We start from the raw sequence: 54,167 nt of genomic DNA, 5'->3' as shown, positions 1-54,167 counted from the left end.
CCTAAAGCCAACATCATAGTATTTAATCCGAGAAACTTGACGCTATAGCTAAACGCTGTTGTCTAGCATGACGTTCAAGGGCTTGATTGACCGCAGCGTTAATATCACTGGGAGAACCACTTCCCCCTGAGATATTCAAATTGCCAATAGTGATAGAAGCATCCACCTTCGCAGGTTTGCGCACCATAATTGGATCAAAAGTATTAACGGCTTTAGCTTTTATTTTTGTAGCATCAATTAAATTGCTTGTGCGCTGTTTAGGTGTGCTATTTGTAACAACAGCTGCATCGGCTATTTTTTTTGCACGCGTGCTCGTTTCTTCGGTAAGATTTTTAATAGTCTCAGTTGAATTTTTATTAATTGTAGCGCTAAAGCCTAGCTTTTGTTGCATCCAACTAGGCATCCAGCTCGTCAATTTTTTAACCGCACCGCCAAGCCAATCGGACATCATCTGCCACACGCTTTTCATACCATCCCAAAGTCCCTCAATGAGATTAGCGCCTGAATCCATTAAGTTGACCCCAAACAACCAGTCAATCAATGAATTGATCTTTTTTGCTATCCAATAAAGTGGCGAAAAATTTTTAAAGAGAGTAAAAAGATTATCAAAAACATCGCTGCATAAAGCAGCAAAGGAATCCCATAACTTGCTTAGATAGCTTGTTACCGTATCCCAGTTTTTGTAGAGTAGATATCCTGCCCCAACAAGTAATGCAATACCGCCGATTATCCAGCCTACAGGCGTGGTCATGATTGTGATGCCAAGCGATACAAATGCTGAACCTACTGCAGCTAACGATGAAAGCAGTGATCTTCCAAGAGTTGCAACAAACCTCATAAAAGCTGAATCAACCGCAACTAACGCTGAAAGCAGTAACCTTCCAAGAGTTACAGAAAGCCCGATAAATGCTGAGCCTACTGCAGTTAATACCGGAAGCAGTGATCCTATAAGAGCGATAGTAAGCCTGATAAAAACTGCACTAATCACAGCTATAGATGTGACCAACCAACCATTAATTTTATCCCAGTTTTTATAAAGCAGATATCCAGCTCCAACAAGCAATGCAATACCGCCGATTATCCAGCCTACAGGCGTGGTCATGATGGCAAAGCCAAGCGTAACAAACGCTGCTCCAAGTGCAGCTAGTGATGCAATGAGTGGCCCAAAAATAAAAGAACCAAGTGCAACAAGACCAACCTTCAAGAGGGTTATTTCACCAATCAGCGGCTCCATCCACTTAAACCAGCCTTTAATCCTTTCTGTAATATTGGCAATATTCTTTCTTAAATCGGAAGCAGGATCCCGTAGATCTTTAAGCACTTGTTTTAAGGTTTTAGCCCATCTCGTAACCGTTGTTTGAATGAGAGCGCGGTTATCATCAATCAAGGCGGAAAAGGCATCTATCAGATCATTCATAACAGGCATGAAACGCGCACCGATAAAACTGGCAACCCCTCCTAATTGACTCTTAAAGGCACCAAATTTGTCGCTTAAATCTGCCGCATAGCGTGCGACATCGGCACCTATCATCCATTTCCCTTTCCTCGCATCTGCAAAAAGACTTTTGATTTTTTCCATACCCTGTGACAGCATAGAAGCCATTTCCTTGCCATCACCACCAAAAAGCAAAGCGGCAATATGCTGTCTTTGTGCTTGATTGTGCATCTGGCTCATCTTGTCGGTAATTTCTTCCAACAAAACTAAATTTGATTTAAGCTTCCCTGAAGCATCTTTGACAGAAATGCCAAGTGCCTCAAATCCCATAATCCCTCTTCTTTGCCCAGCATATGCTTGTGCAGAACGCCTATTTAGCACCGCTAAAGATTGTTGAAAAAGTTCAGCAGAAGTCCCCGAATTATCCGCTGCATCGCCCCATAATTGAAGCGCTGCAACACTCATGCCTAAATGCCGTGACGCATGGTAAAGACTATCCCCCATGTGCATGGTTTTCATAGTGACAGCACTCAAACTTGCCACTAAACCACCACCAGCAATTCCTAAAGCACCTGAAAAAACTGCTGTGCGGCTTGCCGCTGTGCCAAGGGCGCTTTGAACACCCTTAAGGCTTGCTGTCATCTTTGTTACCGCCGCAGAAAAGCGAGGAACACCCAATCCATGCGATAATTCCTTAAAACGATTCTGTACACGTTTAAGAGGTGCGGTGATTTTATCCTCAAGCGTTAATTTTACCTTCGCATCAGCAACTTTCTTGCTCATTTCGTTTTATACCTTTCTGCGGCTTGCTTTCGCCAAAAAATCAACTCTTGCGGTTCCATTTCCAGCATGTCTGAAAGCGGCCAATGAAAAACAATGGCTATATCTGCTATGAGCTTAACGGCGGTTTCCCAGTCGAGGTATCCCGCCGTTTGATAAAAGATTCCAAAATCTCTCCAATATTCGACAAATCCTCAATATCAAGTTCCCCAACAGCTTCATGGGGCCATCCAGAAAGACGCGCAATCATTGCTATCGTTTGCTCGATACCTTCCTTTTTATCAATCGCTTGCAAATCCTTTGTTTTTGCACGACGTAAGGTGATTTCGGTCTGTTTCTTTCCTTCAAATTCAACGGGAACAAATAATTGATGGGTAATGCTTGTTTGTGCTGTCATTTTTATAATCCTAAAAGCTCTCTGTGTTTTTCTAATTGATCTACACCATTGAATTTTCTAACCATGTTGATTGCGTCTATCTCGACAACCTCAACGTCCTTCTGAACATATTTGAAATAATGCAATGTGAATGTGGCTGTGGACGTAGCCTTATTTCCTGGCTGCCATTCGGCCATTTCAAAGCCTTTGCAAAGCCCTCGCATGGTGATGGCCACCCCTTCTGCTGGTGTGCCTTGCGCTTGCATCGAACTTCGCAAGGAGATGTCAACATCAGACCTTCCCAATTGCGCCATAAGTTCTGGAGAACAATCAGAAATGGTCATGGTCAGTGTTAAAACTTCAAGTCCCATATCCAACTCAATGGGCACATCCATGCCGCCACCACGGTAACTTTCAACAACGAGGTTTAAGTTCGGCAAAGTCACGCTTTCACACTTTGCCTGATAGGGAATGCCATCCACATAAATGTTAAAATATTTCAAAATCCTTGGTAAAGTTGGTACAGCCATCAAGCAATCTCCTCTAAGTAATCATTGACAATTCGTGAACGGAAAGTGATATGTTCTGCTGGTGTGGACGGTGTGAATTCAACATTGAAATAAACTTTACCGTCTTCAATAGCACTTGCGGTATTAAGCTCTGGATCGGGAGTGCAGCGCCCACCAAGAATTGCCCCTTGTGCTTTTAAATCTCGCAAATAGGCATTAACGCTTTCGCTGACATCACTCATGTAAGTTTTTTTGATATTCCTATCAACTGCCCACATATGCCCGCGCAAAATGGCATCATTAATCATATCCGCAGTTCTCACAACCGATAAAAAAGCAAATTTTGTATCGCTTGAAAGCGTGCGATTGCCCCACAGGCGATAGCCATTTTCGCGGATAATTGTTGTAATGTTTTGTTCATTAAGAAAGTTAGCGCGACTGGATCTGTCACCAATAGAAAAATCAATCGGACGTGTTACGCCAACAATCCCATTAATGACTTTGTTGGAAGGAGAATGCCAAAACCCGTGCGTAAAATCTGTTTGAGCAAGAACACCAGCAAACACCGCGCTTGCAGGTTCTTCTGAGATTTTTCCATCACGATGCACATTTATAAAGGGATCAATGAGAAGAGCGCGCTTTGAATCAAAACCCTTTGCCACGATAAGAGCTGCTTCATCCGTTGTGTTTGGTGCGTCAATCACCACAATGGCACGGAGCCGCTCCGCAATACCAAGGAGTTCTGCCGCTACAGGATTAGTTGTTGCTTTAATTTCTGCTTCAGCTGTAGCGCCAGTGCCACTTCCTTCAATCGTAACACTTGGTGCAGTTTGATAATCAACATTATTCTCTTTAATGATAATAGACGAAATTGTTCCTTTCGAAATGGTAGGTGTTACCTTCGCTCCACCTTCAACTTTAACCCACGCAGAACTATAACCGCTCCCGGGGTTTGTGACGATAATCTTGCTAAGGATTATATGACATTGATGCGTAAAGCCTGGAGCAATCAAAATACGTGGCGTTTGTCCAAGAATAGATTGTGCTCCAATTAAAGCATGGACACCTTCATAAGAACCATTTGCATTAACACCACCAAGAACATTAGTGAGTGTGGCGTTTTCATCATCGCCTTCTTCTACCCGTACGACAACAACAAGAGCTCCCACTTGCTTGAAAATCAGATCAAGAGCATTGGGCAAAGTCCCGCGTCGCTTACCTGTTTTATCAAGTTTAGCTGCTTGTGAGAGTGATCCTGACACCAAGACTGGCGTATTAAGTGGAAATGCTTGTGCATCCGCATCGGGTGCAGTCCCCACAATCCCGATAACTGCTGATTGAGCAGTACGAAGTGAGCGTATACCGTCATCGGACTCGATAACTTCAACGCCATGTAAAAAGCCTTCTGCCATTTCTATGCTCCTTTAAGTGATTGGCTGATGTTAATGAATGGGAAAAATAGTAATTGGATAACTGCTTTTAAAAGCTGCATATCCTTGGTTTTTATGCTGTTGATAGAAATCTTGACTTAGTACCAAAATGGTACTAATGTAATAAAAAAATCAGGATCTGTTTATGAAAATTATTAAAGTCTCTACACTTCAAACTTTTTGGAAAAAATATCCTGATACTGAACAATCGTTAAAAGCATGGGTCGATGAAGCGAAAAATGCACAATGGCGTTCTCCTCATCACATTAAAGAGAAATATAAAAGTGCAAGCATATTAAAGAATAATCGCGTTGTTTTTAATATTAAAGGCAATGACTATCGCCTAATTGTCTCGATCTTTTACTCAGCAGGTTGGCTTTATATAAAATTCATAGGAACACACAAACAATATGATGCAATTGACGCCAATACTGTAGAATTAAAGGAGTTTTAAAAATGGATATAAAACCCATTCGTACTGAAAAAGATTATCAAGAAGCATTGGAGATTATCTCTGCAATGTTTGACAATCAGCCCCAAATTAATACCCCAGAATTTGATAAAATGGAGGTTCTTGCTTTATTAATTGAAGCTTATGAAGCTGAACATTATCCTATTTATCCTCCTCATCCGATTGAAGCCATCAAATTTAGAATGGAACAAATGAATTTAACCGCTAAAGACCTCGTTCCTGCAATCGGTCACTTAAATCGTGTTTACGAGATTTTGAATGGAAAAAGAAAATTATCACTTCGCATGATTAGAAACTTGCACCAACAGTTTCATATCCCGCTGGAAAGCCTGATCCATTACCCGAAGACCTCATGATTTTATAGCATAAACAACTGTTGCATTCACAGGCCGCGTTTCTGCCTCACCCGTTGCAGAAATAGTAATCCCATGCGTATGGGCACCAGCAGGTTTTGTCGTATCCGATATGGTTTCACGCCTATAATAAGGATTCCTGTGACCAATGTCATTAGCGTTCATCCCAACTCCATTATACTGAAACTGATGTGTATGCTCACCTGCCTCTTCAATGAAGCCAAAATGCGTATGTGATTCTATGCTACCTTGCTGTATATAAGCAAATTGTCTATTTGGGTCTACACCACGACCATCATCAAAGCCACGTAAAAATATTCCTCTAAAATCAGGAACTTTAAAGGTTGTATCACTGCGTTTCCCCCATTTATCGCCTATCGCCTTAAATAATTGCGGATAATCTTCACGTTCATAGGTCGCACCATCACACAAAAGCCAACCGCTTGGCACTTCTTGCATAGCAAATGCCGCAATGAATCCAGGGGGGAACATTTCCTTCATTGCTTGATATATTTCTTGAAGTGCTGCAGAAGCTTCATTTTTTGTATAAATAGCTTTGCCATTAATAGTGACTTTACCTTTAAAATTATTCGCTTCTTTCCATTCATTAGCGCTTGCTAAACGTCCATAAGAAGTCTCAAGCCCGACAATATCCTCTACTTTATGTTGGTGTGCACCTAAGAGCGATTTAGCACTACCAAAAGTAAAATTATTGTTACTTGATTTATAGAGAACATAATTGTTGGCCGCATCTTGTGCACCCTCTACATCTGCTAACTCAGAGAGTGAAAAACTTTTCTCCGCAGGCATCTTGGCCTTAAGAGCCGTTTCAAGACCTGTGACATCGCTTATCGTATGTACATGTTGTGAAGGTGCTTTTTCTTTCGCTCGTGTCTCAATATCCGCAATGGCTTGGTCAATTTTTGTGAGATTTTCACGCAAAATTGGAAATTCAGAACTTATAAAACGACCTTCTTTGGGTAACTCCATATTCAACTTGTCTGTTTTTGCCATCTTTTTCTCCAATCACAATATGCCTGCACCAAAATCACTCACCACTGATCGCGCTGCGGGGCTACCCGTAAGTGTCAATTTCAACCGTGCTTGTTTGGCTGTTTTGTTATCACTAATAAACTTTCGCTCCACCCAAAGCGGTTCAGCGAGTTGTTCTGTCTCCTCCAATTTCAGCGGAATAAAAGCTCCATCATCGAATTGAATATCCATGCTGAAGGATGAACCACCCGGCAAAAAGGTTTTGATATAACTGGTGAGCTTTGATCTTTCACCAAAAGAAAAAGCGCGGGTAACATAGGTTGCTTGCTTGTTAATTTTTCCGGAAATCAATTGAACTGGAGCAAATAACACAGGCGAGAGTTTTTCTGTGCCCTTGAGAACAGCACGAAGTTGAACTTTTTCGCTGATATATTCTGTTAAACTGAGTAACTGAAACGGTAAAAGCTGGTAGACTGTGCCATTGTTTCTTTCAATTTCAAACACAACAGAACAATCGCTGGAAGGCAATTCTATTGCTGCACGAACTTGTAAATCTGAACAATCAACAAGATCAAACTCTCCTAAATCGACAATTTTTTTTGTTTGTCTATAACGTGCTGCAAGCACACGAAAGGTTAAGGCCTCATCTTGATGAGCTGTCCAGCTTTGCGCATTAACAGAAGAAAAACGCGGACCCGTCACATAAGGGTGACTTGAGACATATCTTTGCTTTTCCTCGTCAAAATCTCCAAGTTTGGCTAAAGCAATAGAGTGATTACCGTCATCTGTCTTAATGACAAAAGCTGTTAAGCGGTCATTAGACACTGTCAACGGGATATCATAGCGCGCCTCAGCCCAACCCGTCTTTGCCTCCTTCATGGAATAAAATGCTTGCGCTTGAATATCAGCTGTAGGATAGCCGTTTTCTGTTGTCACCAAATCAATCACCAAATCATGAGCGGGATCACCAATTTTACAAAGGTAAAAATCAACACCGGTTATTTGACGTGTTTCATCAGGAATAAAGACTTGCGCTTGCGGATCAAACTTCGTCCAAACACGCACCGTTGTTGTACGCCGCATGACCTGTACATCAATCACACCTTGCCCTGTAAAAAGACCCGTTGCGGTTGTCCCTCCTTTACCCCTCGCCACAACGTTTTTTGTTCCTGCAGTAATGTTTTCAGGAATCTTCAATGTTCCTTCAAGGACACCCTTGGCATCAGCAATGAGACGACTCTTTGGCAAGACATTGACGCCATCAAAGGTCAAGCTTTCCAAGATTTCCCCTTTGCCAAAACCTTCAATTTTAAAGCCAAGGTCAATTTGCCTTAAGAAATCTATTTGCTCCTGATGAGCGTTGACCAGTTCATTGCTGACTTCCGTCGTTTTTTTACGTTTTTTGGAAATTCCCATAAACAGTTGATTGGTCACGCTTGAAAGCCAATCGGTGCGCTGTTCGTGCCAAAAATCTGTAGCAGGGTTCAGGGTGAGCGTGCCGGGAAGTGGTGCAAAATTTTGATAAGGATTGATTTTTTCGCAAGCCGTCCTCAATTCTTGTGCAATGATGACTTCATTGTCCCAATCAAGGGTGACAGGAGAGTGTAAAGGAGCAGTATAAAATGTTGGCTCAATGGCAAGCTGCAAAATGCCATCCCCAATGGCGCCTGTTTGCGAAAACCCCTCATCTCTGTAAGAGTCATCAAGGAAAGGATCGACAAACATTCCTTTTTTTGCAACAGGCTCTTTTGCATCAACATTGCTTTTAATCCGCTCTAACTGCATAAGACGGTCAAGGGATAAAACACGCTGGAAATAACGCCACATCTCATCATAGGGGGCAACCCGGGTGCCGTCATTTTTGACAACGGGCAAATCCATCCAATTATTGCTGATCGTCGCTAAAGACAACACATCATCAGGCACACTCGGTGCCATGGGATCATCAGCTGAAACACCTTTGATATAAACCACTGTGCCTTGCGCATTCAGTCCTAAACGATCAATCCGTGGTAATTTATAAGTATAACTGACAATAATATCACCGCCTTTTGCACCATCTGAGACAGTGATTTCTTGCGCGGTGACTTTATCAGCATTCACTTGCGCGCGGGTGCGATAGATGACCGTATAAGTACTGCCGGAAAGTGGCTCACTACCAGCCAGCCCCCAATCGATCGTGTCACCGGTTTTTTTAAAATCAGTGCCTTCTTTAAATTCCTTGTTCCCTTGGCTGACTTTAACAAAAGACGTGATACTTTTATCAGGCATGCCATCGCGTCCTGAAGCCACTGCACCACGCGTTACATTCACGGTTTTTTCTTTTGTCAGCAAAAGAGAATGAATGGCTGCAACAGGAAAGTAATAGGGTTTAAAGGTGAAACTGTTTCCCCCTCCCGTTGGGGAAAAAATATGCGTTTCACTTGGAACAACTCCTTCGGAAAAATCTTCCAATTCCTCGTGTCTCAAAGCCGCAAGGCGCTTACGTTTAAAACCATTAATATTGGCTTCCCCTTCTTGAATACTGAAAACTTGATTTTCTCCCTCTTTGCCCAAAGCTGTTACGCGGCAACCGCTGACAATATAGTGTCCATGAGCGCGATCGTACGTTGCAATGGCTTGCATAGCAGGCTCAAGCAGTGATGGCGATTTTTGATCGATCAAAATGCCATCTTGCAGCACATAAACAGGGAAAAAAGCCCCTTCTTGGGAATCATCTTTGAGTGCCCAGACAAGCTTTACTGTTTCGCGTGCTGCCCCTGGTTCACCTTCTGCCAATGTTCCCGCAACTTGACCCAACAACTGTGGATCATCCTCATGCGTAATCCACTTTTTTTGCAGTTTTACACCAATTTCAATGCGACCAACCATGGCAACATTCTCCAAAACAGCTTCTGAAACTGGGAAAATATCGCCCGCAAGAAAAATCTTGCCATCCGTTAACGTGACAGTTTGGCTGTCTTTGTTCACAAAAGCATCAGCACGTTCAATGCGATCACCTTCTTTTGCCACCAATCGTCCTAAACGGTCATGACGCCCTCTGATGATGGTTTGCATCTCGTTCAACTCGCCACTTTGAAGAAAGGAGCGCTCTCCATAAAACACAACACTTTGTTGTTCTTCTTTGCCAACAGATCTATCAATCGCGAATGGCAAACCACTTTCATGTTCCATATTAAAACCTCAGCAAAATTTTAAATTGTGTGCGGACATCAGCGCGCAAAGAAATGTTTACGGGTGTTTGCATGATCTCAACGCCCCCAATGAGAGCATCAGATTTTAGCCAAAACTTTCCCAAAGGCACATCTTTTGCAGGCGTGGCATGCACCAGAACAGAAACAGAAGCTGCTTGCCTACCATCAACATCATGAAAATCCGTACGAGCGGACAGCAAGACCATTGTGCCGGTTATTGAGGGCGTAAATCTCTCACCTGAATAGCTATAAACCCCGTCTAGTGCCTGTTCCACAGGCTGGACAATGTTACATCTGCGAATGCCAATGACAGCATCATTCGCATCCCTCAAGACAAAATAAAGAGTTCGATCTCTAAACCACCAAGCCAAAAAGATACTCCGCTCATGCCGTTTAACCGAGCACCAAGGAAAATTTGCCGCCTCCCATGGATAATCAACTCCATCCCAGCTTAATTCTTCTTCAGTCTCATCAATCCAATTGCCAATGAGCTCACCTTCTGCCTTACGGAGAGTATGATTGATGTCTACGTCTCTTCCAAAAGAAAACAATGTCTTGCTTGCGGTCATGCGCACGCCACTTTCGCGTTCAAGCAAAGCATTATCGAGGCTCGACATATTGCCTTCAACAATCCCAGCGCTATACCCATAGGTAGCGCGTCGAAAATCAGAGCGTAAACTTTTAGAAAGGTTTGTGATCGCCACAATTGCTTCGAGACTGCTTTGTTCAGGTAAACGATCAAAATCAAGCTGGAAGGAATTCCACCAGACACGTCCTACCCATGCTGCCGTAAAATGCGCAGAGAGCTTCAACCATTCTAACCCCATATCAATAGCTGCTAACGACCCGCGTACCTGCTGCCATTTGGAACCTGTATCAAGCAAGTCATAAAGATTTGGAACATAGGGTGTTAACTCACCAAGACCATATTCTTCAATTAGCCACGGCAAAAAGCTCGGTGGACGGATAAGAAGCTTTGAGCGTGAAATCCCCGAAATAATATCATCAACATCTTTGTGAAAATCGCAAGCATCCGCAAGGCTTTTTTCAAATTCTGTTGCATTGGTCGGGAGTAAATATCCAACCATTAGCGTGCACGGCCTTTAAAATTTAATGTGATTTTGCCAAGCGACAAAACCTCTTTATCTGAAACAGCAATATCCTTTGTTGGCTCAAGAGCAATGATTTTCTGCACACCAGGAATCATCAATTTTGAAACCCACCATGATAAACTCAATTCGCGGCCAAGAGTTTGTTCTTGCCTCCATGCCGCTCTTAAATTTGCTTCCATTTGTGCTAAAATTGTCAGTGCTGTTTCTTGTAACAGCCAAATGTCTGCTTCCAAGTCTACAGTTTTTGCCACAGCAGCATGAACAACAATCGTATCATTGGTCATAATCACATTCTTTTTGTGAAGCGCTTCTGAGACTTTCTTGATAAGCTCTTGACTGGCTGTTTCTTCATTGTTGCTGAAAATGGCAACATGAATGGTTGGGTCTTTCCCTGTACGGTAAACAATGGCATCCTTAACGCGACTATCTGCTGACAGAGCCACGAATTTGTAATAAGGCTCTGTCCCACTACCTTTACCGCTGCGGACATGAAGCCTAATGCGTTCACGGTATTTATCATCACTTTCATCTTCCATTCGTTGAACACCGTGCCAATCTCCCAAAGCATCAAGAGAAGTGCCCGTTGCAAAATCAAGAATGTTGTTGCGTGCTGCTTCATTAATGCGTTGTCTTAAAAGCAGTTCGCGATAACTGAAAGCCTCAATGACTTTTAAAGCTGGATCACTTTCAAGAAACGTATACTCGGGCAAAAGCTCTTTTAAATGGGCAAGGCTCTCTGCACGGATTTCCTCAAAAGAAAGTTCTGAAATGATTTCTGGTTTAGCAAATGTTTGACTCATTTTATCAGCAACCCTTCCATGGTAATGGGTTTCCCTGATGGCAAATAAATTCCTGCAAATGACAAGGAAACTTTTCCAGCCTCAACCAATTTCAAGTCAATTTCCTTCAATTTGAAACGCGGTTCCCATTGATCCAATGCTTCCGCAATCGCCCCATAAAGCGCAACCGCAAAAGCATCATTAACGGGGGCATCAATCAGTTCAGGAACCCGTGAACCATAATCCCGCCGCATCACACGCGTGCCAATCCGTGTGGACAAAATATCAAGGATCGATTGACGCAAATGATCGATGCCGGATAAGGGCTTGCCTGTTTTCCGATCCATTCCTGTGGTCAAATGGGAACTCCTGTCATAGAGCCGCCAGAAGCAACACCACCATGAATGTGAGATGCTCCTACATTGCTACCGTTATGGGTCAAAGAGCTGCCATTTATTGAAACATGACCGCCAGCTTTTAGAGAAAGATTGCCCTCTGCACTTAAGCTCACATCACTTTCTGAAGCAATTTTGATGCCATCAGGGGCTGTAAGCTCTAACATGCCACCCTCTCCTTTCATGGAAACGCCATCAGAAATCGTGAGAATGAACTTGCCTCCTGACTTAATAGAAAGGGCATAGCTGTTTTGTTCATCATCATATTCAATGGTTGTCCCGTCAGGATAGATGGTTTTGTGAAGACTCCCTTTATCAACTGCTTGGGTCTCATCGGTATGAATGGAACCAACAATCACCCCTTGCGATAAATCTCCCGATGACGACACAACAACAACTTGCTCGCCAACATCACGCCCCTCATAAGAACAGGTTTTACCAGCACGCGCTTGTGTGTCTGGAATCCAGTCACTGACCATAGTGCCACTTCTTACTCGATAACGGGCGTTTTTATGATCCGCATGGCTAATCTTTCCTACAACGACCATATTCGCTACACGCCTTTTTAAATCCGTGATTTCTTTATCGCGTCTCTCAAGCATGAAACCCCTCAATCTTTTGATATTTATCTTCGTTTTTTCTCCCCGTTTCGGGATCAAAACCTACTAAAGGCTCAACAGACTTTGCTTCTATACTTCCTTCATCTGCATCAGGAATATTCGTTACGTAAGTGACTTCGAAAGTTAAAATGGCACCATGAAGCGCTACAGCACCATTATCACCAAAGGCAAAAGCAATATTCTGCAATTGGCAGCTCTCAACTGTATTGTTTAAATTGGGATTGCTATAAAAGATGCTTTCAACTTCCCATGCCAACTGATCTACACAGCGTGCACTATCTTCCTGCGTTGCGTAACATTCAACATCAACGGTTAAAACACGCCGCCGTAATCCATGGTCATGTCCCTCTTCTAGTGTCTCATTTTGCGTAGAAACGTTAATGGCTGGCATACTCTCAACAGAAAAATTAAAATCCCGCATATTGAAAACATTCTCACAAGCAACCGTTTTTGCTGCTTTTATCAAGGCAACAAAGCTTGCTCTTATCGTCTCTCTCGGGGGCATCAATGCTCCTGTTTAATAAGTTGATTTTATTATATTTTGTAGATATGTTTTATGAGCAGCCGTTAACATGCAGTACAAGGAAATCAGCCTTTATGAAGACCTCAAAATTAAAACAAATGCCTGTTTTTAAAACGGATGCAGAAGCAGAAAACTTTGTTGATACTGCTGATCTTACTGATTATGATTTAACTGGCTTTAAACCTGTTCGTTTTGAGCTTTTATCTAAAAAAGATCATCCAAATTAATTCTATCTCTATGAAAAGAGCTAAGCATGAACAATAACCATTATACGTATCGTGTTTTGTGGTCACAAGAAGATGAAGAATATATTGGTTTATGTGCTGAATTTCCGTCTCTTTCATGGTTAGATGCTCAAGAAGAAAATGCTTTAAAAGGCATTATGAACCTCGTTTCAGAAATTGTTAAAGACATGCAATGTAATGGAGAAGATGCCCCTATTCCTTTATCACAATAGGTATATTTATCTCCCCCTGCATTAATGAACCTCCCCACTTAAAAGTAGGGAGGATATTTTATATTTTTAAGCCACTTTCTTAAGTGGGTTTTCTAAAACGCGTTTTGCTTCATCGATCAATGTTTTATAGTGTTCAAGTTCTTCTTCAAGGTCATTTGCATCCAACAAACGCCTCATCATCACCCCTAAGACTTTTCCAATGCCGGAAGGTTGTTTTAGACACTCATAAGGAAATAATTCATAATCAACAGATTGGCTTCTTAGTTTCTTCTCGCACTCAATAAAATAACGACGGGCTTGTCTGCCTTTCTCGTTACGCTCTACCATAGACAACTCTTTTGCCATGTCTAAAGTGAGGTGATATTCTGTCATGCTTACATTTTGACGCTCCCCCGTTTTGGGGAACGTTAAAATGTAGTCTTTTTTGCAAACAAATTTATATATTTTGATGCGATTTTTAATCCATGTTGTAAAATCGCGACCTACTTCTAAAAACGTGTGCAATTCACGCGCATTCACTGTTTGAACAATTTCCTTATCAACTATTTGTTCTGATATTTTTATTAGACCGTTCATAATTAACTCCTTGGTAATAAATGTTTTTGATTGACATCCAGTAAAGGATGTCGGGTGCTCAAAAACACGGTACCAAGTCCGTCGTTATGCTTTTCCCATAAAGGGTATTGTATGGCATAACCACACCCGACAAAATCGTTATACGCTTCTATCACACAATGAGTCAAAGCTTTTAATGTACAGGGAAAGATCGTTTCGGCAATCCATCCGCTTGGTATTTTAAGGCGTTTTTGAGGCACCTGAATCAAAAATAGATACATTGTTATAACTTTGTCAAGTGATAAAATCATTTTAAATTTAGAATAATGCTGCACTTGAAACTCCACCATAATTGTATTACATTGTGTTTCACTGCAATACGATCAATTAAGGAAAAATTGTTATGGTCGCTAGTCGTATGGTTCAAGCGCGCGTTCCAGAAAATATCCAAAACGTCGCTAATGAAGTTATTCAAGCATCTGGTTTGTCCGTTAGCGATGTGATTAGGGTATTAATGACACGCATCGCACAAGATAAAGCTATTCCACCAGTGTTGTTTCAACCTAATGCAGAAACAGTAGCGGCTTTTTCTGAACTGGATACAGGCAATCTGCAAAAGTTTAATTCCGTAGACGAATTGTTTGATGATTTATATGCGGACGATTGAGCGTACCACTGTTTTTAAACGTGATTTCAAGCGTCAAATGAAAGGACGGTACCGTCATCTTCTAGATACTGATTTGCGTAAAATTATCGAAGCGCTAGCGAATGACCAACCTTTAGAGTCTCGCCTTCGTGACCACGCACTAACTGGGAATTGGAATAATTACCGAGATTGCCATATTCGATCTGATTTAGTCTTAATTTATCGCCTAATTGACCAAGATAGACTCATTTTAGTACGTCTTGGATCTCATTCAGAGCTTGATCTTTAATCTCCTTTTCTGCCTTCAGACGAAGATGCCTCCCGCAAAATCAGCTTATACATGCCAGATTCTGAAGCTTGTACATCTGTTACAATGAAATGCTCTTGAGAAGAGGTATCTTTGCTGTTTTCAAGAGACGTAATCACAACACCATCCTTAAGGCTTGGTGGTACCCCTCCGATGTCATTAATACAAACATCCAGTTCTTTTCTTGGGATTGTCGTGGGGATTCTACCACCTGCTTCCGATTCTGAATGTTTAATGCCGTAAATTGCTGTAATATCAAAGGACTGCCCTGTTTCTTTTCGTGTGTAGACAACAGGCTGCCCAAAGGTGTTGCGCACATCTTTCACCATTTTCTTGAGCAGCCCGTGCCATAACATCATTTCGCTCCTATAACGCCTTTAAAGAGCATTTCAGGACGTGTGCAAATATAAAGCGGATAGCTATACACTTCAGGTTTCACCCATGCGTTGCGCTCATGATCTGCTATAAGAAGGGTATAAAGAGGCTTTCCAACTGTATTAGCAAAATCTAAAGATTCTCCTGGAGCAAATGTTTTCTGGAACACACCGGGTGCATCAACAGGAAAGAATTGACACTCATCAGGTTTAATCCCTATTGCACGTTTTGTCCCAGCTTTAGCACTAACGCTATAGTTATGAATGCTTCGGTAATTAATAAACGTCACCCCAGCAAAATCAAAGCTGCCAAAGCTACCCGAGCCAATAGCACTTGGTGTTGCAACTCCCCCTGCACTATTCAATGTCTGTGCTAAAGCTGTATTTAAATAGGTTTCACGAATTGTTTTGTGGTTCTTTAATTTGGAAAAGAATTCATTTCCACAAAGCCCTATAATCCGTGAACGATCCGTAAACGCACCCTTTGATGCCTCAATCATCTTCATAATCACTTGATCGACAATATCAGCAATATCTGTCTCTTCCGTGTTTAATTTAAAATCGATGGGCTCTGGTGGTTTGATTTCCCATTCCTTATACCAATCGACAATCACTGATCCATCGGCGTCAAGGACAACGCCTTGAATAGCGCCAAGCTGCATATTCTCCCATGTCAATTCAATTTCAGAAATCAGCTTTTTTTGTTTGCGAGCGATATATTTCATCGCTACCTCAAGCTGGTCCTCTGTTCCAAATTCTCGACGATTTTGGATTTCTTCTGACTTTATCGTATCACTTTTGGCAATACGGGTTGTTTTGAAAAAACGAAGATTACGCCCATCTCTATCCGCTTCAATTAAAGGGGCTCCACGTTCACTCGTTTGAATCAGCGATAAAGTATTATCACGTCTCTCTATGCCAACAACCGTCGTGCTTGTCTCAACATCCTCAAAAAGATTAAGAGAGCTGATAAGGCTTGGCTGGAATTCGTAATTTTCAATCGCTTTCATCATTGTCGTGGTTGAGAAAGCATCGTGTTTAAAAAAATTCATGTCCATGTCCGCATTCTCCTATCGCAATATAATTTTATTTTTTTCTTCTAAAGATTGAATGGCCACCTTCTTCTGCTCATCTGTGATTGTACTTGGCCATATCAACTCAGAGGCTTTCACAGTACACAAGCGTGCCGTAATCACTGCACGCCGATCTTCCTCTGTCGCATCAACATTGGCATAAGAAATGCCTGCAGGCACTTTGCTTCCATCCACTGCTTTGGGATTAAGCGGGACATATTTCCCCGTTGCAGTTACTTTTCCCATGACAGTTCCTGCCATAATTTCTGCTCCTGATGCGAAGGTAACTTCTTCATTTGATAAATCTGGATCATAACGCCCAAGATAAGCGCTATCACGAATGTCTTCATGAAAAATATCGCTCATTTTATTTTCTCCCAGTCACTGCTTTCCAAGCGGTTCCCCACTTTGCATTAATCTTCGCCTTACTATTCCCATCACCATGCGGAACATAAGGCGACACTTTCAAAGACCCACTTTTGGAGGAAGCAGCTGTTAAAACGGCATGGCGTGCTTTATCTAGGCTCATACCGTTTTTAATAGCTTTTACTGCATTAAAAGAAACGCCTAAGCGCTTTGCTTGTTTTTCAAGATTCGTTAAAGCGCGTGCACGTTTTCTTTCTTGTTCACGCACGGCTTGAATGCTTTTGTGCGTATCTTCGTCATCTTCCCCTTCATCGTCTTCTTCGTCATCTTCATCAAAGGCTTCGACATTAATGTCTATGTCGTCATCGTCTTCTTTTTCGTCTTCTTCGGTAACATCGACAATTTCTTCTTCGTCATCTTCTTTGATAATGTCTTCCTCGGCTCGATATTTTGTACGTGCCATGTGTTTGATCCTTCTTTTTCTGTTAATGTTAGAGGTGATTTAATGGAACCCATCAAGGCTTCCAAAGTCTGCGCAAATGTGCCCTGCGCATCTGCTAATCCAAGCGCGACGGCTTGGGTGCCTATAAAAGTCTCTGCCTTAGTCTCTCGAATGGCGGCAGCACTCATTGGTCTACTCTGTGCAACCAAATCGACAAACATGTCGTAGAGGAGTGCACAATCTGCTTGCATTTTTATCTGTGCTCGCTCCGCTAAGGGCTCATGGGGGTTGCCGTGAACCTTATGATCGCCTTCAAAAATGAAAGTCCATTTATGGCCATTCTTTTCATCTGCACGGGATTGATCCAGATGCGCACAAACAACACCGATTGAGCCAACAACACCCGTACGTGCAACCCAAATTTGTGACGCAGCACAGGCAATTGCATAAGCCGCAGAGCAAGCAAATTCATTGGCATGCGCCCAAATAGGTTTATTGTATGCCTGTGACAGAGTGCGAAACTCTTCTACCAAATCAAACACACCGCCCGCTTCACCGCCGCCACTGTCAATATCCAGCAGAACAGCCAAAACATCAGGCTGTGCAATGGCTTCACGAAACGACTTCCCCAAACCTTCATAAGACATAATCCCTGATGAAGCACTAAGCCATGCACCACGACGCACGAGCGTGCCATGAACCGGTAGTATCGCAATATTGTTTTGTACCACATAAGTCTCAGGGGGTCTGAAAGCCGCCACATCACTTGCCGATAAAGTTCCAGCGGCAAATCTTTCCCCATCAAAAAGACGCGGAGCAAGAGCATTAAGAATGACATCAAACTTTGTAGAAGAAAGCATATGAGGCACACCGAAAAGCCGTGATGCCAAAAACGGTAAATCAAGGTTATTCTCCATACCCGTGTGCCTCGCTGCCCTGATTGCTTTCATAGTCATCGTTTGAATCTTCATCATCAATTGCTTTATGATCGATGGAGAGATCTGCCATATCCGTATCAAAGGATAAGCCACGCCCTTGAGCATCTTTGCGTTCTTCTTCAAGCTCAACATGAATGGTATCAATGTCAAAACCACGTTCAGCAAGCGCCATACGCCGTGTTTTTAAGCCTGCTCTAATTTCTTCTTTTTCTGCCGAAATATCCTTGAGGGGATCAATCATTTCAAGTGGCGGTGCAAAGCTCTCACATTGTATCCATGGCAAATAATTTTCTTCCCACCCTGGCAAATCAATACATCCAGCAAGCACGGCCATTTCAACAAAACGTTCCCAAATAATGCGGTTGAATTGAAAAGCTATAATATGCTCGCGCCATTGTTTAATCTGGCGTCTAAACTGAATGATCGATGTGCGCACATTAGAAAAGTTGCCCCGCGTTACATCCCCCGTCACAACCGCATAAGGCATATTGAGTCCTTTGCAAATTTTCAAAGTAGTGCGAAATTGAAAAGCTTCATAAGACCCGCCAACCTCTACGGGATTAGAGAACTTAATGTCCGCGCCCTCTTCCATTTTTTGGATTCCACCTGGTTCAAGTATAAGAGGAGGCTCATCTCGCGGTTCTTTGTTGCTTTCTTTGCGGTTCTCAGGCAAACTTGCATAACTGTCATTAGAACGCGTAATAAATCCCGTGAGAAGAGCAGCCGTTCTTTTTCTATCAAGCTCAGCATCATCATAAGCTTCAAGCTGAAAAATCTTTGTCAAACTACGCGTCACTTTTGGTGATCCACGCAATTGACCAGCAACCCGCCTTTCTTTTATATGAAGGACCATTTCTGCTGGTACCCGCACACGCTCTTGGTTTCCAAACGCTTTACTCAGTGGACTACTATCATAAGGATGATGCTGCCAAAAATGATAAGCAACACGCTTCCCACTGGCATTAAACTCAATCCCCATGCGGATATAATTACCTTCAATTTCAGCAACTCCGCTATAGGTTAAATCAAGCATTTCTGCGGGATAAATTTGTAATTGAAGCGGTACACCGGAACGCCCATAAAGGTCAACATAATGCAATCTCACAAAGCATTCACCGGTTAAAAAAACTTCCCGCGCAATCGTTGCTTGTAAACCATAAAAATTAGCATCCTCGTCATAATCAGCTTCATCAACCCATTGCCACCAAAGATCAAGAAGCTTCTTCTTTTCTTTCTGAAAACCTTCAATTTTAGGATAAGGTTTAATTCCATCACTGACTGCTGCTGAGACCCATTCTTCTGTTGCAGAGCCATAAAGCGCCTCATTATCATAGAGCCACCTTGACCGTGCAATAATGGTATCACCTGTCGCTTCAATCGCTTGGTTAATATGTTTTTTTGCAGGGTTTAACCCTCTCATTCGACGACTGCGACTTGCAGCTTCAAAAGGCGGATTATGATCGCTGGAAATGCGAAACAAACCCGTTACTTTACTCAATAATCCAGCCATTAATAACCACGCCTCGCATCTATATAAAAAACACGAGAACTTCCACGCCCTTCAAGCTCTGCTATTTGCTTGTCCAGCATCGCAAGTGCCTTGCGTAACTCTTCAACAGAGCGGTTTCCAACTTGCTTGTCACCGTGACGCACAAATTGCGCTCCTGAATAAAGAGTCTCCTCAAGTTGCTCTCTTCGTTTTTTTAACTCTGCAATTTTTTCAACTTTGCTCTTTAATGGATTTAAATTCTCACTCATAAAATATCCCACTCTCTTTGCATGTAAGGATTCACCGATCTCCTCAGTTGTCTCCTTTGAGGCTGTCTTGTCTGAGATTGTGTTGGAAAAGATGTTGTACTCTCTAAAGACGCCTCAACATTTTTGAGACCTTCCAAGCGCTCTTCTAAAATACCAACCTCTTCATTGAGATTCAGGCCCGCTGAAATCAGACCTTGCAAAGCCGCATAAGCATAGACACGACAATCCAAGGCCTCGTTTCTAGCCTTCTCACTTTTCTGCCATTCTATGCGCTTAAAGCCTTTGAAATATTTGACGACCTTCTTTTCAGCTGTCAGCTGCTCGAAATATTCTTGATCGAGGCTTATATGAAAGTGCGTTGCCCCTGCTCCTGAAGCTTCAGAACCTGACTTCTTGAAACGCGCTGTAATGATGTCTTTGGCAGCATCAACACCCACCATATAAAGATTAATCTGCCCCTTGTTATTTCTGCTCGGACGACGTGGCCATACCGCTCGCCACCCTGCCTGACCTTTCACTCCCCATATGCGCCTTCCCTCGCGAGGACGGACATAATTGTAAACAGCCTGAGTGTGACTGCCTCCTGTATCAATACAAGCTGCCGTGATCCTTATGCCATTTTTGTAACCTGGATGTGGCCAGTGTTTGGCAAGATATTCATCTAATTGATCCCAAACTTCAAAAGAGGACGGATCACCTAAGATCACTTGATAATCAATATGCCAGCTTTCTTCACCACGTCCCCAACCGACAACTTCCAATTCTAATCGATCATTTTGCACATCAATACCCGCTGTCAACAACACAGCTTGCGACGGTGCAAGAGGATACTCTTCACGCCGTGCATAGAGGCTTTCAGGATCAATCACTTCACCCGTTTTATCTTCCCATGGCTCTCCAAGAACCGTGTTGATAAAAGGCTGTAAAAGTGCAGGATCATCTTTGGCATCTAAAAATTCACGCGCACACTCTCCCCATGTCAACCACGGTGAATAGAGTGCTGAAATGTGATAAGAACGTAAATTCGGTCGACTTGATTCACTTGTTGGAACCCAACACGCTCCCCTTTCTTCAGACATCAAATCTGCTTTGCGATGCTCCGCATGTTCATGACCACAATGGGCACAAACAAAAACCGCCTTTTCTGGTGACCCTTTCGGCCATTTTATTTGTGACCAAACAATCGGCTGTAACACACCGCACGCATCACAAGGCACGTTGTAATATCTCTGATCTCCAAGCACAAAATCTTTGGCTATACGGCTAGTGTCACGATGTGTTGGTGTCGACAATTTAAAAATCTTTCTTTGCACAAAGGTCGATGTACGCTTTTCGGCAATCACCACGGGATCACCTTCATTATCCACGCTCAAAGGATACGCATCGACCTCATCCAAAATCAGATAACGAATAGGCATAGAACGAAGCCCAGCAGCACTATTGGCTCCTGTGAGCATTAAGACGCCCCCATCAAACTCCTTCGAGAACATTGTGTTACCACTGTCGCGTGCACGAGCGGGGGCAATCCGTTCACTTAAAGCAGGACTTGCTGTAATCATCGGATCAAGACGAGTCTTCGACAGTTTCTTTGCTGTCTCAACCGTCGGCATCACGTAGAGTGCTGGACTCGGACTAAAATGAATCGCATAACCACAGAAATTCAGTCCTGCTTCCGACATACCAACCTGCGCACCTTTCATCACAATGGTTGTTTCAATCGGCACGTAAGAGGAAAGATTATCCATGATTTCCCGCAAATAAGGCGTCCGTTTTGTTCTCCACAATCCAGGCTCTGCACTTGCCACTGTGCTCAAATATCTATTTTTATCCGCCCATTCTGAAACCGTGTAGGGTGGATCTGGTTTTCGAGCTTCATTGGCATGCGAAAAAAACTCTTTTACCGCACGATCATCCATGGTTCAATTGCTCTTATTCAGAGGGGCTCGGATCATGAAAGGGAACGGGTATATGGACTTCTTCCAGCAAGGCTTTTCTCATAAAGTAATCAAGAGCACCGATAAGGCTCGCTGCATCACACTCAACTTGTGCAGCAATGCTGGCACCAAAACGATGCGGAAAATTCAGCATCGCATCACGATGTGCCCTCCCAAAATCACGCGCTGCCTTTTTTACTTCTTCTCGATCAACTGTCGTTTCACGAAGTCGCTCAAGCGCAATCTGTTCACTTTCAAGTGCAACTTGCATTCTCGCGAGCTTGATTTCGTATTCATTCGCTCCATCTATGGAATCTTTTTTAATTTTTGCACAAACCTGACCAGAAGACGCTGAAAATGCTTGGGAGCGCTTTGTGGGATTCTCATTCCATATGGCTCTCGCAACCTCTTCATCAACCGAACCATCTGCAAAAATCGCTTCATCAAATTTGCCCGTCTTAAAGCGAGAAACCACTGCATTCGCAGACACACCCATCTGTTTCGCAAACGCGCGAACCGATATCCCTTCTCGATCTCTCTTATTCATGAAATATTTGCCTGTGGTGAATAATTTATAATAATTATCGTACACTTTAAATTTGTTTACAGCGTCATATTTTTAGTGTACATAAAATATATGAAAATAGTATGGGATGAACCAAAAAGAGCTTTGAACATTGATAAACATAAGCTTGATTTTGCAGATGTTATTTACTTTGACTGGGAACATGCTTTCATTGATGCAACACACTCAAACCGTATGAAAGCTATAGGATATTTTGCTGATGGTACAACAGTTGTTGTCTTTGCAAAACTTGGCACTGAAGCTATATCCATTATTAGTTTCCGTCATGCAAATAAAAAAGAAAGAGAGGTTTTCAATGACTATCAACAAAACCTTTAAAGAAGGATGCGGTTACACAAAAGAAGACTGGGAAGCAGTCAATTCACCATCACTCACAGATGAAGAACTTGCACGCTTAAAACCAGCAAAAGAAGTTTTACCTGCTTCTTTTTTCAAGCATATAGCAGAAGAGCGCCGTAAGCGTGGACGTCCTTCAATTGAATCTCCTAAACAAGCAATTACCCTACGTCTTGATCCCGAGGTTATTGCCTTTTTTAAAAAACAAGGCAAAAACTGGCGCACACGTATGAGCGAAGCGCTAAAAAAAGCAAGTGATGAATTTAAATATACATCCTAGCTTTCTCCCCACCTTGAAGATGGGAAGAGATAAGCTTCAGTATAAAGTTAAGCCACTTTTTTAAGTGGGCTTTCTAAAGTAGGATCATAAGCTCTCAATAAAGGATCAATAACTCTAGGAAGATTTGATCCCCCGCAATCTGTAAGAACTGCTAAAAGCTTAATGATATGTGGGTATTCTTTCTTAAGCTTTAAAACCAAAGCTTTCTCTACCGTGCTCATAGTGTTAACCAAAGCATTACACTCTTCATCTTCTATACCATCACGGTTACAAAGCTTAAATAACACCAACCACAAGTCACACAAAGAATCGATACTCGTATTCATTGCACACCTCCGTGGATCTGTTCTCTCAAGTATGCCAAGCCTTTTGCTGTAACACGTGCCTGAACAGAAACTTTCTCGCTGCCATCATCTCTTCTAAACACATTCGTTGCGCAATCCATAAGCCCCTGTTGTATCTTATCCTGATAGGGTACAAATTCAGATGTACCCACGCGCTTATATATCCAACGTTTTTGTTGCATATAGCCGAATAGATCTTTCGGACGTATTTCAAGCATTTTAGCAGTATCTGTGATGCACATGGTGCCCTCAGCACGGGTTAAGTGGTCATAAGCTATAACCTTATGGGCTTGTTGTTCAATTAATGCTTCTTTATTTTGCAACTCCTCTTGCATATGGGTGATAACGCCAAGTATCGTGCGTGGATCCGAATAATCAATCTGTGGTGCGGATATTTGCTTCTCCAATTCTTGCCACCGGTCAACTATCTTGGCTCGTAGTGTAGTGCTATAACCTGACACAAGAATTAAACATTCACGCTTGGGAAGGTGGTAACAAGAGCGTATTTCACCTTTTCCATCAACGTAAGTACCACTAAAATCAACCGATCCAAATTTGGATTGGTTAAGTTCCTCAAGCATTTTTCGAATATCACGCATAACATGTGCATGTTGTTTATCACACAATTCTGCAATTTCACGGCTAGACATAGTCTGAACCGCTGCACCATTAACAGTGCTTTCTGTAATTTTTATAAGAGTGTTCATGATGAACTCCTATGCAGTTAGAGGTTTGTTATTGACACTCAAGAAGAGTGCCGGGCGCTAACAAACACGGTGCATAGTCCGTCGTTACGCTTTCCCCATAAAAGGTATTGTATAGCATAACCACACCCGACAAAACCATTGTACACATGTAGTGTATAATGAGTCAAAGCTTTTAATGTGCGGAGAAGAGATTGTTTCGGTAATCCATCCGCTATGCATTTAAGGTGTTTGTTAGGCACCTGAATCAACAATAAGCACAGTGATTTTATTTTGTCAACGAATAAAATTGCTTTCTGTTCTATCTGTCCTTGCATATGGGTGATAACGCCAAGTATCGTGCGTGGATCCGAATAATCAATCTGTGGTGCGGATATTTGCTTCGCACGTCGCTCGCACTCGATAAAATACTGACGTGCTTGTTTGCCTCTTTCATTACGCTCGACCATGGCAAGCTCTTTTGCCATGTCTAGTGTGAGGTGGTAGTCCTTAGAAGGACGTCCTCCTGAACTTTCGCTCAAAAATGAGCAAAAGTCATACTCTTCTTTAAATTTATAATCTTGGATACGTCTGATAATCCAATCTTTAAAATTAGTTTTCACTTCCAAAAACGCGTGCAATTCACGTGCATTTACTGTCTGAACAGTTTCCTGATCGATGATTTGTTCTGTAATTTTTATGAGAGCGTTCATAACTGAACTCCTTGGTAATAATTGTTTTTCATTGACATCCAATAAGGATGCCGGGTGCTGAAAAACACGGTACCAAGTCCGTCGTTATGCTTTCCCCATAAAGGGTATTGTATAGCATAACCACACCCGACAAAGCCATTGTACACATGCAGTGTATAATGAGTCAAAGCTTTTAATGTGCGAGAAAAGATTGTTTCGGTAATCCATCCGCTTGGTATTTTAAGGTGTTTTTCAAGCACCTGATTCGACAATAGACATATTCTTGACATATTGTCAACGAATAAAATTTCCTTCCGCTCATTTTTATCTTTTACACCAAGCATCGCCTCTGGACTTGAGTAATCAATCTGTGGTGCTGATACTTGCTTCTCCAATTCTTGCCATCGGTCAACTATCTTGGCTCGTAGTGTAGTGCTATAACCTGAAACCAAGATAAGACATTCACGCTTGGGAAGGTTATAGCAGTTTTGTGGCTTTCCCTGCTTATCTAAATAGGTGCCCCCAAATTTGGGGAGACCTTCTTCAGAGTATAATTCTCCTAACATGTGCCGAATATCACGCATAACATGGTCATGCCGTTTGTCACACAATTCTGCAATCTCGCGGCTAGACATAGTCTGAACTGTAGCGCCACTATTAGTAGCATTCTCTGTAATTTTTATAAGAGCGTTCATAATTGAACTCCTATGCAGTTAAAGGTTTTTCATTGGCATCCAATAAAGGATGTCGGGTGCTGAAAAACACGGTGCATAGTCCGTCGTTACACTTTCCCCGCAAGGGTATTGTATAGTGTAACTACACCCGACAAGGTCATTATACGCAGCAAGCGCATGACGAGTCAAAGCTTTTAATGTGCGGAGAAAAGATTGTGTCGGCAATCTACCCGCTATGCATTTAAGGCGTTTTTCAGGCACCTGAATCAACATTAGACACATTTTCATAATATTGTCAAGAAATAAAGACGCTTTATAGCTCGAATAGTCAATTTGAGGAGCAGATACTTGCTTCTCCAATTCTTGCCACCGGTCAACTATCTTGGCTCGTAGTGTAGTGCTATAACCTGACACAAGAATTAAACATTCACGCTTGGGAAGGTGGTAACAAGGACGGTTTTCACCTTTCACATCAGTGTAAGTGCCACTAAAATCAACCGCCCCAAATTTGGGGGCGTTAAGCTCTTCAAGCATTTTCTTGATGTCTCGCATAACATGGTCATGCCGTTTATCACACAATTCTGCAATCTCGCGACTAGACATAGTCTGAACCGCTGCACCATTAACAGTGCTTTCCGTGATTTTTATAAGAGCGTTCATGATGAACTCCTAGATGTTATAAGTTTTTCATTGACACTCGAGAAAAGTGCCGGGTGCTGAAAAACACGGCATCTAGTCCGTCGTTACACTTTCCCCTAAAAGGGTATTGTATAGTGTAACCACACCCGACAAAATCACTATATGCTACAAGCATACAATGAGTCAAAGTCTTTAAAATGCGCGGAAGACTGATTATTTCGGTAACCAACCCGCTAGATGTTTTAAGGTGTTTTTCAAGCACCTGAATCGACAATAGACATATTTCAACCATTTTGTCAACGAATAAAATTGCTTTCTGTTCGGCATTTTATTAATCTTATCTACGCTTCCAATCGCTTCAAAATACTGACTCGATCGATGTTTCAAAGAAACTGCCATGGATCAATAATAGCAACACCTGTGTCTATAAAATCTTTTACATTATGCGTCACAACTGTGAAACCATGAACTAAAGCTGTAGCGGCAATGAGCATGTCACTTGCGGGTTTTGGATCAGGAACATGAAGCTTTGCGCATTGGCGAACAACAGACAAATCAATAGGCAAAATCTTATTGGCAAAAAATGGTAAAACATACCCATCAAGCCACTGACGCAACAATTTTCCTTGTATTTTATCCTTTCGCTCTACACGTAATATACCATGCTCTAATTCAAAAACTGTCATCACAGAAAGGTAAAGCTGTGCACTATGTACTTGTGATAGCCAGTGACAAACATTCTCATTGGCTCGTCCAGAATTTACTTTGCGCAATTCAGAAATAACATTTGTATCGAGGAGAAACATTAAAAAACTTCCCGTTCCTCATTCAGAAGAGGCATCCGCTCCGTCTCTAAATCAATATCCGCAAGGTCAATATCTGAACAGGCGGGCATCGCCAAACGTTTCAGAATATCACCAACCCCTTGCTCAGTCATTTCCTGATAAGCTTCCATTGACATTAAAACATGCGTGGGTTTGCCTCGATCAGTGATAAAGACTGTATCTTTGCAAGCAATTCGTTTTGCTTTGCTGATTTCATGATTAAAATCGCGGCTTGTAATAATAACAGGCATGATTAATTCCAATTTTATAATGTAGTTACGTTACTACATGTAAGATAGCGTCATCCAAAGTAATTTTCAACAATATAAATAATTCCTTATAAAATATGACTGCTTCCCACCGAAAATGAAAAGGTGTGTCATAATTGAATTTTGAACATTATAAAATTTCTTTTCGTTTAAAATAATCTACATTGCACAGCCTGTGCATTAAACATTGTACAGTCTGCGCATTAAAATTAATTGTTTTCAATGGCTTATGTGTACAATGCACAGTCAATTTAAAAATTCTGTCGCTAGCGATAGTTTGCGGTTGCCTGCCCCGCAACAAGCCCAACCCGCTGGGAAGTACCTTTTGCATTGATTTTATTGATTTTTTTTGAAATAAGAGATACATAATTTGTAATCTTCTTTAAATTAACATCCTCTCCACTCTGAAAGTGGAGAAGATAAGATCATATTTAAGCTAAGCTGCTTTCACTACAGATCTGTCTAATACATGCTTTGCTTCATCGATTAAGGCTTTATAGTTTCTGTTTTCTTCGTCTAATTTAAAAGCATCAACAAGACGCTTATGAATTGGCCCCAAAAGATACAAAGCCTTTTCAGCAGGTCTCATATCTTCCCAGTAACTTGGTAAATCAAACCGTGTATCGCGGTCACAATCAACAGATTGTTTTTTTAATTCATAAAAAGCTTTTACAAGTGCTTTTTTAAAGGCACGTACCATGTCGTTGTTGCGCATATATGTCATAAGTAAAGTTGCTTGCGCTTCATTAAGGATAGCAATCTCTCTTTTTTGTCTTCCACCTGTGGTTTCAAAGGGTACGATTTCAAATCCAACCCTTCCAAATTCCTCAAAGTCTTTACGATTATTGCGTACAAGCTTGATAACAGTGGCGTGGCTATTCCCCACACCTTCAGCAACTTTCAAAGAAGTTGTGACAGCAATACCAGCATTGTTGATTGTTACTAAATTGTTCATGATATTGGTTCCTTTGTTTTATAAATTTAAGCATCCAGGGCTAAAACAACCGAACCAATTCAGTCCTTCACATCTTTAGGTTACCCTTGGACATACACGTGAAGACCCTGGACAAAAATTTTTCATGATGGGCAACAGATCTTTCGGGATACTGCTGAACCGATTGGTTACAAGGTGTTTTAAGCCTACCCTTCAACCTATAGCGGTTCACAGAAACTGTCAATTATTTTTTCAGAGTGCCGGGCGCTCAAAAACACGGCCAATAGTCCGTCGTTATGCCTTTCCCTAGGGTATTGTATAGCATAACTACACCCGACAAGCTCATTATACGCAACAAGCGCATGATGAGTCAAAGCCTTTAATGTGCGGAGAAGAGATTGTTTCGGCAATCTATCCGCTATTGGTTTAAGGTGTTTTTGAGGCACCTGATTTAGCGATATACATTTTCCGTGAATCTTGTCAAGTAATAAGATGATTGCTGATTATAGCACATAGACATCACTTAAGAATGTACCTTAGCCTTATTCTTTGCAGCATAGTCCTGACGAGCAAGTTGTCTCTGTATATTTTTGGTTAATCTTTCATTGGCACATTGTACAATGGAATGTGCAATCTCTGGATTATACATGACCTCTGCAATGGAGACCCCTTCTTGTTTTACAATGGGGAATTGATCTCCTCCAGCTCTTTGGAACACATTCCCCCCTCCTCTCCTTAAATTAACACGCTGGGGAAACTTTCCACCTTTTATAAAGCCATGAGGCAAAATCTTTCTTGCCCCAAACATCGTGTAGACCGCACCGCGTTTTGTTTCTTTTGCTTTAAAAAACTTAAGAGGCAATGCTGTTCCTGAACCAACAATATCCGCTTCAGGAAATTTTGCTGTTGCTTTTGATTTAACATAAACACCTTTTTTCACGCGCTTTGATTGAGCTGATGTTACTTTAGAAACTTTCAGTTCTATAAAACGCTCAACCTGCTTTGCTGCGGTATTTACAGCATTGCGAAGCGCCCAATTAAGACGTGGTGCTTTAAGATTGGTAAAAGTGTCTTCAACTTGCTGAAGATACCATTTTTGGTGAATAGTGAACTTCAAATGCTAAGCCTTCTTTGGAGAATCCATTGATGGCTTAGAAGCTTTAACTGCTTTAGATTTTTCGGAAATGGCTGTTTCTACAGATTCTTGCTTGCTTATCTCTGTCTCACTGCCTGTTTTTGTATCCTTATCAAGCTGTTGTTCTACATCAGTAGCAATAAATTGCTCTTCCTGGTAAAGTCTTGCAGCATTGGCACGTTTAAGACGAGCGTAGACCGTATTAGAAATCTCAACGAATGGATTATCTAATGTTGAAGGTTCAAAACGAACAGTGCTTTTATTATCGCCAAAAACGCACATTGATCTAGTGATGACCGCTTTCATCGTCACTCCTTTTGTAGGTTTATTTAATGACAGAATTAATGACACAACTGGTCAATTATTGGATTTTACTCTTTGAAACAAAGAAACAGCCAGTTTTCCTAAGAAAACCGGGCTCTCCAGCCATATTCCAGGCTCATATTTTACTGAATTTTCGGGAATATTTTTTGAATTTTAGACACAATAAGACTAGTGCCGTGCCGTCATTAAATACAATTTTTTATACCATGTCAACACAAAAATCTAAATCTTGTATTTTTTATCTAGTTTTAAAGCTCTTTCCTTACTTCTTTAGAACTATAAAAAGTAGCATCTCCATTTCAAACATACTCCCTTACTTTAGAAGCTAAATAATAATCCTCATCTTTTGTATTCACTATAATACAAATATAAAATACAACATTTTTGTTGTATTGAAACATTTTAGATGTTATATTATCATAATGAATAGTCAAGAATTGAAAAGATATCTTTTAAAACAAGGTTGTAATTTTACCTCAGGAAAAGGCGGGCACTTAATTGTAAAATGAGGTTCTAAGAAATCTGTTTTGCCAATGCATGGTGCACGTAAGGAATTAGGAACAGGATTAGTTCAAAAAATTCTCAAAGACCTTGATTTAAAATAATTTTTCACCTCAACCTGAATAGAGAGGAAGTGCAAATGAAATATGCAATGAAATTTATCGAAGACGATAATGATACTCTTCTCGTCATCTCTAAAGACTTTAAAGAATTCATCACTTATGGTTCCAATGAAAAAGAAGCCTTAGAAAATGCCAAAAATGCACTTTTAACAGTTATTATGGGACGTTTTCAAGATCGTGAAATTGTTCCTTTTGGTAATCATAACATTAGTTACCCTTTTGTTGAAGTATCTTCATTGGTAGCTTTTAAAATTGCAGTGCATAACGCTATGATCGAAAAAAACTTACGTAAAGCTGACCTTGTGCGCCTTTTAAAGCTTCACCCAATACAAATTGATCGACTATTGGATTTAAACCACGCAACAAAATTAGATGTCTTAGAATCTACCCTTCTTGCTCTTGGAAAAGAAATTACTATCAACATCCAAGACGCTGCGTAAAATTTACACATTCACATGGTTTTTCGTAAAATGCTCATAAAGCGTATTAAGAACAATACGCAATGAATGTACAAGATATGGCAATGATTGATCTTCCACAACAAGATACTGTAGTGCAGCATAAAGATTATACTGTCCATAGAGACCCTGTGTCTCTTTTACGATTTCTTGCATATCTTCATAGCGATCGGTTGCTCTTTGAACCCACCGTTCTTGCGCTCCCTCATCTGACAATGGAGTAAAATCATCATAAATGGCACTCGGTAAACCTTTTGCACACAAGTAATTATTTCTAACTTCAAGATACTTCTGTGCAGTATCATACTGGTCTTGGCTAATGCCTGATGGGTCTTGTCTATATCCGAGCAAACAAAGCCGCCCGATATATGTACCAGAAAGGGGATTTTTTGCCTCTTCCACACTCAAACCAAAGTGCTTAGCACGCATTTCAATGGTTAATTTATGAACTGGCTCACGGGGCGTTTTCGCACGTGAAATACGACCATTTGGTTCTCTCATACGTCCCTTAATCCGTGGTCGTCCACGTTTTGCATGTTTTTTCTTTTTGGCCATATTTGTTCAATCAGAACGGAATATCATCATTAACAGGGGTTGTATAATCAGCAGCGCCTGAAGCAACAGCATAACTTTGAGCAGTGACAGAGGGAGATTGATCTTTTTTTGTATCAAGCAAATACAGCTCACCTTTAAACTGTGGTAAGACAACCTCTGTAGTGTAACGCTCAATCCCTTTGTTATCTTGCCATTTACGTGTTTGTAAGCGCCCCTCGATATACACTTTGCTCCCTTTTTTGAGATATTGAAGGGCGATTTTTGTAAGGTGTGGATTAAAAACTACCACGGAATGCCATTCCGTCTTCTCTATTTTCTGATTGGTGTTTTTATCTTTATAGCTTTCTGAAGTGGCCATACTAAATTTTATCACTTCAACTCCAGAAGCCATCGTTTTGCTTTCGGGATCAGCACCGAGACGCCCTATTAACGTTACTTTATTGAGCATATTTGTAAATCCATGAAATCTGCACTTTAAACAACAGATATTGTAGCATTAATTGCTTTGTTTTTCAAATAGATATAATAATATATTAACGTATAACTTTATGTTTTGCAGTCAATCTATGATGCTAAAAAACTCTCATGGCCTGTTGATGTTTTATTTCGAAAAGTCGCTAATAAAAAAAGCCGCTTCACATAAATAAAACGACTTTTTTTCTGTTTAAAAACAGGTGCCCCGCCGCACCGCTGCTTTTTTATGCAACTTGATCTAAAATCTTTTCACGACCAGTGATTATGATATTGTCACTAACATCATTACAAACCTTAGCTTTTTCGAATATTTTCGCATTGCCATAAACCTTGACATTGTTAACAACTATTGCTTTTCCATAAACCCTAGCATTATCGAAAATATGAGAACCCTCACAGACATAAGCAGACCCTGATACTTTAGCATTGCCATAAACAAAGCCACTCACAGAAGCACTATTCCAAACCTTTGCATTGTCATAAATCTTTGCATCTATAGAAATAAAGGCTTTTCCATAAACCACGGCATTGTTACAAACTTGACCACAAATTTTTGCATTACCATAAACCTTAGCCTTACCATTAACCACGCACTTGCCATGAACCCACCCCTTGCCACGAACAAACATCTTACCACAAACACTGGCATTATCAAAAACTTGGGCATTGCCATAAACATGGGTAGTACGACCATAAACCTTAGCCTTACCACCAACCACAGCGTTACCATAAACTTTAGCATCATCACCAACAATGGCATTATTACGTATTTTGGCATTTTCAGAAACGACAGCATTCATAGCAACTATAGCACTGTCATAAACCCAACAGTCACCATCATGACTTAAGTTATCTTCTTTTTCTATAAAACCACCAAGGTCACCGGCTTTAACATCACCAAAATCTCTTAATGCACGGATGCGATAAAGAGTAAGATTACCAATCTTTTTAGCTTCACTTGTAAATTCATATTTTTTTGAGATAGCGTTCATAATGAACTCCTAGTTGTAAAGTTGTTTTCAATTGACACCCTAAGGGCGCCGGGTGCTGAAAACACGGCAACTAGTCCGTCGTCACACTTTTCCCATAAGGGTATTGTATGGTGTGACCACACCCGACAAAATCACTATACGCTCTAAAACGTATAAAGAATAGCCAGTTTTTTAAAAGCACAGGAAAGATTGTTTCGTAACCTATCCGCTAGTTGTTTAGTGTTTTCAGCACTTATTGATTCGATTAACATCATACCATTCCATTGTCAAGCTGCTTCCGATAATTTTTTAATATTTTTGTTAATCTCATCGATAAGAGGTTCAAGATTCAGCACTGTGCTAGGAACTTTACCTCCATAAATCCACGCTTTCACCTGCGCTTTGGTACTGAAATCTGTTTTCTCTGGCATGTCATAGTACTGACAGCCTTCAAACTCCTCATACTCTCTGGTGCCATCTTCACGCTCATACAGATTATAAAAATATTCAGCACAGCCAAGACCCCATGGAGCATGACCAACAGCTGTTGCCACAAACCTTTTTTGCAGTGACTGTTTACGTTTTTTTAAGACCAGATGTTTTAAAATTTGCATTGATTAATCCTTAATTTGATCGCATGGATTTATTTGCCTTAAATTTGATCGTACAGCGCGATTTATGTATTTCATGTTGGGGTTTCATCAAAAAAATTATAGATTGCGCTCCACGGTGCCATTTTGTCGATTTAAAAGCATATCTAAACACAAAACAATCACCACTTCTCACTAGTTTGCTGACTTAAGATCCTTCATTACTCCTCCAATGCCATTAAAAACCTCTTCAAGCTCTTGCTTCTGAATAAGCGTAAGTGGTTGCAAAGGTTTTCTCTCTCCCTTTGCTTTCATTGTTTTTTCACGAGTATTCAAAACAGCTTTGCGAACAATACTTGCTCTTGTCAAAAGACTGCTTTCCAAATTACGACACAATCTCACAAGCTCACGAGTACTCGGGAAAAACGTATCGGATAAACCTTCTATCTCATCACATAAAATCCGTTTAACCATTTGCATGAGTGACCATGCCGAAACATTCTCGAGAACCATTCCATACGTAAGCGCCATACCTTCATGGTCTGAATGTTGCGATATTCTCAAACCACATGACAACATGCGAATGGCTTTTGCTATATCCTCTTTTCCAGCTTTCACTGCAAACAACTCTTGAAGCCGATCAGAAGCTTCTAATGCCGTCGTTTCTTGCTGTTTCGTTAACACACTGCCAATTTTCAAAATCAAGGGAAATCCCGGAGCTATCATTTCGTGAATTTGCTTCAAAGTAACCTCGATTCCCGATATCAAGGACGCAGTCTGCGATGCGCTCGCCAATGCTTTTTTGTCTTTGAGAGTTATTTCCATAATTACCGCCTATCTTGCTATTTCCGTAACTTTTTGAATTCCTAATCCAGTTACGCCATGTTGCTGGCCAATCCGTTTTAGTTGCATTTGCTCCGGATTTTGAGCGCCAATAATCTCGGAATTTTGCAATCTCAACTTTTACGCACTCTGGAGACAAGCCCTCTGCAATTGCGAAAGCGTAATCAGGTTCAAAATCCTCTGGCAAGCGACAACCTCGCTTGGCTTTAGACCGTTCTGCTTTTTTTGGAATGTTCTCTGGCTCATGAAGGGATGGCTGTGTTTCTGCTACCACCGCGATTTGCTCTGGTTGCCTCTCGAGAACATCAACCTCTGTTAGCTCGTCAACCAAATCGATAGTTTCTGAATTCTCAGAACCAATTTCTTTTTCTTTTTTTGATAACACGATAGTGTTAGTTTTTTTGTTTTTATTTATATTTTTATTTTCTTTTAGGGGGGTGTGGGGGGGTATTTTCTTTTCTTTTTGTTCACCGACATACTTAGCATCGCAAGCATCATGCTTAGCATCATTAAGCATACCGTAAGCATCATGCTTAGCATCGCAAGCATTATTGGTCAGTTTTTCTTTATTCTTTTTCCATCTTACACAGGCGGCTTTGGAAGCTCTCTCTGAAAACTTATTAACGTTTTCATTAACATTGATGAGTTCTGCTTCAACATCTAAATTCCATAAACGACCATCTTCTAAACGGATAATTTTTTTCTTAAGCAATAAAAGCTCTAATACTTTGATAAATGTTTTTGTTGAGTAACCAACATAAAGAGCTAATGCCTTTGCGTCATTAAAAAGAGGTTCGCCCGTGTAAAGCATTTGAAACCGCAGCATCACATAGATACATTTCTCTGCTGGAGATAAACAAGAAACCTCATTCATCCACTCGCCTGCATTAAGTCTTGTCCACGGTAATTTACTGGACATGTATGCCCCCTTCTTTCTTTAAATATAAAATTGCTAAAGCGTCTGCTTTATTGTCATCTTGTGGTGCATGCCCTTTTGCACACACCGCCTTTATCATTTCTTCTTTCGAGGCATTCCCCTTACCTGTCAGCGTCTTCTTAATCGTACCAACGGGAATGCCTTCATAAGGAATCTGGTGGTGTTCACACCAAGCTGTTAAGGTTGCTAACAAACCGCCATAAATATGAGCAGCATCGATGCCCACATGACGACGCACCTCTTCAAAATACACCGCATCAATCTCATCAACGGATCTCTTTATTTCTGAAAGCCATTGCTTAAACCGCAAATAACGCATTCCCCCGCCCGCAAAACGACGTGGTTGAAAATTGGCTGTTCCACTTATGATATGGCCATCGGAACCACAGATCGCCCAGCCTGTCTTGGTGCCTAAATCAAGGCAAAAAATGGTTTGTGAAGAATTCATAATCCCCCCTAAAAGCTCTCACTTATTAGTACCTGCCGTAATGAGCGCATGGTAATAAATTTTTAAAAAGTGGATGAACTCATTTAGTAAACATGTTGAATGCACGATTTATGAATTTGATTTCTTTTTTTCTTTTTTCGATGAGCTGATCCCGTAGGCTATTAAGCTCATTTTTGACTATAGCCATAAAAAAGACCAGCTCACTTAAGCGATCAAAAGATAACAAATCTCTAGAAAAATAATTGTCAAACCAAGCAGTAAAAGCTTGCGTAAACACAGATGAAAACCATTGGTTAAAATCATCGTACGGATATAATGTAAAATAACTTCTATCATCATTCTCAAAAATACTGTGCAGCGTATAGAGAATAAAACTTGTTGATGGAAAATATAATCTTACTTGAGAAGGTGGTTCATTAAGCGGACGGGCATCATAACACATATCACTCTGTTCAATCTTATTAACAAGATCGATCAGCTGGACTTTACTTATAGTGATCTGGTGCTGATTATTTGCCATCTCTTCTCTTTCTAGTGCAGTTTATTCAAGTGTGTGAATTGTGCTGTTTTGATATGTTGCGCTGTTGGCATGTTTTCATGCAAACAGGGGAACAATCAACAAATGTTCGCGTTGAAGATAATACGGCATCACATAATCGCGTTTTATGAGAAAACGATAAAAAATCTTCTGCTTTAATCGGCGCACCAATTCTTTCAGCTTCATCCAAAAGAGTAGGAATATGCCTTATCGGAATCCTCCCACCAGTTCCCCCTTTTGATACGGGACGAAGCCAAGCATATACACGTGTTCTATGGACTCCAAGCAGCTGTGATACCCTACGAACTCCACCCAATAAATTTATTATTTCATAAAATTGTTTCATAGCACATTATGTAGCGATTATGAAAACAATGTCAAGAAAGAAAAAATGAAAATGAAATTATATGTTGTCAAATTAGAAAATGACGATTGTATACAACATACCTACAATAAAAAAATGGAAACAAGCATTACTCAATGGTTACAAAACGCTTTAGCTGAATCTGGATTAAGTCAATCAGAGCTTTCAAGACAGCTAACAGCCTCTTTAGGTCGCTCTATAGATCGTGCCGCTGTAAACAAAATGTTAAAGGGAACAAGAGATATTTCTGCTCGAGAATTATTAGAGATATCAAAGCTTACTGGCGCTTCCATTCCAGACAATCGCTTAGTTCCTTTGATTGGATATGTAGGAGCAGGTGGAGAGATAACCGCTATAGACTCTGGACATCTAGAAGAAGTGGATGCGCCCCCTTCAGCTCCTAAAGGAACTGTTGCTGTTCGCGTTGTAGGTGATTCTATGTTCCCCGCTATCGAAGAAGGAAGTCTTCTCTTTTATTCTCACCATCTCCCACCAGAAAGCCTTATTAATAACCGAGCTATTATAAAAACTAAATGTGGGAAAGTTTACGTTAAAGTATTACGCCTAGGAAAAGAAAAAGGGAAATGGGTTTTATCCAGTATAAATAACAAATATGCTGACATCAAAGACGTAGAATTAGAATGGTGTGCGCCCATAGACTGGATTAAACCAGCTAGAGTGTAAATCAATATCCTTATATTTTTTTTCAAATAAAATAGTTTCCCTTAAATAAGTACTCAATGTGCCAGATTTTTAAAAATTTCTAAATTCGCTACAATTTTTTATTGACTTAGTTTCTAAATTCGCTACATTGTCTCTTCATAAACCACGCACAAAGAATTGCCAAGAGGCGTTTAGAGGGGAGCAATTATGAAAAAGCCACTTTTTATAAATTCAAATGAAATTCTGCTAGTGATGGGTCGTAATGAGCTAGACAGTATGGCTCAATCAGGACCATTCTACGAAGAAAACGACATTATCGACTTTATCAATAACGTTGATAACGCTGTCCAAATTTTCCGCATTGAACCAACAACAAACCGTTGTGAAGATATCTCAGAAGAGATTGCAGAATTCCATATTAAAAACCATGAAAATATGTGCTTTGAAAATGAAATATCTCACGACTTTATTCTAAACAGCGATGCATATCATGATTTGTTAGATGAAGTCGCTAAGAAAGAATATGAAGATATACTATACGGTACCTACGAACAACAGCACCGTCTACGCCTTTCTGACGTAATCTAATAGCATTCTAGAAAGCGCCCCTTCCAATTCAATAAATACAAAACCCACAATGAAGAGCTTCTTGCTATTCAGCACAATGAATACTGGAATTTATAATGCATAATCTTATAACCATCACAAAAAACACTGTTAATGGTGAAACCATTCAAACGGTAAACGCACGTGAATTGCACGCGTTTTTAGAAAGCAAGCAAGATTTTTCTACGTGGATAAAAAAGCGTATTCTTGCATATTCTTTTCTTGAAGAACAAGACTTTGTCCGCTTCCACAAAAAAATGGAAGCGAATAATGCTACAACAATAGATTATCACCTCACACTCGACATGGCAAAAGAACTTGCCATGGTGGAGCGGAATGAAAAAGGCAAACAAGCACGACAATATTTTATAGAGTGTGAACGGCGTGCAAAACAAGTAGCAGCACCTCAGATCGATTACTCGAGTCCTAAAGCAATGATTGGTTTTTTGAAACATCTACAAGGACAGATAGAACAGAAAGACACGACCATCGCTGAACTCAAACCAAAAGCAACGGCATTCGAAAGCTTAACCCGCTCTGATGGTTTGTTTGGTCTTACAGAAGCTGCAAAGGTATTGGAAGTAAGACCAAAGGATCTCATTGATTACTTACGTGGAAATGATTGGGTTTACCGGCGTGCTCCGGGGTCTCCATTGTTGCCTTATCAGGATAAAATCAAGAGAGGTCTGATGGATTGTCCAACCATTATAATTCAAAGACCCGATGGCACAGAAAAAGTTTTGCCTTCAACCAAAATCACAACAAAAGGCATCAGCATTCTTTCTCAAAAATTACAAAAACAAAGCATACATTAAGATAAGGAAGCAAAATTATGGAAAAGAAATACGAACTTGCCGATGAAAAAATCGAATCCAATGGGCTTGAACTGCACCGCATTAAGGCTGTTAGAGACTTTGGAGATGTAAAAGCAGGTGATTTAGGTGGGTTTATAGAGTGTGAAAAAAACCTATCGCATGATAAAAATTGTTGGATTTATGGCAATGCCGTAGTTTATGGCAATGCCAAAGTTTATGACGATGCCAAAGTTTATGGCCGTGCCAAAGTTAGTGGCGGTGCCGAAGTTTATGACGATGCCGAAGTTTATGGCAATGCCGAAGTTTATGGCTATGCCGAAGTTTATGGCAGTGCCAGAGTTTATGACTATGCCGAAGTTTATGGCGATGCCAAAGTTTATGACAATGTCGAAGTTTATGACTATGCCAAAGTTTATGGCCGTGCCGTAGTTTGTGACAGTGCTGTAGTTTGTGACAGTGCCAGAGTTTATAACGATGCCGAAGTTTATGGCAGTGCCGAAGTTTATGGCAATGCCGAAGTTTATGGCGGTGCCAAAGTTTATGACGGTGCCGAAGTTTATGGCGATGCCGAAGTTTTTGGCAGTGCCAAAGTTTGTGGCAATGCCGAAGTTTATGGCCGTGCCGAAGTTTATGGCGGTGCCAAAGTTTATGGCCGTGCCAAAGTTTATGACAATGTCGAAGTTTATGACTATGCCAAAGTTTATGGCTATGCCGAAGTTTATGGCAATGCCAAAGTTAGTAGCAATGCCGAAGTTTGTGACGATGCAAAAATCTCTGAGAATGAAATCGTCTGAAGATAAGAAATTTCTAATTTAAAAAACAAACTCACTGATAAGTGAGACAGTCTTAAAAGACAAAATTCTAACAGCATAAACAACCATTTTTAACAAAAGCGTGATTCACGCCACGAATGAATTGCGCTCAAATGAAGGATCTTAAATGACCAATTCTCCATTAACTGCCATGGCGCAAAAATATGGCTTCTCCTATGATGAGTTCCGAAAAACTATTATCAAAACTTGCATCAATTATAACTTCTCTGACGAAGAGTTTGCTGCCTTTATCTCTGTTGCAAATAGTTACGCTCTTAATCCGCTAACAAAAGAAATCTACGCACTGCCCAAAAGAGGTGGAGGCATTATACCTGTTGTGTCTATTGATGGGTGGATTAAGATCATTAAAGCGAATCCAAACTTTGACGGCATGACCTTCCAAGATCAACTCGATAACAATGGCAATTTGGTTGCTATCAAATGTGCAATACGTTTAAAAAACATTCAAGACCCTATAGAGGTCACCGAATATTTGTCAGAATGCAAACAAAAAACAGACACTTGGCAAAAATACCCTGCTCGCATGTTGCGCCATAAAGCGACCATACAATGCGCACGTTATGCTTTTGGGTTTTCGGGCATTTATGAAGAAGACGAAGCAGCACGTATTAACGGCACAAACAATAATGCACACAACCAGCTTATTTCAAATGAACTTCTTACACAAATCCAAGAATTAATGGATCAAACACAAACTCAAGAAGCAAATGTGCTTTCTTTTGCAAAAGTCGAAAGGCTTAGCGATCTGTCTTATGAAAAAGCTCAAACCGTCTTGAATGGTTTAAAGAAAAAACAACGCTTACAAATGACTGAAGCACAACAGTCCTTACCATCTCAAGAACAACAAGACGCTCCTATACAGGATGCTGAATATATTCATATCCAAGATATCGAATATGCACCAACACAACAAGAACAATCAACGGCAGTGTAATATGAAACAAAGAACAGCAGAATGGTTTCAAGCGCGGTTGGGAAAAGTCAGTGCCTCAAACGTTTACAGTGTCATTAATAGAACAGCCAAAGGACTGCCTACAAGCAAATATGACGAATACAAAATCAAACTCATTACAGAACGCTTAACAAGAGAAATAAGCCCACATTATGAAACTGAGGACATGCGATGGGGCATTGAGCATGAGAATGATGCCATCGAAGAATATAGCTTCATTTATGATGCCAATGTAACAAGATGCGGTTTTGTGCCTCATCCAACAATTGAAATGGCAGGTGCAAGCCCTGATGGACTCATTGGAGAGCATGGATTAATCGAAGTCAAATGCCCCAAATCAACAACCCATATACGCTTCTTTATTGATAACCAGATCAAGCCTGAATATGTCGCACAAATGCAATTCCAAATGGCTTGTACAAGGCGCGAATGGTGTGACTTTGTGAGCTACGATCCACGCTTTACCGACCAATCATCACATTTACGTCTCAAAATACGACGCATTCGCCGTGATGAAGAACAGATTGAACACATCAACAAAGCTGTTGAAGCGTTTTTAGAAGAGATAGAACAAGACATGGAACAAATCTCAATAAAAGCCGCTTAACGCTATGGGGGTGCTTTCTCCTCCTCGGCACCCCCGCCCTCTTTCATAACAACTTTTTATTAAATGCGTGATTCACGCCACAGATAAAATGCATCTAAAATTAGGAGAAAAGATATGGCACATCGCCCTCCCACCATAACACAGCCAGCCATTGCTCGTGCCCTAAGAGAAGCTAAAAAACAAGGCTGCGAACTAATAGAAATTAAGCCCACTGGTGAATTGTTAATCTACCTTAATACGGGAATCGGAGTACCTAAAACTGCTACCCATCCCGACAAATTATTAGATTTGCCAAAGAATGAATATTACGAATCTTTACTCTCTAAGATGTGAAGCCCCCATGCCAAAGCCACGTCCTCCTCATCTTGTTAAAGAAATTACACGCCATGGCAAAACTATATGGTATGTGCGTATTGGTCATGGGCAACGAATTAGAATCCACGGAATTTATGGAATGCAAGAATTTGTTGACAACTATAAAAGCGCCCTAGCCCAATCACAAGGGCTCATACTTCCTAAATCCAAACCAGGAAAACTTGTTGAAGGTTCCTTTGCATGGCTCCTCAAACAGTATTTTAATAGCGCTAATTGGCATAGCCTAGCTAAAGCTACACAAAGACAAAAAGAACTCATTCTTATGAAAGTATGCGATACCATAGGAAATATTCCATACAGAGAAATTAAAAAAACGCATATCATAGCTGGTGTTGAACGGCGAAAAGAAACTCCAGCAACTGCTAGAAACTTTCTAAAAGCACTGAATGGGCTTTTTAAATGGGCAATCGATCAAAATCTTCTAGAAGATAATCCAGCTTCGAGCATAAAAAGACCGCCTCTCAAAAACAAAGATGGATTTCCCGCTTGGACAGAAGAAGATGTTGAGAAATATTATCAACGATGGTCTATCGGTACGCATGAACGCGTCTGGATTGATGTTCTTCTTTATACCGGCTTGCGTCGTGGTGATGCGGTTCGTATTGGCTGGAAAGACGTAAAAGATAATACTATCCATCTAAAAACAGAGAAGAGTAAATTCCAAACAGATGTCTTTCTTCCCATTTTACCAGAACTGGCCGCAACACTTGAAATGGGTCCTATCGGAGATGAAGCATTCATTTGTGGAAAAGAAGGGAAGAAACTAATCAAGGAAAGCTTTGGTAATTTGTTTAGAGATGCTTGTAATGCAGCAGGAATAAAAAAGTCAGCACATGGATTAAGAAAACTAGCAGCAACACGTGCGGCTAATTCAGGCGCCACAGTTTCTCAAATGAAAGCGCTTTTTGGCTGGACAGAAGACAGTATGGCATCTCTTTACACAAAGAGCGCTGATCGTAAAAAACTTGCCCTTGAATCGATAAAAAAGCTTCAGAAAAGTTAGGGATAGAGACAAAAAAACATAATAGAATCAATGATAAAGAAATCCCTTACTATTACAGTAACCTATTGATTAAATTGTTATTTGTTTTGCTCTCATCGCCCACCACTTACTTTTGTAGTTGCGCTTATCTTTATTATTCAGAGCAGAAATTAGCATTAGGTTAGAACATAGGATGTTGTGCTTTTTCTGAGAATCAAATCAAGCTCACCTTGGAAATTGAGTTATTGTGATTAAGAGCAAAGTCGTTTCTTACACTATAAATATACAAAATAATAAATTTGAGATCAGTATGTAGTCATTTTACAGAAAAATTAGCAAATAAGAAATCCGTTGTGAAAGCTAATTTATCATTTGCATTGTCTATTGAAATAAAAAATAAGCAATGATTACTTTGCAATACGTGAACTTAAATATATCAAACCTCATCCTCACAGTACAACATTTTTATATATAGGTGTGAAATTGTCACTCTACATTAACATAATGTAAATAAAAATTATCAGCTTTAAAACCGCTACTTCATCTGCTACTAGCTATTTATACGGATAATGTATCAAATCCGCTTTTTATAATTTTCTATAAAAGAAAAAAGCGAACCAGAAATAAAAAAATTATTCTAGGAAAAGAGCAAGCTTGCTTAAGGACTGTTATTGTCCAGTATACAAATAAGGTGAAGTTCTGTTATGAAAATCCTACTAGCCTTTAATTTTTTCGGAAATGATTCTCTACCTTAAAATGAAATTATTAATTTAAGCACATTTAGGCGATTGACCTTTTACGAGAATTTTGTAAAAAAGCGTACTTGATTTGGAGGGGTGGCCGAGCGGTTTAAGGCACCGGTCTTGAAAACCGGCGTGCAGGAGACTGTACCGTGGGTTCGAATCCCACCCCCTCCGCCACTGGATTTTTATATTCATTGTAGCTTGCTGTAGCTTGCCACCTCGTTGTAGCTTGCCACTGTAGCTTGCCACTTCGTTTTGCACTATTTGCCACCTCGTTTTGCACCAATTGATTTTTTTTCAAAGGGTTTTCAAGGGGGCTTTAAAGGGACTTTTAAAGCCCCTCAAAGAGTCTTTATTTTCTGTTAAAAATGATGTTTTGGTATTATTTTTTTCTGCAAAAATAGCACAACCAAATTCATAAAGTGATTGGTACAGTTTTCTATTTGTAATCCCCTCAAGAATCTTTTTTACACATTGTTTATCTTCTTCAGTTGGCACTGGGGTTGTTGGTAAACAATCAGGAAAAGATATAGATCTTTGTTCTATTTTTATACGATCGATAGCTATGTATCCAAAAAAGCCATTAATCCTATGAAGAAATTCATCTTCTTCATGAAGTAATTTCAATGCAGTAAATCCTTCACAAGCCACAACAAGTGTTGCGGGTTGAAAAGGATCATCAACATTAACTCGATGCTTCCAAATAATTTTTAATGGCATTGTGTGCTCACCGATATCGGATCCCACAATCTGTAACCAATGCTCTATCAGAGCTACATTGATCCCTGTGCGCTTAGATAAAACTGGGTCAAGCATTTTAGATGCAGTCTCAGAAAGAGAATGAAAACGATGCTTTTGAAAGTATTGTGCCATTTCTATTATTTTCTCGATTAATGTTTTTCTTTCAATTTTATATCAATTGATTTTTTTTCAAAGAATTTTTAAAGGGCTTTCAAAGGGTCTTCAAAGGGGTTTTAAAGCCCCTTCAAAGAGTCTTTTTTCTTCTGTTAAAAATGGCAATTTGTGATGATTAGTTCTTTGGCAATAGCATTATTTGAGCTGCAACATGTATAAGATGTGGTGACCTCTTTTATATGGAATTGACTAAAGGTTTTCCGAATCTCTGGCACATCATTTAAAGAGAGAAGAAACTTGCCCTTTAATTGCGCAAGGAGCGCAGACATCGTCTGGTAATCCTCCCGCTTAAACAAGCCCTTTCCATAGTAATCCTCAACACCAAAATAAGGCGGATCAAGATAAAACAAGGTATTTGGCCTATCATAGCGCAGCATAAAGTCTGACCAATCTGTATTTTCAATTGTAACCCCTGCCAAGCGGCGGTAAAGAGGCTCTAATAACGCTTCGACTTTAAAAGGATTAAATCGTGCACCACGGCTCGTTTCAACGCAAAACGTGCGCTTGACCACCTTGCCGCTAAAACTCAACCGTTGTAAATATAAAAACCGAACAGCACGCTCCAAATCGGTTAAATCCTTTGGATCTTGTCGTGAGAGACGTTGAAACTCCTCACGGCTGCTGATCTGGAACTTTAACAGATCTATAAAGGGCTGATAATGGCGTTGCAACACGCGGAAAAGATTCACTACATCGCCTGAGCGATCATTGATGATTTCCGCAGCTGGTATCAATTTTCTCCTAAAGAAAATCCCACCCATCCCAATAAAAGGTTCGGCATAAACGTTGTGCGGAATCTCTTCAATGATTTTGACAACGGTTTTGGCTAACCTTCTTTTGCCACCAATATAAGCAGCTGCTGGTGTCACAGGAGCAACAGATTTGAATGTTTCAGAATAAATTGTGTCCATACTTTCTTAACTTCTTCCATCCATAATAGCCATCTTCTCATTGCTTTGAGTGATAAGAAGTGGCTGCGATGTTATGTTTTCTGGCATCGGACGGGTTTTGTCGCTAACTTATCCCCGTTGGCTGGAGAAACCAGCCCAGCCTCTATTGCTTGCTATTTCCCCTTTCCTTTTCTGGTGCTTCTAAGATAATTTCTGTGGTATAGCCGCTGGCTTTTTCATAGCGATGGGTCACCATAGAGGCTTTCCATTGTCCGTTCATTTCCCCACGAAACCCACGGAGCAAAAGAGGTTGATTGGCCATGATTTCTGGTTGACCCTCTAACAGTAACGAACCACTTCCCACAGCACGACAAAGCCTCTCTCCTTCTGAGGCTGCTGCTGCTAGAGCCTCTTCCTTACAGCTATAACAACCGCGCAAACGCCGCGTGGAACCTTTGTAACTTGTCTGATGTTGGATCTGTAACTGTTGCCCTTTGGCTCGATCAAAATAACTAGCTTCAACCACACCATATTGTGTCCGTGGTTCTACTCTAAACTCCCAGTGAGAACAGTGATGCTTATGGATTTCGAGCAGCGGTAAATTGTCATCGCTTAAAAACAAGAACTTATGATCTTTGATTAAGAAACGTGCCTGCATTCGATCCGCAAGACGTGTCAAAAAATCGAGTACCGATTGATCCGTGCACACAACATAAGACAAAGACTGTTGGTAAAACTTTGGGCTAACTTTTGCTTGATAACCATGACGCTTGGCTAATGTTTCAACAATATGCCCAACCGTTTGATTGTCAAAATGTTCACTGCTTTGTGCTTTGATTTCTTGACGCATGGAAGCGCTTTTGCCACAGATGCGCAAGATTTCTCCATCATGACCGCCGATACTCATGACCGATTCGATAACAAAACGCCCCATAAATGCACTGATGCTATCCTCATAGCCAAAAGTCACCTGCAGCGCACTGTTGCTGGCCGGAACCTCTAAATCATTGCCGCTATCATCAAACTCTGCTTCAAAATTATCGGATTCATTCCCCGCATGATCGATAAGGGTTGCTGTTAAAAGACGTTGGTAAAAAACCTCATGAACGGGCTTGTCCCCTACTTTTACCATAATGAAAGGGCGTGCATGTCTTAATCCCATAAGCGCTTCACCGTACTTTTCTTCTCAAGCAGGATAAATTCAGGAAGGACAACGCTTAATCCACGAGGCAAAAAATAACCATATTGAGCAAGACCTAGATTTGCCGATAAAGTGGCTTCTAAATACCCTTCTAAAGCTCTAACCTGAGTGCGATCCCCCAAAACAGAAACGGCATGCTCATAGCAAAGCAAATCAAGACTCATATCTTCTAATTCGACAAACAAACGTTTTTCAGGAATCTTCATTGATATTGCCCCATTTGATATTGTCCTTGTGGTTTTCCCCCATCAAAAAAGGGCAAAAGACTGATGGAATAGCGAATGCGCTGAGATTGGCCAGAGCGGCTGATATAGTCATGATCTTGACCGATATTGGTAATGACGACAGATCCATGCAGAAGAGCACTATAGGTAAAATCACTGATCCAACGGATCATGAGAACAGGCTTGGCCGCTCGAATGGTTTTGGTGATGGCATCGATTGCTTCACGATCCCCAAACTCCTCTGGAAATAACACACCATGAATGGTTTAGGATCATTGCCATAGCCTGTAAACTGCAAGCTCGGCGCCCTCCCAAAACGTGCCATCGAAACTCATGTGGCTGAAAACTCCTCCTCAAACGATTGGAAATTGAGCCAATCGACATAAAATTGATGTAGTCCTAGCATTATAAGGGGATCATTCATTCCGTCCCTCGTGCACGTTGAATCGCAGCACTAACGGCGCGCCCTGTCATAACAGGATCACGCGCACCATTAACATGCACTGTTACAGTTTGATTATGAGTGGTAGTGGATCGGTCTTTCTCTCTTGTCTTTGGTTCAGCAGAATATCTGTAATTGGCACTGGCCAATTGTGGGAGTGGCCGAACTTGCGCTTTCCCAGCAAACCAACTGGGCCAATGAAATAAATCAGACAAATCAACCTGCCCAATCCATGTCTTGATGCGGCTTGGCAAGGATTTAAAAAGCTGGTCAATTGGGTTATAGAGGCACTAAAGCCATCGATAATCCAGTTAGCAAAATCTTCCCCCACCTGCTCCATATCCGCTTTAGCGCTCTCAGAAAGTTTTTCACGTGCAAAAAAACTGCTGAACCAGTCCCACAAACCGCTTAAGCTTTGTTTAAAACCGTCCTATAATCCTTGAAACCACTGGAGAACTGAACCAAGACCTCGTTTGAACTTTTGCCAAATAAAAACCCATGCGAATATTAATTTATTCAAAAATGTTTTTTATAAAATTTAAAATACTTTTCCCAAAAAGGATATATCCTATATAGTACATAAAATAGCTGTGGAGATATCTTTATGCTAAATATACAAATTTCTTCAATTACACTTATTTATTCTATAGTTAAAATGTTAAGACAATTTTCAACCGCTATTTTCTTGGCATTTTTAATACCATTTTTAAGCGGATGTGGATTTAATACAATACCAACAAATGAAGAAAAAGTACATGCAGCGTGGAGTGAAGTGCTGAACCAATATCAACGCCGTACAGATCTTATTCCCAATCTTATAGAAACTGTAAAAGCTTACGCAGTCCATGAAAAAGCTGTTTTTACTAATGTTATTGAAGCACGTGCCAAAGCAACGCAAATAAACATTAATGCCGATATGTTGAATAACCCAAAAATTATGCAGCAATATCTCAACAATCAAGTAAATTTATCAAGCGCACTTTCGCGTCTTATGGCTGTTGTCGAAAATTACCCTGACCTTAAAGCAAATCAGAACTTTCTTGCTCTTCAATCACAATTAGAGGGGACTGAAAACCGTATTTCTGTTGCGCGCCGTGATTATATCGAATCAGTACGTATCTATAATACTACACTAAAAACAATGCCTGCAATGATTTGGGCAAAATTATGGTTTCGTGATGCTAAGCCTATGCCGACTTTTACTATCGAGAGCAGTAGCCAACAAACACCGAAGGTCAATTTTAATTAATGAAACTATTTCGATACTCTGTGCACCGCAGTGTTTTTCTATGCTTAGTGGCTTTTTTGAGCACTCTATATTCGCTCATTGCATTGAAGAGTGTCGCTTACTCGCAGACTAAATTTCCCCTCTTAACTGGCTATGTCAATGATGTGGCTCATTTGCTTGATAACACAGCAAAGGAGAATCTAACAAAGAAACTGGCTGCACTCGAAGAGAAAACAGGAGATCAAATTGTTATTGTAACTCTCCCGACTCTTTCAGGAAACGATATAGAGACATATAGCAATTCTCTTTTTCGCACGTGGAGATTAGGCCAAAAAGAGATCAATAATGGTGTATTACTAGTCATTGCACCGAATGAACGCGAAGTACGTATTGAAGTAGGCTATGGTTTGGAAGGAGAGCTAACAGATGCTATTTCCGCAGTCATCATCAATAGCTTCATTATTCCAAATTTTCGTGAAGGAAATTATCAAAAGGGAATTTTCGAAGCAGTTCATGCAATTATCAAAGTTATTACAGAAAATGATTCTGATTTTTCTTTTCGAATCAAGTCAAAAGCTAAAGCTGTTGAAGAACAACGTAAACAAGCTGACAAAGAAGAAATGATAACCAATATAGCTATGTTTTTAATCTTTTTTATAATGCTTGGTTTACCCATTCTTGCAATGATTTTTGGTAAAAAAGTAGGTCCACAAAAGTATCTCTGGATGGGTATTATTTTCACACCTTGGTTTTTAAATTTAAATGCTGTTGGTAGACGCTCTGATGGAATCTTTAGTAGCCATTCAGGACGCGGAGGCTTCAGAGGTGGTGGTGGCTCTTCAGGTGGTGGCGGTGCAACAGGAAAATGGTAAAACGAGTACAGATTTTTGAGTATAGAGAATTTTCTTAAGATAAAATTCATTGCCATATTATTTCAATTTTAATAAACAATTTCATATCTTACTCTGTAATTCTTTTGCTGATTACAGCATAAACTCGAACACCAACATAAATATTGCTAATGACATGTGAACTGAAACATACTGATCGTAATCACTTACCGCATCACTTTAAAACAATCCCCTGTAGCCCACCAGTTGAATGGAAAATAAGTAATAACTTGGTCGAATATCCTGAAGCACTGCGTTATATGAAAGAGCGTGTAGAAAGCATTCTTGCTAAAAACGCACATGAACAAGTTTGGCTTCTTGAACATCCCTCTCTTTATACAGCTGGTACAAGTGCGAATGAAAAAGATCTTTTAGAACCTAATTTGTTTCCTGTTTATGAGGCGGGTCGTGGCGGTGAACTTACATATCATGGTCCAGGACAACGTATTGCGTATATTATGCTTGATCTTAAACGCCGAAAACGAGACATCCGTGCTTTTATTAGTGCATTAGAAGAATGGATCATACGAGTGCTTGCAAAATTTAATATTAAAGGTGAACGCCGCGAAGATCGAGTTGGTGTTTGGGTTAAACGATCTAATGGCTTATCAACACAAGATGAGAACTCTTCTGAAGATAAGATCGCAGCTATCGGCATTCGTGTACGCAAATGGGTAAGTTTTCATGGAGTTTCCATCAATGTTAATCCTAATTTAGCACATTATTCAGGAATTGTGCCCTGTGGAATCACAGATCACGGTGTAACCAGCTTTCTTGATCTAGGTTTCCCTGTAAGAATGCATGACATTGATATTGCTCTAAAACAAGCATTTGAACAAATTTTTGGTCCAACAATTGACGTATCCTAAGTGTATTGATTTTCAAATAAAAAACAGGCATAAAGTTTATTAGAGTGAAACGTTTATTCTAATGAGGTGGATAATCAAACGCCATGAGCGATAACAACAGCGATCTTTTTAGTATTTTAAATAATGCTCAATCTCGGATAAAAACAAAAGAAGAAAATTCACAAACTTTAGCGAGCTCAGAAGCGAAGACTTCAAAAAAAGATACGCAAGAAGACAACTATAGTGCCTTCTCTATTCGAGTGCTTGAGGGTCTAGAGCCTGTACGTCTACGCCCTGGAATGTATATCGGTGGAACAGATAGTAAAGCACTTCATCATTTGTTTGCCGAAATTATTGATAATGCTATGGATGAAGCCGTCGCTGGTTATGCAGACTTAATTGATGTATCATTAGATAAAAATGGTTATTTAACCGTTACGGATAATGGGCGCGGTATTCCTGTTGAAAATCACCCTCAAATGCCTGACAAATCTACTCTTGAAGTCATTATGACTCAACTCCATTCAGGTGGAAAATTTGATGGAAAAGTTTATCAAACTGCTGGTGGGCTACATGGAGTAGGAATTTCTGTCGTTAATGCTCTTTCTGATGACATGGAAGTCGAAGTAGCACGAGAACGAAGACTTTATCGACAACGCTTTTCACGCGGTATTCCTCAATCTGGATTGGAAGATTTGGGTGATGTTTATAATCGCCGTGGGACACGCGTTCGTTTTCATCCTGATAGTAAAATTTTTGGTGAAAAAACAGCTTTTGATCCAGAAAAAATTTATAAGATGACGCGCTCCAAAGCCTATCTTTTTGGTGGCGTCAAAATTCGCTGGAATTGCGATCCTGCCATACTCGAAGGAACAAAAAATATCCCAGAAAAAGCTGTTTTCCACTTCCCTGATGGACTTAAAGACTATTTACTCTCGTCACTAAAAGATGAATATCGGGTAACATCGGAAGTTTTTTCTGGAAAAACAAAACAATGTAATGGCCATGGCTCCGTTGAATGGGCTATCGCTTGGCATGGTGGCGATTCCTGTGTGCAGTCTTACTGCAATACTATTCCTACTGGAGAAGGGGGAACACATGAATTAGGACTGCGTCAAGCTCTTTTGCGCGGATTGAAATCCTACGCTGAGTTAATAGGAAATAAGCGCGCTGCTATCATTACATCTGATGATGTTATGATTTCAACAGCAGCAATACTTTCAGTCTTCATAAAAAATCCTGAATTTGTCGGACAAACTAAAGATCGATTAGCAACAATTGAAGCACAACGTATCGTTGAGAATGCAATACGCGATCCTTTCGATCATTGGCTGACAAGTTCCCCACAGGAGTCAACAAAACTTCTTGATTGGGTTATTGAACGTGCTGAAGAACGCGTTAGACGGCGCCAAGACAGAGAAATAAATAGAAAAACTGCTGTGCGTAAATTACGTCTTCCTGGTAAACTCGCGGATTGTAGCCAAAACTATGCTGCTGGTGCTGAATTATTCATTGTTGAAGGCGATTCTGCTGGTGGTTCTGCTAAACAAGCGCGGAACAGAGCAAACCAAGCAATTTTACCTCTTCGTGGAAAAATCTTAAATGTAGCCAGTGCCGCACACGAGAAAATGAAATCAAGCCAAACAATTGGTGATCTTATACTTGCCCTTGGATGTGGAACACGCTCTAAGTATCGTGAAAAAGATCTCAGATATGAACGTATTATCATTATGACGGATGCAGATGTTGATGGTGCTCATATTACCTCACTCCTCATTACCTTCTTCTTCCAAGAGATTCCCGATCTTATTCATCAGGGACATTTATACCTTGCCGTACCTCCCCTTTACAGAATATCGCAAGGAGGAAAAGTCGCTTATGCGCGTGATGACACCCATAAAGATGAACTGCTAAAGACTGAATTCACTGGAAAAGCTAAAATCGAAATTGGGCGTTTCAAAGGGCTTGGTGAGATGCGCGCTGAACAGCTTAAAGAAACGACTATGCATCCTCAAAAACGTACGTTGCTACGCGTTTCTATTGATGCAGTGGAAATGCAAGAAACTAAAAATACAGTAGAAAGCCTAATGGGAACAAAACCAGAAGCACGGTTTCGTTTCATACAAGAAAACTCCACTTTTGCTTCAAATTTAGACATTTAATTTTTTTCAAACAACTGCTGCGTCAATCACACGCAGTTGTGGATTAACAGTTCCATTCCAATAATTCAAACTAAGATTACCAGCCAAATGGATCATTTCACCAATATTTTTAGAAAGAAAATCACCAAGCGGTGTCCCCACAGCACGGAAAGCTATTCCTTGCAGTTTTGTTCCTTCAATATTAGACATAACGAGGCGCATATGCCCTTTACCAACCTCACACAGATTGACTAACCGATGAGAGGGAAGAGCAAAAACAGGCGCATTATTCCCTGAACCAAATGGTCCTGCTTTTTCGATCATATCAAAAAGCGCTTTATTGATACCAGAAGCAGAAAGGCAACCATCTATACTGAGAGACTTTTTAGTACGTAACTGTGAAACCATTAAAGAGACTTTTTCTTCAAACCATGCTCGAAAAGTTTCAACTTTTGTCGATTGAATTGTGATCCCTGCCGCCATACTATGTCCCCCACCCTTTTCTAATAAATTTAATGCAACAGCTTCACGGACAAGTGCTCCTAAATCTATGCCGCTAATTGAGCGTCCAGATCCTACGCCACTTCCATCTTCTTTTAAAGCAATTGCAAAAACAGGACAAAAAAAACGTTCTTTTAAGCGAGATGCAAGAAGACCGACGATCCCTGGATGCCATTCTTGATGAGCAATCACAAGCGACACTAGTGTTTCTCGATCTTGATAAAGAAAATCAATATAAGATTCCGCTTGTGCTAATTGAATGCTCTCCATTTCTTGGCGTTCTTGATTAAATTGATTTAATTGTTCTGCTATTTTATCAGCTTCATCTCTATCCTCACAACTGAGCAAACGCGCTCCCAAAGCTTGGTCACCAATACGCCCTCCTGCATTAATTCTAGGACCTAACAAAAAACCTAAATGAAAACTGTTAAGCGGCTCACCTATACGCGCAACCTTTGTTAAAGCCGCTATTCCAGGGTTATACATAGAACGAGCAACTTGAAGCCCTTTAACCACAAAAGCACGATTAACTCCCTGTAATGGCACAACATCACATATGGTCGCCAATGCAACAAGATCAAGCATACTTAGAAGATCAGGAAGCTTCTCTTCAAACTGCTTCTTTCTCAACAAATGATTAACCCATGCTAACGTAACAAAGACAACACCAGCAGCGCATAAATGCCCTTGTCCAGAAAAATCATCAGGGCGATTAGGATTGACAAGAGCAACTGCTTCTTGATGAACCTCTGACATTTGGTGATGATCTAAAATCACAACATCAGCGCCTGCAAACCTCACTGCTTTTACTGCGTCTGGACTGTTTGCACCACAATCAACCGTAATAATCAAACGGGCGCCTTCTTGCACTAACATCTTCATTGCTTGTTCGTTCGGGCCATATCCCTCAATGATACGATCAGGAATATAAATTTTTACTTCAACACCAAAATAACGAAAAAAACGCGCTACGAGTGCCGATGAACAAGCACCATCAACGTCATAATCACCAAAAACCGCAACCTTCTCTCGATTTAAAATAGCCTTGACGATGCGCTTTGCTGCACATTGCATATCCGTAAAACTTTCTGGATCTGGCATTAAGGTACGTAACGTTGGATTGATAAAAGCAACAGCTTCAGATTCATCCACATCTCTTGCCGCGAGAACCCGAGCTAGCTCATCTGGAAAACCAAACTTTTGAGAAATAGAGAGCGCATTATTTATTCCTTGAATATCAAGAGCATCTAACCAAGCCTGACCACAAGCAGAAGATTCAACATTGAGAAAATAATGGGACCGCTTCATTGCTGTTTATTTTACAATGAAAACCAACAAAATACAATCAAGAGTTAAAGTCCCCCTTTCTTAGCATCCACTCTGTCTAAAATGTGCATAAGCATTTCTCAATGCGCAGTATTATAATACCTTAATTATAAATCACTGTTTTATAAGTTTTTATTTTCTCTTGACGTAAATAAAAAGAAATTATATCAGAGCAGATAATGTGCGTTAAATATTTCACTGTGACAAAAATTTTCAACGCAAGACAATAAAAATACCCTCATATTAAAGGGTTTCAATAAAGGATACTTCTATGGCAACTTTTTCACAAAAGCCAACTGAAGTGGTGAAAAAATGGGTTATTATTGACGCAGAGAACCTCGTTTTAGGTCGTCTTGCCACATTTGTTGCTAACCGCTTACGTGGCAAACATAAAGCTACATTTACTCCACATGTCGATGATGGCGACAATGTTATTGTGATCAATGCAAACAAAATATCTCTCACCGGCAAGAAATATACAGATAAAAAATATTATTGGCATACCGGCTATATTGGTGGAATTAAGGAACGTACAGCGCGTCAAATTCTTGAAGGCCGTTTTCCTGAACGCGTTGTTGAAAAAGCTGTGGAGCGCATGATTCCTCGTGGACCACTTGGTCGTCGCCAATTAAAGAATTTACGT

The 54,167-nt window shown here is 40.5% G+C and carries 71 protein-coding genes, 1 tRNA gene and 3 pseudogenes (2 of these 75 cut by a window edge); 24 read left to right on the top strand and 51 right to left on the bottom strand.

Translation table 11 applies throughout. The features are described from left to right. The 6 genes in view from V3564_RS02790 to V3564_RS02765 are tightly spaced (at most 47 nt apart) and all read right to left on the bottom strand, a layout consistent with a single transcriptional unit that may run on beyond the window. Positions 1-17 carry the 5' end (the start) of a phage tail protein gene (locus tag V3564_RS02790; protein ID WP_455481301.1) on the bottom strand. 364 nt of this gene lie to the left of the window's left edge, so only the first 17 of its 381 coding nucleotides appear in the window; it begins with the start codon at positions 15-17; its stop codon lies beyond the left edge, outside the window. A 5-nt stretch (positions 18-22) separates the two neighbouring features. Beyond that, a complete protein-coding gene (locus tag V3564_RS02785; RefSeq protein ID WP_455481300.1) occupies positions 23-2,218 on the bottom strand; it encodes a phage tail protein in 2,196 nt (731 codons plus the stop codon). After that, on the bottom strand, positions 2,215-2,277 hold the full coding sequence (locus V3564_RS02780) for a hypothetical protein (RefSeq protein ID WP_234924827.1): 63 nt from the start codon (positions 2,275-2,277) through the stop codon (positions 2,215-2,217). The genes V3564_RS02785 and V3564_RS02780 overlap by 4 nt, the downstream gene beginning before the upstream one ends. Positions 2,278-2,324: 47 nt before the next feature. Further along, positions 2,325-2,612, bottom strand: a complete 288-nt coding sequence (locus tag V3564_RS02775; protein ID WP_455481299.1) for a phage tail assembly protein — start codon at positions 2,610-2,612, stop codon at positions 2,325-2,327. Between the two features lie 2 nt (positions 2,613-2,614). Next, on the bottom strand, positions 2,615-3,121 hold the full coding sequence (locus tag V3564_RS02770) for a phage major tail tube protein (RefSeq protein WP_455481298.1): 507 nt from the start codon (positions 3,119-3,121) through the stop codon (positions 2,615-2,617). Continuing rightward, on the bottom strand, positions 3,121-4,512 hold the full coding sequence (locus V3564_RS02765; protein WP_455481297.1) for a phage tail sheath C-terminal domain-containing protein: 1,392 nt from the start codon (positions 4,510-4,512) through the stop codon (positions 3,121-3,123). The genes V3564_RS02770 and V3564_RS02765 overlap by 1 nt, the downstream gene beginning before the upstream one ends. Positions 4,513-4,675: 163 nt before the next feature. On the opposite strand from V3564_RS02765, the gene V3564_RS02760 reads away from it, so the two are divergent. Together V3564_RS02760 and V3564_RS02755 are read left to right on the top strand one after the other, a co-directional pair. Further along, a complete protein-coding gene (locus V3564_RS02760) occupies positions 4,676-4,984 on the top strand; it encodes a type II toxin-antitoxin system HigB family toxin (protein ID WP_455481296.1) in 309 nt (102 codons plus the stop codon). 2 nt (positions 4,985-4,986) lie between these two features. Beyond that, positions 4,987-5,358 carry a helix-turn-helix domain-containing protein gene (locus tag V3564_RS02755; RefSeq protein ID WP_455475512.1) on the top strand — a complete coding sequence of 124 codons (372 nt, stop codon included), beginning with the start codon at positions 4,987-4,989 and terminating at the stop codon, positions 5,356-5,358. On the opposite strand, the gene V3564_RS02750 is transcribed toward V3564_RS02755, so the two are convergent. The 7 genes from V3564_RS02750 to V3564_RS02720 are packed head-to-tail and all read right to left on the bottom strand — an operon-like array spanning position 5,353 to position 12,953. After that, complete coding sequence (locus V3564_RS02750) at positions 5,353-6,369, bottom strand: Bgr_08870 family protein (protein WP_455481295.1); 1,017 nt, start codon at positions 6,367-6,369, stop codon at positions 5,353-5,355. The genes V3564_RS02755 and V3564_RS02750 overlap by 6 nt on opposite strands. A gap of 12 nt (positions 6,370-6,381) precedes the next feature. Then, positions 6,382-9,522: a DUF4815 domain-containing protein gene (locus V3564_RS02745; RefSeq protein WP_455481294.1), complete on the bottom strand. Its 3,141-nt coding sequence runs from the start codon at positions 9,520-9,522 to the stop codon at positions 6,382-6,384. A gap of 1 nt (position 9,523) precedes the next feature. Beyond that, entirely contained in the window at positions 9,524-10,630 is a 1,107-nt protein-coding gene (locus tag V3564_RS02740; RefSeq protein ID WP_455481293.1) for a phage tail protein, read from the bottom strand. After that, positions 10,630-11,454 (bottom strand): baseplate J/gp47 family protein, encoded by an 825-nt coding sequence (locus V3564_RS02735; RefSeq protein WP_455481292.1) that lies wholly within the window; start codon positions 11,452-11,454, stop codon positions 10,630-10,632. Before V3564_RS02735 ends, V3564_RS02740 begins: the two co-directional genes overlap by 1 nt. Further along, on the bottom strand, positions 11,451-11,792 hold the full coding sequence (locus tag V3564_RS02730; RefSeq protein WP_455481291.1) for a GPW/gp25 family protein: 342 nt from the start codon (positions 11,790-11,792) through the stop codon (positions 11,451-11,453). The genes V3564_RS02735 and V3564_RS02730 overlap by 4 nt, the downstream gene beginning before the upstream one ends. Further along, positions 11,789-12,430 (bottom strand): phage baseplate assembly protein V, encoded by a 642-nt coding sequence (locus V3564_RS02725; protein ID WP_455481290.1) that lies wholly within the window; start codon positions 12,428-12,430, stop codon positions 11,789-11,791. The genes V3564_RS02730 and V3564_RS02725 overlap by 4 nt, the downstream gene beginning before the upstream one ends. Next, complete coding sequence (locus V3564_RS02720; RefSeq protein WP_455481289.1) at positions 12,423-12,953, bottom strand: hypothetical protein; 531 nt, start codon at positions 12,951-12,953, stop codon at positions 12,423-12,425. The genes V3564_RS02725 and V3564_RS02720 overlap by 8 nt, the downstream gene beginning before the upstream one ends. 92 nt (positions 12,954-13,045) lie before the next feature. On the opposite strand from V3564_RS02720, the gene V3564_RS02715 reads away from it, so the two are divergent. Together V3564_RS02715 and V3564_RS02710 are read left to right on the top strand one after the other, a co-directional pair. Then, the gene (locus V3564_RS02715; RefSeq protein ID WP_455475709.1) at positions 13,046-13,198 is read left to right on the top strand and encodes a CopG family antitoxin; all 153 of its coding nucleotides are present in this window, start codon (positions 13,046-13,048) and stop codon (positions 13,196-13,198) included. Between the two features lie 26 nt (positions 13,199-13,224). Further along, positions 13,225-13,428, top strand: coding sequence for a hypothetical protein (locus V3564_RS02710; RefSeq protein ID WP_455481288.1), 204 nt, complete (start codon positions 13,225-13,227; stop codon positions 13,426-13,428). A gap of 66 nt (positions 13,429-13,494) precedes the next feature. Here V3564_RS02710 and V3564_RS02705 read toward each other — a convergent pair whose 3' ends face one another. Beyond that, positions 13,495-14,004 carry an antA/AntB antirepressor family protein gene (locus V3564_RS02705; RefSeq protein WP_455481287.1) on the bottom strand — a complete coding sequence of 170 codons (510 nt, stop codon included), beginning with the start codon at positions 14,002-14,004 and terminating at the stop codon, positions 13,495-13,497. 2 nt (positions 14,005-14,006) lie between these two features. Beyond that, complete coding sequence (locus V3564_RS02700) at positions 14,007-14,318, bottom strand: hypothetical protein (RefSeq protein ID WP_455481286.1); 312 nt, start codon at positions 14,316-14,318, stop codon at positions 14,007-14,009. A 68-nt stretch (positions 14,319-14,386) separates the two neighbouring features. Between V3564_RS02700 and V3564_RS02695 the strand changes: the two genes are divergently transcribed. Next, positions 14,387-14,650 (top strand): type II toxin-antitoxin system RelB/DinJ family antitoxin, encoded by a 264-nt coding sequence (locus V3564_RS02695; protein WP_455481285.1) that lies wholly within the window; start codon positions 14,387-14,389, stop codon positions 14,648-14,650. Further along, positions 14,637-14,918 (top strand): type II toxin-antitoxin system YafQ family toxin, encoded by a 282-nt coding sequence (locus V3564_RS02690; protein WP_455481441.1) that lies wholly within the window; start codon positions 14,637-14,639, stop codon positions 14,916-14,918. Before V3564_RS02695 ends, V3564_RS02690 begins: the two co-directional genes overlap by 14 nt. On the opposite strand, the gene V3564_RS02685 is transcribed toward V3564_RS02690, so the two are convergent. The 9 genes from V3564_RS02685 to V3564_RS02645 are packed head-to-tail and all read right to left on the bottom strand — an operon-like array spanning position 14,915 to position 22,368. Then, positions 14,915-15,292 (bottom strand): head-tail joining protein, encoded by a 378-nt coding sequence (locus V3564_RS02685; RefSeq protein ID WP_455481440.1) that lies wholly within the window; start codon positions 15,290-15,292, stop codon positions 14,915-14,917. The genes V3564_RS02690 and V3564_RS02685 overlap by 4 nt on opposite strands. Continuing rightward, positions 15,292-16,368: a major capsid protein gene (locus tag V3564_RS02680; protein WP_455481284.1), complete on the bottom strand. Its 1,077-nt coding sequence runs from the start codon at positions 16,366-16,368 to the stop codon at positions 15,292-15,294. The genes V3564_RS02685 and V3564_RS02680 overlap by 1 nt, the downstream gene beginning before the upstream one ends. Before the next feature lie 12 nt (positions 16,369-16,380). Then, positions 16,381-16,749, bottom strand: coding sequence for a head decoration protein (locus tag V3564_RS02675; protein WP_455481283.1), 369 nt, complete (start codon positions 16,747-16,749; stop codon positions 16,381-16,383). A gap of 1 nt (position 16,750) precedes the next feature. Further along, on the bottom strand, positions 16,751-17,212 hold the full coding sequence (locus V3564_RS02670) for a hypothetical protein (protein WP_455481282.1): 462 nt from the start codon (positions 17,210-17,212) through the stop codon (positions 16,751-16,753). Then, on the bottom strand, positions 17,104-18,108 hold the full coding sequence (locus V3564_RS02665) for a S49 family peptidase (protein ID WP_455481281.1): 1,005 nt from the start codon (positions 18,106-18,108) through the stop codon (positions 17,104-17,106). Before V3564_RS02665 ends, V3564_RS02670 begins: the two co-directional genes overlap by 109 nt. Further along, positions 18,098-19,639 (bottom strand): phage portal protein, encoded by a 1,542-nt coding sequence (locus V3564_RS02660; RefSeq protein WP_455481280.1) that lies wholly within the window; start codon positions 19,637-19,639, stop codon positions 18,098-18,100. The genes V3564_RS02665 and V3564_RS02660 overlap by 11 nt, the downstream gene beginning before the upstream one ends. Next, on the bottom strand, positions 19,639-19,887 hold the full coding sequence (locus tag V3564_RS02655) for a phage head-tail joining protein (RefSeq protein ID WP_455481279.1): 249 nt from the start codon (positions 19,885-19,887) through the stop codon (positions 19,639-19,641). Before V3564_RS02655 ends, V3564_RS02660 begins: the two co-directional genes overlap by 1 nt. Next, positions 19,884-21,803, bottom strand: a complete 1,920-nt coding sequence (locus V3564_RS02650; RefSeq protein ID WP_455481278.1) for a phage terminase large subunit family protein — start codon at positions 21,801-21,803, stop codon at positions 19,884-19,886. Before V3564_RS02650 ends, V3564_RS02655 begins: the two co-directional genes overlap by 4 nt. A 13-nt stretch (positions 21,804-21,816) precedes the next feature. Next, complete coding sequence (locus V3564_RS02645; RefSeq protein ID WP_455481277.1) at positions 21,817-22,368, bottom strand: hypothetical protein; 552 nt, start codon at positions 22,366-22,368, stop codon at positions 21,817-21,819. 90 nt (positions 22,369-22,458) lie between these two features. Here V3564_RS02645 and V3564_RS02640 point away from each other — a divergent pair, with 90 nt between their 5' ends. Both V3564_RS02640 and V3564_RS02635 read left to right on the top strand, forming a co-directional pair. Further along, positions 22,459-22,725 (top strand): BrnT family toxin, encoded by a 267-nt coding sequence (locus V3564_RS02640; protein ID WP_455475870.1) that lies wholly within the window; start codon positions 22,459-22,461, stop codon positions 22,723-22,725. Beyond that, positions 22,703-23,023 carry a BrnA antitoxin family protein gene (locus tag V3564_RS02635; RefSeq protein WP_455475871.1) on the top strand — a complete coding sequence of 107 codons (321 nt, stop codon included), beginning with the start codon at positions 22,703-22,705 and terminating at the stop codon, positions 23,021-23,023. The genes V3564_RS02640 and V3564_RS02635 overlap by 23 nt, the downstream gene beginning before the upstream one ends. A 47-nt stretch (positions 23,024-23,070) precedes the next feature. On the opposite strand, the gene V3564_RS02630 is transcribed toward V3564_RS02635, so the two are convergent. The 11 genes from V3564_RS02630 to V3564_RS02580 form a co-directional block, all read right to left on the bottom strand. Next, positions 23,071-23,349, bottom strand: a complete 279-nt coding sequence (locus tag V3564_RS02630; RefSeq protein ID WP_455481276.1) for a hypothetical protein — start codon at positions 23,347-23,349, stop codon at positions 23,071-23,073. Continuing rightward, entirely contained in the window at positions 23,346-24,074 is a 729-nt protein-coding gene (locus V3564_RS02625; RefSeq protein WP_455481275.1) for a Rha family transcriptional regulator, read from the bottom strand. Before V3564_RS02625 ends, V3564_RS02630 begins: the two co-directional genes overlap by 4 nt. A 38-nt stretch (positions 24,075-24,112) precedes the next feature. Beyond that, positions 24,113-24,763: an antA/AntB antirepressor family protein gene (locus V3564_RS02620; protein ID WP_455481274.1), complete on the bottom strand. Its 651-nt coding sequence runs from the start codon at positions 24,761-24,763 to the stop codon at positions 24,113-24,115. After that, the gene (locus V3564_RS02615; RefSeq protein ID WP_455481273.1) at positions 24,760-25,437 is read right to left on the bottom strand and encodes a Rha family transcriptional regulator; all 678 of its coding nucleotides are present in this window, start codon (positions 25,435-25,437) and stop codon (positions 24,760-24,762) included. The genes V3564_RS02620 and V3564_RS02615 overlap by 4 nt, the downstream gene beginning before the upstream one ends. A gap of 18 nt (positions 25,438-25,455) precedes the next feature. After that, entirely contained in the window at positions 25,456-26,076 is a 621-nt protein-coding gene (locus V3564_RS02610) for a Rha family transcriptional regulator (protein ID WP_455481272.1), read from the bottom strand. Positions 26,077-26,438: 362 nt separating this feature from the next. Next, positions 26,439-26,861, bottom strand: a complete 423-nt coding sequence (locus tag V3564_RS02605; protein WP_455481271.1) for a PIN domain-containing protein — start codon at positions 26,859-26,861, stop codon at positions 26,439-26,441. Next, positions 26,861-27,130 (bottom strand): type II toxin-antitoxin system Phd/YefM family antitoxin, encoded by a 270-nt coding sequence (locus V3564_RS02600; RefSeq protein WP_455481270.1) that lies wholly within the window; start codon positions 27,128-27,130, stop codon positions 26,861-26,863. Before V3564_RS02600 ends, V3564_RS02605 begins: the two co-directional genes overlap by 1 nt. Before the next feature lie 454 nt (positions 27,131-27,584). Beyond that, complete coding sequence (locus V3564_RS02595) at positions 27,585-28,103, bottom strand: Rha family transcriptional regulator (RefSeq protein ID WP_455481269.1); 519 nt, start codon at positions 28,101-28,103, stop codon at positions 27,585-27,587. A 197-nt stretch (positions 28,104-28,300) separates the two neighbouring features. Next, a complete protein-coding gene (locus V3564_RS02590) occupies positions 28,301-28,528 on the bottom strand; it encodes a hypothetical protein (RefSeq protein ID WP_455481268.1) in 228 nt (75 codons plus the stop codon). A gap of 77 nt (positions 28,529-28,605) precedes the next feature. Further along, entirely contained in the window at positions 28,606-29,199 is a 594-nt protein-coding gene (locus tag V3564_RS02585; RefSeq protein ID WP_455481267.1) for a hypothetical protein, read from the bottom strand. Between the two features lie 3 nt (positions 29,200-29,202). After that, positions 29,203-29,523, bottom strand: coding sequence for a hypothetical protein (locus V3564_RS02580; RefSeq protein WP_455481266.1), 321 nt, complete (start codon positions 29,521-29,523; stop codon positions 29,203-29,205). Between the two features lie 440 nt (positions 29,524-29,963). On the opposite strand from V3564_RS02580, the pseudogene V3564_RS02575 reads away from it, so the two are divergent. Beyond that, positions 29,964-30,146, top strand: a pseudogene (locus V3564_RS02575) (type II toxin-antitoxin system HicA family toxin). Positions 30,147-30,181: 35 nt separating this feature from the next. Further along, entirely contained in the window at positions 30,182-30,604 is a 423-nt protein-coding gene (locus tag V3564_RS02570; protein WP_455481265.1) for a type II toxin-antitoxin system HicB family antitoxin, read from the top strand. Between the two features lie 3 nt (positions 30,605-30,607). Here V3564_RS02570 and V3564_RS02565 read toward each other — a convergent pair whose 3' ends face one another. From V3564_RS02565 to V3564_RS02525, 9 genes are all read right to left on the bottom strand, one after another. Then, entirely contained in the window at positions 30,608-31,177 is a 570-nt protein-coding gene (locus V3564_RS02565; protein ID WP_455481264.1) for a hypothetical protein, read from the bottom strand. A 10-nt stretch (positions 31,178-31,187) separates the two neighbouring features. Then, complete coding sequence (ssb, locus tag V3564_RS02560) at positions 31,188-31,625, bottom strand: single-stranded DNA-binding protein (RefSeq protein WP_455481263.1); 438 nt, start codon at positions 31,623-31,625, stop codon at positions 31,188-31,190. A 250-nt stretch (positions 31,626-31,875) separates the two neighbouring features. Next, positions 31,876-32,643, bottom strand: a complete 768-nt coding sequence (locus tag V3564_RS02555) for a hypothetical protein (protein WP_455481262.1) — start codon at positions 32,641-32,643, stop codon at positions 31,876-31,878. A 266-nt stretch (positions 32,644-32,909) separates the two neighbouring features. Continuing rightward, positions 32,910-33,236, bottom strand: coding sequence for a hypothetical protein (locus V3564_RS02550; RefSeq protein WP_455481261.1), 327 nt, complete (start codon positions 33,234-33,236; stop codon positions 32,910-32,912). Positions 33,237-33,407: 171 nt separating this feature from the next. After that, a complete protein-coding gene (locus tag V3564_RS02545) occupies positions 33,408-33,896 on the bottom strand; it encodes a hypothetical protein (RefSeq protein ID WP_455480495.1) in 489 nt (162 codons plus the stop codon). Next, entirely contained in the window at positions 33,853-34,974 is a 1,122-nt protein-coding gene (locus tag V3564_RS02540; protein ID WP_455481260.1) for a DUF1376 domain-containing protein, read from the bottom strand. Before V3564_RS02540 ends, V3564_RS02545 begins: the two co-directional genes overlap by 44 nt. Further along, positions 34,964-35,440, bottom strand: coding sequence for a crossover junction endodeoxyribonuclease RuvC (locus V3564_RS02535; RefSeq protein ID WP_455481259.1), 477 nt, complete (start codon positions 35,438-35,440; stop codon positions 34,964-34,966). Before V3564_RS02535 ends, V3564_RS02540 begins: the two co-directional genes overlap by 11 nt. Positions 35,441-35,519: 79 nt before the next feature. Further along, positions 35,520-35,960 (bottom strand): hypothetical protein, encoded by a 441-nt coding sequence (locus V3564_RS02530; protein ID WP_455481258.1) that lies wholly within the window; start codon positions 35,958-35,960, stop codon positions 35,520-35,522. A 25-nt stretch (positions 35,961-35,985) separates the two neighbouring features. Then, the gene (locus tag V3564_RS02525; RefSeq protein WP_455481257.1) at positions 35,986-36,324 is read right to left on the bottom strand and encodes a hypothetical protein; all 339 of its coding nucleotides are present in this window, start codon (positions 36,322-36,324) and stop codon (positions 35,986-35,988) included. 51 nt (positions 36,325-36,375) lie between these two features. Here V3564_RS02525 and V3564_RS02520 point away from each other — a divergent pair, with 51 nt between their 5' ends. The 9 genes from V3564_RS02520 (at position 36,376) to V3564_RS02480 (ending at position 43,095) form a co-directional block, all read left to right on the top strand. Then, positions 36,376-37,026, top strand: a complete 651-nt coding sequence (locus V3564_RS02520; RefSeq protein WP_455481256.1) for a LexA family transcriptional regulator — start codon at positions 36,376-36,378, stop codon at positions 37,024-37,026. Between the two features lie 186 nt (positions 37,027-37,212). Then, a complete protein-coding gene (locus tag V3564_RS02515) occupies positions 37,213-37,593 on the top strand; it encodes a hypothetical protein (protein WP_455480500.1) in 381 nt (126 codons plus the stop codon). Between the two features lie 95 nt (positions 37,594-37,688). Beyond that, positions 37,689-38,426, top strand: a complete 738-nt coding sequence (locus V3564_RS02510) for an antA/AntB antirepressor family protein (RefSeq protein WP_455481255.1) — start codon at positions 37,689-37,691, stop codon at positions 38,424-38,426. 17 nt (positions 38,427-38,443) lie between these two features. Beyond that, on the top strand, positions 38,444-39,220 hold the full coding sequence (locus V3564_RS02505; protein ID WP_455480502.1) for a hypothetical protein: 777 nt from the start codon (positions 38,444-38,446) through the stop codon (positions 39,218-39,220). A gap of 145 nt (positions 39,221-39,365) precedes the next feature. Beyond that, positions 39,366-40,193, top strand: a complete 828-nt coding sequence (locus tag V3564_RS02500) for a recombinase RecT (protein ID WP_455480503.1) — start codon at positions 39,366-39,368, stop codon at positions 40,191-40,193. A 1-nt stretch (position 40,194) separates the two neighbouring features. Next, positions 40,195-40,818, top strand: a complete 624-nt coding sequence (locus V3564_RS02495) for a lambda exonuclease family protein (RefSeq protein WP_455480504.1) — start codon at positions 40,195-40,197, stop codon at positions 40,816-40,818. A gap of 114 nt (positions 40,819-40,932) precedes the next feature. Beyond that, entirely contained in the window at positions 40,933-41,151 is a 219-nt protein-coding gene (locus V3564_RS02490; protein WP_455481254.1) for a hypothetical protein, read from the top strand. Between the two features lie 7 nt (positions 41,152-41,158). After that, positions 41,159-42,196: a tyrosine-type recombinase/integrase gene (locus V3564_RS02485; protein ID WP_455481253.1), complete on the top strand. Its 1,038-nt coding sequence runs from the start codon at positions 41,159-41,161 to the stop codon at positions 42,194-42,196. 809 nt (positions 42,197-43,005) lie between these two features. After that, positions 43,006-43,095: transfer RNA gene (locus tag V3564_RS02480), tRNA-Ser, on the top strand. 204 nt (positions 43,096-43,299) lie between these two features. On the opposite strand, the pseudogene V3564_RS02475 reads toward V3564_RS02480, so the two are convergent. The 6 genes and pseudogenes from V3564_RS02475 to V3564_RS02450 all read right to left on the bottom strand — a co-directional run. Next, positions 43,300-43,791: pseudogene (locus tag V3564_RS02475) on the bottom strand (DUF721 domain-containing protein); the annotation flags it as partial. 134 nt (positions 43,792-43,925) lie between these two features. Beyond that, positions 43,926-44,744 (bottom strand): DNA adenine methylase, encoded by an 819-nt coding sequence (locus V3564_RS02470; protein ID WP_455481252.1) that lies wholly within the window; start codon positions 44,742-44,744, stop codon positions 43,926-43,928. Positions 44,745-44,886: 142 nt separating this feature from the next. After that, complete coding sequence (locus tag V3564_RS02465) at positions 44,887-45,885, bottom strand: phage late control D family protein (protein WP_455481251.1); 999 nt, start codon at positions 45,883-45,885, stop codon at positions 44,887-44,889. After that, complete coding sequence (locus V3564_RS02460; RefSeq protein WP_455475441.1) at positions 45,876-46,130, bottom strand: tail protein X; 255 nt, start codon at positions 46,128-46,130, stop codon at positions 45,876-45,878. Before V3564_RS02460 ends, V3564_RS02465 begins: the two co-directional genes overlap by 10 nt. Then, positions 46,127-46,572, bottom strand: a pseudogene (locus V3564_RS02455) (phage tail protein). The gene V3564_RS02460 and the pseudogene V3564_RS02455 overlap by 4 nt, the downstream one beginning before the upstream one ends. Beyond that, complete coding sequence (locus V3564_RS02450; RefSeq protein ID WP_455481250.1) at positions 46,569-46,805, bottom strand: hypothetical protein; 237 nt, start codon at positions 46,803-46,805, stop codon at positions 46,569-46,571. The pseudogene V3564_RS02455 and the gene V3564_RS02450 overlap by 4 nt, the downstream one beginning before the upstream one ends. Before the next feature lie 389 nt (positions 46,806-47,194). Between V3564_RS02450 and V3564_RS02445 the strand changes: the two genes are divergently transcribed. The 4 genes from V3564_RS02445 to parE all read left to right on the top strand — a co-directional run bounded on the left by V3564_RS02445 (position 47,195) and on the right by parE (position 51,718). Continuing rightward, on the top strand, positions 47,195-47,839 hold the full coding sequence (locus V3564_RS02445; protein ID WP_455481249.1) for a LemA family protein: 645 nt from the start codon (positions 47,195-47,197) through the stop codon (positions 47,837-47,839). After that, complete coding sequence (locus tag V3564_RS02440; RefSeq protein WP_455481248.1) at positions 47,839-48,690, top strand: TPM domain-containing protein; 852 nt, start codon at positions 47,839-47,841, stop codon at positions 48,688-48,690. The genes V3564_RS02445 and V3564_RS02440 overlap by 1 nt, the downstream gene beginning before the upstream one ends. Positions 48,691-48,839: 149 nt before the next feature. After that, the gene (lipB, locus tag V3564_RS02435) at positions 48,840-49,577 is read left to right on the top strand and encodes a lipoyl(octanoyl) transferase LipB (RefSeq protein ID WP_455481247.1); all 738 of its coding nucleotides are present in this window, start codon (positions 48,840-48,842) and stop codon (positions 49,575-49,577) included. Positions 49,578-49,660: 83 nt separating this feature from the next. Beyond that, positions 49,661-51,718 (top strand): DNA topoisomerase IV subunit B, encoded by a 2,058-nt coding sequence (gene parE, locus V3564_RS02430; protein ID WP_455481246.1) that lies wholly within the window; start codon positions 49,661-49,663, stop codon positions 51,716-51,718. A 6-nt stretch (positions 51,719-51,724) separates the two neighbouring features. Here the strand turns inward: parE and recJ are convergent, their stop codons facing one another. Further along, the gene (gene recJ / locus V3564_RS02425; RefSeq protein ID WP_455481245.1) at positions 51,725-53,506 is read right to left on the bottom strand and encodes a single-stranded-DNA-specific exonuclease RecJ; all 1,782 of its coding nucleotides are present in this window, start codon (positions 53,504-53,506) and stop codon (positions 51,725-51,727) included. Between the two features lie 289 nt (positions 53,507-53,795). Here recJ and rplM point away from each other — a divergent pair, with 289 nt between their 5' ends. Further along, positions 53,796-54,167, top strand: partial view of a 50S ribosomal protein L13 gene (gene rplM / locus V3564_RS02420; protein ID WP_455481244.1) — the 5' portion only. The gene runs 93 nt beyond the window's last position; the window shows 372 of its 465 coding nt (coding positions 1-372); its start codon is at positions 53,796-53,798; its stop codon lies off the right edge, out of view.

The sequence above is a fragment of the Bartonella sp. B12(2025) genome (genome assembly GCF_053795135.1).
Note: the sequence above shows the minus strand (reverse complement) of the source record. Positions and strands in the feature narration are given on the sequence as shown.

What these genes read in the sequence shown, in the direction of transcription:
- V3564_RS02580 (WP_455481266.1), bottom strand. Translation starts at nt 29,523, where the DNA reads ATGAAAGCGGTCATCACTAGATCAATGTGCGTTTTTGGCGATAATAAA.
- V3564_RS02535 (WP_455481259.1), bottom strand. Translation starts at nt 35,440, where the DNA reads ATGAATTCTTCACAAACCATTTTTTGCCTTGATTTAGGCACCAAGACA.
- V3564_RS02525 (WP_455481257.1), bottom strand. Translation starts at nt 36,324, where the DNA reads ATGAAACAATTTTATGAAATAATAAATTTATTGGGTGGAGTTCGTAGG.
- V3564_RS02510 (WP_455481255.1), top strand. Translation starts at nt 37,689, where the DNA reads ATGCATAATCTTATAACCATCACAAAAAACACTGTTAATGGTGAAACC.
- V3564_RS02655 (WP_455481279.1), bottom strand. Translation starts at nt 19,887, where the DNA reads ATGAGTGAGAATTTAAATCCATTAAAGAGCAAAGTTGAAAAAATTGCA.
- V3564_RS02660 (WP_455481280.1), bottom strand. Translation starts at nt 19,639, where the DNA reads ATGGCTGGATTATTGAGTAAAGTAACGGGTTTGTTTCGCATTTCCAGC.
- V3564_RS02670 (WP_455481282.1), bottom strand. Translation starts at nt 17,212, where the DNA reads ATGGCACGTACAAAATATCGAGCCGAGGAAGACATTATCAAAGAAGAT.
- V3564_RS02720 (WP_455481289.1), bottom strand. Translation starts at nt 12,953, where the DNA reads ATGCCCCCGAGAGAGACGATAAGAGCAAGCTTTGTTGCCTTGATAAAA.
- V3564_RS02750 (WP_455481295.1), bottom strand. Translation starts at nt 6,369, where the DNA reads ATGGCAAAAACAGACAAGTTGAATATGGAGTTACCCAAAGAAGGTCGT.
- V3564_RS02515 (WP_455480500.1), top strand. Translation starts at nt 37,213, where the DNA reads ATGAAAAAGCCACTTTTTATAAATTCAAATGAAATTCTGCTAGTGATG.
- V3564_RS02675 (WP_455481283.1), bottom strand. Translation starts at nt 16,749, where the DNA reads ATGAGCGATATTTTTCATGAAGACATTCGTGATAGCGCTTATCTTGGG.
- V3564_RS02710 (WP_455481288.1), top strand. Translation starts at nt 13,225, where the DNA reads ATGAACAATAACCATTATACGTATCGTGTTTTGTGGTCACAAGAAGAT.
- recJ (WP_455481245.1), bottom strand. Translation starts at nt 53,506, where the DNA reads ATGAAGCGGTCCCATTATTTTCTCAATGTTGAATCTTCTGCTTGTGGT.
- V3564_RS02495 (WP_455480504.1), top strand. Translation starts at nt 40,195, where the DNA reads ATGAAACAAAGAACAGCAGAATGGTTTCAAGCGCGGTTGGGAAAAGTC.
- V3564_RS02740 (WP_455481293.1), bottom strand. Translation starts at nt 10,630, where the DNA reads ATGGTTGGATATTTACTCCCGACCAATGCAACAGAATTTGAAAAAAGC.
- V3564_RS02505 (WP_455480502.1), top strand. Translation starts at nt 38,444, where the DNA reads ATGGAAAAGAAATACGAACTTGCCGATGAAAAAATCGAATCCAATGGG.
- V3564_RS02500 (WP_455480503.1), top strand. Translation starts at nt 39,366, where the DNA reads ATGACCAATTCTCCATTAACTGCCATGGCGCAAAAATATGGCTTCTCC.
- V3564_RS02520 (WP_455481256.1), top strand. Translation starts at nt 36,376, where the DNA reads ATGAAATTATATGTTGTCAAATTAGAAAATGACGATTGTATACAACAT.
- V3564_RS02755 (WP_455475512.1), top strand. Translation starts at nt 4,987, where the DNA reads ATGGATATAAAACCCATTCGTACTGAAAAAGATTATCAAGAAGCATTG.
- V3564_RS02620 (WP_455481274.1), bottom strand. Translation starts at nt 24,763, where the DNA reads ATGAACGCTCTCATAAAAATTACAGAACAAATCATCGATCAGGAAACT.
- V3564_RS02685 (WP_455481440.1), bottom strand. Translation starts at nt 15,292, where the DNA reads ATGTTATGGCACGGGCTGCTCAAGAAAATGGTGAAAGATGTGCGCAAC.
- V3564_RS02445 (WP_455481249.1), top strand. Translation starts at nt 47,195, where the DNA reads ATGCTAAATATACAAATTTCTTCAATTACACTTATTTATTCTATAGTT.
- V3564_RS02650 (WP_455481278.1), bottom strand. Translation starts at nt 21,803, where the DNA reads ATGGATGATCGTGCGGTAAAAGAGTTTTTTTCGCATGCCAATGAAGCT.
- V3564_RS02770 (WP_455481298.1), bottom strand. Translation starts at nt 3,121, where the DNA reads ATGGCTGTACCAACTTTACCAAGGATTTTGAAATATTTTAACATTTAT.
- ssb (WP_455481263.1), bottom strand. Translation starts at nt 31,625, where the DNA reads ATGCTCAATAAAGTAACGTTAATAGGGCGTCTCGGTGCTGATCCCGAA.
- V3564_RS02785 (WP_455481300.1), bottom strand. Translation starts at nt 2,218, where the DNA reads ATGAGCAAGAAAGTTGCTGATGCGAAGGTAAAATTAACGCTTGAGGAT.
- V3564_RS02485 (WP_455481253.1), top strand. Translation starts at nt 41,159, where the DNA reads ATGCCAAAGCCACGTCCTCCTCATCTTGTTAAAGAAATTACACGCCAT.
- V3564_RS02635 (WP_455475871.1), top strand. Translation starts at nt 22,703, where the DNA reads ATGACTATCAACAAAACCTTTAAAGAAGGATGCGGTTACACAAAAGAA.
- V3564_RS02735 (WP_455481292.1), bottom strand. Translation starts at nt 11,454, where the DNA reads ATGAGTCAAACATTTGCTAAACCAGAAATCATTTCAGAACTTTCTTTT.
- V3564_RS02530 (WP_455481258.1), bottom strand. Translation starts at nt 35,960, where the DNA reads ATGGCAAATAATCAGCACCAGATCACTATAAGTAAAGTCCAGCTGATC.
- V3564_RS02440 (WP_455481248.1), top strand. Translation starts at nt 47,839, where the DNA reads ATGAAACTATTTCGATACTCTGTGCACCGCAGTGTTTTTCTATGCTTA.
- V3564_RS02725 (WP_455481290.1), bottom strand. Translation starts at nt 12,430, where the DNA reads ATGCTTGAGAGACGCGATAAAGAAATCACGGATTTAAAAAGGCGTGTA.
- lipB (WP_455481247.1), top strand. Translation starts at nt 48,840, where the DNA reads ATGACATGTGAACTGAAACATACTGATCGTAATCACTTACCGCATCAC.
- V3564_RS02695 (WP_455481285.1), top strand. Translation starts at nt 14,387, where the DNA reads ATGGTCGCTAGTCGTATGGTTCAAGCGCGCGTTCCAGAAAATATCCAA.
- V3564_RS02775 (WP_455481299.1), bottom strand. Translation starts at nt 2,612, where the DNA reads ATGACAGCACAAACAAGCATTACCCATCAATTATTTGTTCCCGTTGAA.
- V3564_RS02645 (WP_455481277.1), bottom strand. Translation starts at nt 22,368, where the DNA reads ATGAATAAGAGAGATCGAGAAGGGATATCGGTTCGCGCGTTTGCGAAA.
- V3564_RS02595 (WP_455481269.1), bottom strand. Translation starts at nt 28,103, where the DNA reads ATGAACAATTTAGTAACAATCAACAATGCTGGTATTGCTGTCACAACT.
- V3564_RS02690 (WP_455481441.1), top strand. Translation starts at nt 14,637, where the DNA reads ATGCGGACGATTGAGCGTACCACTGTTTTTAAACGTGATTTCAAGCGT.
- V3564_RS02705 (WP_455481287.1), bottom strand. Translation starts at nt 14,004, where the DNA reads ATGAACGGTCTAATAAAAATATCAGAACAAATAGTTGATAAGGAAATT.
- V3564_RS02630 (WP_455481276.1), bottom strand. Translation starts at nt 23,349, where the DNA reads ATGAATACGAGTATCGATTCTTTGTGTGACTTGTGGTTGGTGTTATTT.
- V3564_RS02610 (WP_455481272.1), bottom strand. Translation starts at nt 26,076, where the DNA reads ATGAACGCTCTTATAAAAATCACGGAAAGCACTGTTAATGGTGCAGCG.
- V3564_RS02460 (WP_455475441.1), bottom strand. Translation starts at nt 46,130, where the DNA reads ATGAAGATTCCTGAAAAACGTTTGTTTGTCGAATTAGAAGATATGAGT.
- V3564_RS02640 (WP_455475870.1), top strand. Translation starts at nt 22,459, where the DNA reads ATGAAAATAGTATGGGATGAACCAAAAAGAGCTTTGAACATTGATAAA.
- V3564_RS02605 (WP_455481271.1), bottom strand. Translation starts at nt 26,861, where the DNA reads ATGTTTCTCCTCGATACAAATGTTATTTCTGAATTGCGCAAAGTAAAT.
- V3564_RS02490 (WP_455481254.1), top strand. Translation starts at nt 40,933, where the DNA reads ATGGCACATCGCCCTCCCACCATAACACAGCCAGCCATTGCTCGTGCC.
- V3564_RS02760 (WP_455481296.1), top strand. Translation starts at nt 4,676, where the DNA reads ATGAAAATTATTAAAGTCTCTACACTTCAAACTTTTTGGAAAAAATAT.
- V3564_RS02570 (WP_455481265.1), top strand. Translation starts at nt 30,182, where the DNA reads ATGAAATATGCAATGAAATTTATCGAAGACGATAATGATACTCTTCTC.
- V3564_RS02600 (WP_455481270.1), bottom strand. Translation starts at nt 27,130, where the DNA reads ATGCCTGTTATTATTACAAGCCGCGATTTTAATCATGAAATCAGCAAA.
- V3564_RS02540 (WP_455481260.1), bottom strand. Translation starts at nt 34,974, where the DNA reads ATGTCCAGTAAATTACCGTGGACAAGACTTAATGCAGGCGAGTGGATG.
- V3564_RS02715 (WP_455475709.1), top strand. Translation starts at nt 13,046, where the DNA reads ATGAAGACCTCAAAATTAAAACAAATGCCTGTTTTTAAAACGGATGCA.
- V3564_RS02625 (WP_455481275.1), bottom strand. Translation starts at nt 24,074, where the DNA reads ATGAACACTCTTATAAAAATTACAGAAAGCACTGTTAATGGTGCAGCG.
- V3564_RS02465 (WP_455481251.1), bottom strand. Translation starts at nt 45,885, where the DNA reads ATGGGATTAAGACATGCACGCCCTTTCATTATGGTAAAAGTAGGGGAC.
- V3564_RS02615 (WP_455481273.1), bottom strand. Translation starts at nt 25,437, where the DNA reads ATGAACGCTCTTATAAAAATTACAGAGAATGCTACTAATAGTGGCGCT.
- parE (WP_455481246.1), top strand. Translation starts at nt 49,661, where the DNA reads ATGAGCGATAACAACAGCGATCTTTTTAGTATTTTAAATAATGCTCAA.
- V3564_RS02680 (WP_455481284.1), bottom strand. Translation starts at nt 16,368, where the DNA reads ATGGACATGAATTTTTTTAAACACGATGCTTTCTCAACCACGACAATG.
- V3564_RS02745 (WP_455481294.1), bottom strand. Translation starts at nt 9,522, where the DNA reads ATGGAACATGAAAGTGGTTTGCCATTCGCGATTGATAGATCTGTTGGC.
- V3564_RS02555 (WP_455481262.1), bottom strand. Translation starts at nt 32,643, where the DNA reads ATGAACGCTATCTCAAAAAAATATGAATTTACAAGTGAAGCTAAAAAG.
- V3564_RS02550 (WP_455481261.1), bottom strand. Translation starts at nt 33,236, where the DNA reads ATGCAAATTTTAAAACATCTGGTCTTAAAAAAACGTAAACAGTCACTG.
- V3564_RS02765 (WP_455481297.1), bottom strand. Translation starts at nt 4,512, where the DNA reads ATGGCAGAAGGCTTTTTACATGGCGTTGAAGTTATCGAGTCCGATGAC.
- V3564_RS02565 (WP_455481264.1), bottom strand. Translation starts at nt 31,177, where the DNA reads ATGGCCAAAAAGAAAAAACATGCAAAACGTGGACGACCACGGATTAAG.
- V3564_RS02470 (WP_455481252.1), bottom strand. Translation starts at nt 44,744, where the DNA reads ATGGACACAATTTATTCTGAAACATTCAAATCTGTTGCTCCTGTGACA.
- V3564_RS02665 (WP_455481281.1), bottom strand. Translation starts at nt 18,108, where the DNA reads ATGGAGAATAACCTTGATTTACCGTTTTTGGCATCACGGCTTTTCGGT.